Origin of the sequence: Streptacidiphilus sp. MAP5-3 (assembly GCF_041262505.1) — a bacterium.
Taxonomy (GTDB): domain Bacteria; phylum Actinomycetota; class Actinomycetes; order Streptomycetales; family Streptomycetaceae; genus Streptacidiphilus.
Genome location: NZ_JBGCCL010000003.1, coordinates 346,029 through 401,318, shown reverse-complemented (window position 1 = coordinate 401,318; position 55,290 = coordinate 346,029). Strand labels below are relative to the sequence as shown.

Here is a 55,290-nt window from a genome sequence, read left to right as displayed (position 1 = left end):
GGCCGGTTCGTCCGGCTGACTGCCGCAGGGTTCGCCGCGCAGACGGCCACGCTGGGCACCTCGCACCTGTCCGGGCACGCCCTAGCGGCGGCGCTGGTCGGCGTAGTCGAGATGGCGTGGCGTCAGTGGGCGCCGACCGTGCCGTGGTCGACAGTCGCGGCCAAGCTGCACCTGGCCGCCGTCCAGCAGGCCACCGCCCCCGCGCCTGCCGCAGCCGTGCCCGGTGCCCCAGCCGCGCCGAAGCCGCCAGCGGCAGCGGAGTGACCGCGCCGCTGTCGATCCCGGACGGCTCCGTGGTCATCACCCCGAACGAGGTCTACGCCGAGGTCCGGGCCACCCGCGAGGCGGTAGGGGAGCTGACCCGGAAGCTGGACCAGGTCCCCGGGCGGGTCGACGACCACGAGCACCGCCTCCGGGCGCTGGAGGAACGCCGGATCCCGCACAGCTCCGTCACCGTGATCACGGCCGTGGTCTCGGCCGGGGCGCTGATCGCCGCCGTATGGCCCGCATTCGGCCACTGAACCACCGCCCCCGCTCCTGCTTCGGCAGGCAGCGGGGGCGGTCTTCGGCATGGTGGTGACCTCAGGCCCGGAGCTGCTCCGCGCGACTGAAGCCTGCGCGGGTGAGCTTGATAAGGCCCGGGAAGCGTCCCTCGGGAGCAAAGTGGAACTGCGGTTCGGCCAGGCCAAGCTGTTGCAGGTCGTCGCAGGCGGCGCTGAATTCCGCTCGACTCACACCCAACTGCTCGACGAGGCCATCCGTCTCCGTCAGTTGGCTGTGTGACCGCTCATAGACCGCCACCAGTACGCGGTCGCGGAGGCTACCCGGCTCGGACATGATCACTCCCAGCTTCCGGGGCTATCTGCTTCGACCGTAAGTCGGCACCGGCCAAGGCGCCTGTTCAGGCGGCATCCGCCTGTTCGCGGGCGGCCTTCTTGCGGGCCTGCTCGATCGGCCAGCCGTTGCCTTCGGCGAGTGCCTGTTGGGTGACTGGGTGCCGGTGGATGGCCATGACGAGGGCGAGCTCGGCGGCGCGGAGGCGCTGCGACTCGGCGGTCTCCTCCTCGGTCCAGCGGGCCCGGTCGATGACCTGCTCCGGCTCGGGGAAGCGCTCGCGGTACTCGGCGGTCTTGAGCTGGGTGTAGTCGGCGAGGGCCAGGCTCGCAGAGTCGAGCTCGCGCTGGAGCTGGACTAGGTCGTCGGGGATCGGGAGAGCGTCAGCCATATGTCCGAGCGTACGTCCCAGGAGTGACAAGGCCCGTGAGGAGGTCACCAGCAGCCCAACGGGTCGTTCAGCCGGTACTGCTTCGGCTGGCGGCACGGACGGTTTTCGGGCTAAACGTCACCGCCCCTTGACGTGCTGTCACGTTCGCCGCAATCGTGACGTGTAAGACCACGTAAGCGACTCACACAGGAGGCTGCGATGGCACTACAGTTCATCGACTTCGACGAGAACAGCGGCGCGAACAACTCGCCCACCATCTGGGTCGAGGACACCACCGGGGACCTCGTCGTCCAGAGCTACGAGCTGACCCCCGAGACTCTCGCCGATGTCCACAAGAACCCTGCTCCCGGGCATCAGCCTGGAGTTCCGGCCGGGGAGCTGGTGATCCGCATCCCCGCGCGCATGCGGGACGCCATCAGGAAGGCCTGCGACGTTGCCGACTCGCTTTGAGGAGCCCTTCTACACCTGCACGTCCAGGGCCTGGCACCTCGAAATGCGCGACAGCTACGAGGGGACAGCGGAAGACGACCCCGACTTTCACGCCTGGCGTGCGGCCGGGTGTCCGGACCTTGAGCTCGACTGGGTGCGGACATACCTGAAGGACTGGACAGACGTCACCAGGGCGATGGTCGGGCGTGGCGTCGACGTGCGCCGAGCCCGCATTGTCTCCGAGCCCGTCACGGAGTACATCAGGTGGGAGCACCAGCTGACGCCTGTGAACCTGGACGGCGGGGAGAAGGTCCGCTGGCTCTCCCGCGCGGAGTGCTCTGACCTGTTCCTCCCCGGGAACGACTTCTGGGTGTTCGACGACACGGTGATCCGCTTCGGGTACTTCAAGGGCAACGGCGGCTACCTCCGCGACGACTACCGACGGGAAGCGTCGCTGATCGGCTCCGTCGCCGACGCGTTCCTGAAGGTCTGGGAGCGGGCCGTAGACCACGAGGACTACAAGCTCCGCTGACATGCCCAACTCGTCGAGCTCCAGTCAGCAAGAGGCCCGCGAACGCCTCGCGCGCCGCCTCCGGGCGTTGCGCGAGGACGCCGGCCTGTCAAACGCCGAGCTGTCGACGCGGGCTGGCTGGAGCATCGCGAAGACCTCGCGGATCGAGCACGCGAAGCAGGCCGCGTCTCCCGCGGATATCGCCGCGTGGTGCGAGGCGTGCGGTCGTGGGGAAGCTGCACAGGACCTGGTCGCTGCCGCCAAGGCGGCCGACGAGCTGTACCGTCACTGGCCCCGCCGCGGCCAGTCCATCCGACGTCTTCAGCTCTCCGCGTTCGCCGAGTTCGCCGAGCACAAGCTCATCCGCTCCTACTGCGCCGCGGTCGTCCCTGGCTTCCTCCAGGTCCCCGACTACATCCGGGCGGTCCTGACGACCTTCGCCGAGCTCCAGGGCATCTACCGCGATGCCGACGAGTTGGACCAGGCCGTCACCGCACGCCTCGCACGACGGCAGCTCCTCGCGTCCGGGCACCTGCGGTTCGTGTTCCTCATCGACGAGGCGGCCCTCTGGCGGCGGATCTGCGCCCCGGAAGTGATGGCCGAACAGCTCGACTTCCTGCTCGACGCACCAGCCCGGTTTCCGTCGCTGGTGCTCGGCATCATCCCCTTCGGCGCGCAGCTCGCCTTCGAGGACTTCTACCTCTACGACTCCGCGAAGGTGTCCGTGGAGACGATCAGCGCCTACATCCAGATCACCGAGCCCGCCGAGATCCGCCTCTACGAGCGCGCCTACGCCAAGTTCGCGGGCTTCGCGCTCTACGGACCGGAGGGCCGCGAGCTGATTCGGAAGGCCCGAGCCGCGCTATCGGTGTAAGCCCCCGTAAGGCGATCCCACTTGGGACGTAGCCGCCTGAACTCAGGTGTAAATCGGTGTAAGAACGTGGCCGCGCCGTGCTCGGCCAGAACACGATGGTTCCGCAAGCAGGCACCGGACACGCGCCCGGCTTGGCCAGTCTGCTGCCTGCGCGCCCTCCATCGAGCCGGGGAGAACGCATCGTGTCTGCACCTTCCACCGCGGGCGTTAAGCCCATCAGCCCCGTCACCTCCGACCCGCTGCCGCGCGGCTACCTGACGCCGGCCTGCAAGGTCGGCGCCGACCGCTGGCCAGACCTGCACCAGCAATGCAGGGCGCCCGGCTACCAGCACCATGCGCTCGGCCGGGTGTCGGTTGCCTGCGCCTGCATCTGCCACCAGGCGACCAACGCTGAGGCCGCGTCATGAGCGCGACCGTGGAGTACGACGAGCGCTGGAACTGCTTCCGCGTCCGCGAGGGCGGCAAGCTGATGGCGGACGGCGACGGCTACCCGCTGGCGTTCGACGATCGGCAGGACGCCGAGGACATGCTGACCCGGCGGGCCGAACTGTTCGCGATGGCCCGGCCGTTGAAGGCGCACCCGTGAGCGGCGCACCGTGGATCGGGCCGGATCTCGACCCGCTGCCGCGCCTGGACTACCCGACGCCCCCGGTGCAGTTCACCTGGCCCACACCGGGCGTCAGGACGTGGGAGCCGTCGAACGGCGGCCGGTACGTCTTCCCTGGCTGCAGCGACACGGCTGACTGCCAGTGCGCGTGCAGTGTCGGTGTCGGGAAGGTCAGCGGGCGCGTGTATGGCTGCGACTGCCCCGGGCACGAGGAACGTCGGGCCCAGTTGACGGGCCGTCCGAAGCTGAAGCCCAAGCAAGGAAAGAGGTAATTCTCCCGTCGGCGGCTCGTGGAGGGTCCGCCCGGGCGGGCTGGTCCAGCGCTCCAGAGCAGGGGGCGCGTGGACAGCACACGGCCCCCGGTGTCCCGGCTCGGCACCAGGGGCTGCGCTCGTGTCAGTCCCGGGTGAGAACCTCGTCAGCAGGGAGATCGTCGTCGCTGAAGATCCACGCGGGGGCGACGCCGAGGTGACGGGCGATGAGGTGAACTTCGTCGGAGGTGGTGGCGCGGTGCCCGTTCTCGAGCCTGCTGATGGTCTGGCGGTCGAGGCCGACGGCTTCGCCGAGTTGTTCCTGCGTCAGGTTCCGTCGTATGCGGAGGCGGTGGACGCGGTCCCCAATCCGGGTGCGGTGGTGCTGGAGCCAGGGGTCGAGTTGGGGCACATCGCCACGCTGGAGTGGCCATGATCATTTGTCTGTATCTGGCTAGCGACATTTTTTGATCATGTGCAGAATGGAACACCGCACTCCACAAGTGCGAACCGGGGGGCCGCGAGCCCCCGTCGACGAGCTCCAGGCGGACTCAAGACGGGTGGGCGCCGGGTCCCCGACCGTTCCCGCGGTCGGGGGCTCGGACGCGACTTCCGTCCGTCAGTTCCTTGGGACCCAGTTCCCCTCGCGCATAACGCGCTCCAGGTCTGAGTTGAGCTGGGTGGCCAGACGCGCCGTCATGTGACGTTCGTTGACCTGCCAGATGAACTCGCCGCCGGCCTCGATCGGGTAGCAGGCGCAGTCGGCCGGCAGAGCTCCGTCATGGACGAGCTGGAAGCGGCCGTTGGGCCGCTCTTTGGTCGGCGGCTGGGTGGCCGCCCGGGCGTCGAGGATGGAATCCCAGTCGCCTTCGTCCTCCTTGACCCACATAGCGCCGCCAAGGATACGGTCGTGCCACTCGTTGAGCTGGTCGCAGAGAAGGCTTGTGGCGTCGCCCTTGAGGAGCTTCACGGAGACGTGTCCGTTGGCCTCCGTGATGGTGCAGTACTTACCCGGCGGGAGTTCCGCGCTGGTGACGATCTCGAAGCGTGCTGACCCTGTTCTTTGGTACATGGGCTTCCTTCCGATCCCCGCTGGTGCCCGCGGTGGTACTGCGGCATGCGGACACCGTTCCTCGAACGCTTAAGCGAGCTCCAGGCGTGATCGCACCTTGCCACAATCACCACTCCTTCACATCGCTTTCGCATATTTCTCAAACGGATCACTTACCTCCGCTGGCCGACTGACCAGTAAGATTCTGCGTCGCCTCTGAGCAGGGCGAAGGGTTGACTCCTCGGGACTCGCCAACTCGCGCGCATCCCGGCGTGAGCGCGAGGGGGGATGCCGTTTCGCGGCCGCCAGCGGCGGCGGGGGTGACCTGCGGCGACGCCATGATCATCCGGGGGAAATCCGGGGGACGACAGTGTGTAGCGAGGGCGTATTCAGACCGACCGGCAACGTAGCCAGAGCGTAGAGACGAGAGAGGCCCAGGACGGCAAACGTGCCGTGACCTGGGCCTCCAGTGCGATCTCCGCTGATCAAGCGGTGGGCACAGACGGATTCGAACCGCCGACATCTGCTTTGTAAGAGCAGCGCTCTACCGCTGAGCTATGCGCCCCCGGGCATCCCCGATGGTCCCGGCCTGAACCGGGACAAGGGCTAAGAGTACCCGGTCGTCGTCGCGGTGTGCGCCTTCGTTGGTGCGGGGGTGGTGGGGTGGGTGGGAGGATGGGGCTGGCCCGGTCGGGAAGATCGGGGCGGTGGTGGGTTGCGGGTGGTGGTCGGGGCCCGGTGACCGTGGCGCGTGGAGCGGGAGAGACGACGTGGCGGGCGGTGCGGCGCGCAGGTGGCGGGGAGAGGCCGGGAGAGCCGAGGCGCAGGCGGCGCGTGAGGCTGCCGCGCAGGCGTTCTACGAGGTGGACACGCTCCAGCGGGACGTCCGGATCAATGTCGAGACCGTGGCCGCCGCCGACAACTCCCCCGGGGCCCAGCGTGCCGTCGCCGACTTCGCCGCGATCAGCGGGCGCGTCGACCAGGTCAGCACCGCGTACATCGGCGCGCTCGACGCCGTGGACCTCGACGCCGAGGAGCTCTCCCCCGGCGCCGCCGCGCAGGCTCGTCAGCGGCTGGACCACAGTCGGCAGCAGCTGCTGCAGGCCAAAGCGGAGCTCGAGCAGTTCGCCGCCTACCTGGAGCCGCTCCAGTCCGCCGCCGCCGCGCAGCTCGCGCAGGTCGCGCCCGCCGTGGAGCGGGCCAAGCAGGCATGGCTGGCCGCGAGCAACGCGCTCGACGCGGCCAAGGCTGCCCGGCTCGGCACCGACGCACAGTCCCGGAAGCTGGCGGAGCTGGGACCGCAGCTCCGGCTGCTCGGCGAGGGCGCGGGCAAGCACGGCGTGCAGCCGATACTCCGCACCGCCGCCGACGTGCGGCGCGCCGCCGAAGGCATCCGGGCCGAGGCGGAGCGGCTGCCGCAGCAGGCCGCCGAGATCGACCGGGCGATGAGCTCCCTCCGCACCCGGACGCAGGCGCTGCAGACGCGGGCGGAGCAGGTCGGACCGGTGCTGAGCGAGCTGCGCCGCCGGTTCACCGAGGCCTGTTGGCAGGACCTGCAACACGTGCCGGACCAGGCGCAGGACGCCGCCCGCCAGGCGCTGGCCCAGCTCCGCGACGCCGAACAGGCCCGCAACGACCAGCGCTTCGCCGACGCGCAGGCGGTCATCCAGCGCGTCCGCACGCTGCTCACCACCGCCGACGGCTCGGTTGCGCTGGCCAACGACCGGCTCCACGCGCTCAACGAGGCGCAGCGCGCGCCGCAGGACGAGATCGAGCGGACCCGTTTCGCACTGCGCGACGCCCAGCGACTGGCGATGGCGGGCCGTAACGCGCCGGACCCCCGGCACGCGCAGCCGCTGGACGCGGCGCTGGAGCGCCTGGAGCGCGCCGCCACCGGCCTTACCGGACGCCACCCCGACTACTGGCACTTCCTGACCGAGGCGGCCGCCGTCCGGGAGACGGCGGCGTCGGTCGTCCAGGCGATCCGAGGCGAGAAGGGCATGCCGTCGTCCCGGTGACGCATCACGCTGACGCAGCACGCGTGGCAAGAAGCAAGAAGGATGACAGGATGTCGGCATGCCTCGCTATGACTACCGCTGCCGCACCTGCGGCGCCACCTTCGAGCTGAACCGTCCGATGTCGCAGGCCAACGCGCCGACGGTGTGCCCGGCCGGGCATGACGACGTGGCCAAGCTGATGTCGATGGTCGCCGTGACCGGTACCAGTGGTGCCGCCGCCCAGCCGCAGGCCGGCGGCGGAGGCGGTGGCTGCTGCGGAGGCGGCTGCTGCGGCTGAACCAGCCCCGCGACTGCCCACAACGAAGCGAGTCTGTTGCACGCGCCCCGGCCCGGCCGGACGATGGAGGCGACGACTGCCGTCACCACCCCCTCAGAACCAGGGAGGCGGCAATGAAACTCCAGGACCATCTGCCGGTCGACCACCGGCTGGGCCAGGTCTACCGGTACAGCGCCGGGGCCATCGGCCTGTTCCTGGTCGTGTTCGGCATTCTCGGCTTCACCAACAACGTCGGCTTCTTCTCCACGAGCGGGGACCACGTTGCCGGCCTGACCAGCAACGGTGCGTTGAGCCTGCTGTCCGTGATCTTCGGCGCGATCCTGATCGCGGGCGCGGTGATGGGCGGCAACACCGCTTCGACGCTCAACATCAGCATCGGGATCCTGTTCATCCTCAGTGGCTGGGTGAATCTGGGCCTGCTGGACGGCGGGCACAACATCCTGAACTTCCACATGCGAAATGTGATCTTCAGCTTCCTGGTCGGCCTCGCGCTGATGGTCTTCGGGATGTACGGCCGGGTCACCGGACACCTGCCGCACGACAACCCGTACTGGCGCAACCGTCACCCGGAGGCGGCCAAGTTCAACCCGCTGCCGCCCGCCGCACTGCCCCACTGACGCCGGAGTCCGACCCCGGCCCCGGCCCCGGCCCCGAACCCAAGCCCAGCCCCGCACGGACCACGGCCAGCATCCGGCGCAGCAGTTCCTCCCCCGCCGCGACGCCGGTCTCGGCGAGGGCGGTGACACCGGGCGCGGTCCACCCGGCCTCGGCCAGCTCGCCGTGGCCGGGGCGGAAGGCCGCGTCCGCGGCGAGCAGCAGTTCCGCGTCGAGCAGCGAGTCGCCTGCGGCCAGGACGGTCGCCGCGCCGGTCCGGCGTCCGACCTCCGCGAGGGCTGCGGACTTCGTCAGCGGCTGCGGCACCAGGTAGACCTTGCGGCCCTGCAGCGAGACGCCCCAGCCGCGCTCGGCCGCCCAGCCCGACAGCTCCTCGACCCAGCCCGGCGGCAGCGACGGGCGGTCGACGACCAGGTAGGCGAAGAGGTCCTCGGCGACGCGGCGCTTGCGCGTCCACTCCGGGTCGGCGGTGAGCGCGAGGCGGTGCACGATCTCGTCCAGCGGCGTGCACTGCTGCGCGAGGGTGGCGCGGATCTGGGCGTGCCAGTCCTGGTCGGGCTCGCCGTCCACCAGCAGGTGGCCGCCGTTGGCGCAGATCGCGTGACGCGGCGTCCAGTCGGGGACAGGGCCGGGGAGGTGGATCCGCCGGTACTGGGCGACGGTGCGGGTCGTGGCGGGGACGAAGTCGGTCACCGCGATCAGGGTGGCCAGCAGCCGGGCCGCGGCCTCGGTCATGTAGGAGAGCGGCTCGCCCTGGTGCACCTCGACGACCAGCAGCCGCGGCGCGTCCTCGTCGGGGACGCGGAGGCCGAGCGCGCGCGCGGAGTAGACCAGCGTCCGGTCCAGGTCGCAGCCCACCAGATGACGAGTACTGCTGCTTCCGCTCATACCGAGGTCCCTTCCGGGCCAGTGGCCCCGCGCGTGTAGTCGGGGTGGATCAGGCCGACGCAGCTGTACGGAAGGTCGTCGACCTCCTCGACGGGGACCGCGCGCTGCGAGGCGAGCAGCCGGACATGGTCCAGGTCCGCGCCGACGCCGCGCCGGACCAGGACCCGCCATGGAACCCGGCGCAGCAGCACCCGGGTGGTCTCCCCGACCCCGGGCTTGACCAGGTTGACGCTGCCGATGCCGTACTCCGCGCTGATCCGCTCGACGGCCGCCCAGCCCGACCAGTCCGGCGTGCGCGCGGCCTCGGACGCGCTCCCCGGCGCGGTGAAGCGGCGCGCCTCGGCGGCGGCGGTGTCCCGGACCGCGTCGAAGCAACCCGTGACCTGGTCGAGGAAGGCACCGGAGACGTCGGCCTCGGCCAGCTCGCGGTAGAACTTCGCACCGTGGAAGTCGTCCGGGCCGATCAGGTCGGCGCGCAGCACGGTGCGCGAAACCAGGCCGGAGACGGTGGAGTTGAGACAGGCCGAGGGGATCAGGAAGTCGTCCCGGGTGCCGAAGGTACGGGCGCACCGGCCCGGGTCGGCGAGAACGGCCAGCGCCGGGTCGAAGCCGGTTCCGGCCAGCGCGGCGGTGAGTTCGCGGGTGATCGCACCCTTGCCGGTCCAGCCGTCGACGAAGACGACGTCCTCGGCGCGGTGCCAACGGGCCAGGTGGCGCAGGGCGTTGGTGTCGATGCCGCGCCCGCGCACGATGGAGACGGCGTAGTGCGGCAGTTCCAGCCCGTGGACCTGCCGGGCCCAACGCCGCATCAGCACCCCGACGGGCGTCCCGGCGCGGGCCAGCGAGGCCAGCACCACGTTCCGGCCGTTCCGGCCGCCCCCGCCATTCCGGCCGCGCCGTCCGCGCTCGGCGAGGACGGTCTCGGTGACCACGCCGACGGCGTGGGCGACGCGCGCGGCGGAGGCTGTCAGTGCCTGCTGATAGAGATTCTGGTAGTCGGCGCTCGGCTGGTACTCGACGGGCAACGACTCGGCATAGTGGGCGCCGCCGCGCTGGATCGCCTCCTCGCGTTCCTCCGTAGGGGCCTCCAAGGTGACGTCGGAGAGGTCCTTGAGCAGCCAGGCGACCTCGTCCGCGCGGTAGGAGGAGAACGCGGGCCCGTACAGCGGCGCGGGCTGCGGACGGTAGGAGGGGACGACGGCGAGCAGCAGCTCGTCGGTGACGCCACGCAGCGCGTCGGTGAGACCGCCGGGTCCGGTCAGCCGCGCGGTGTCGGCGTCGGAGTCGACGACGAGCACGATCGCGTCGAAACGGCGCTCGGGGTCGGCGCCCGGGGCGACGTTGTAGACGTGGCGAGGACCGTCATCCGCGCCGAAGTCCGGCGCGGGGAAGGAGAGTCGGGTGCGTATGGCGTAGCCGGCATCGTCGACGGCGAGCACGGGCGAGCGCGTGGTGCTGGAGAACCGCACGTCGACGCCCGGGGGCAGTTCGTCCTCCAGTGCGGCGGCAAGCCGCAGCGGCGCGTACATCAGCTCCTCGCAGCCGAGGACGAGCACGCGACGTGGCGCGCCGGTCAGCGCGACGGCGAGGCGGCGCGCCATGTCGGGCAGGGCGGCCTCCAGCCGTACGCGGTCGGCGGGCAGGAAGCCGTGCCTGCCGCCGTCCGGCAGGCCGCGCGGCCAGCCGAGGTCCACGCGCGTGAGTGGGGCGAACGGGGTGAGCGCGGCGGATGGTGCGTCGAGCTCCGTCGGCGCGCCCTGCTCGGCCTGGGCCGCCTCGGCGGCCACCAGCTCCTGACCACGCGTCAGGACATCGTCCGGCAGCTCGATCCGCGTAGTCACCGCCGCGACCACGTCGATCCGCGTGCCCAGTTCCGTGCCGAGCCGGGACAGTGCCGCGCGGTCCGCGTCGTCGCGCAGGTCGAGCAGAGTGACCACCACGTAGCGGTCGCGCGGGCACAGCACGTGGAGGGCGCGCAGGGTGTTGGCGACGGTCCGGCCGGTCGAGAACTCGTCGTCGACCAGCACGAGCGGGCCGACGACGGCCTTGCCGTCCGCCTGCGGAACCAACAACTCCGGCCGCTCCGGAAGCAGCAGATGGGAGGTGGCATGCGAGTGCTCCTCCTCGAACCCGCCGAGGGGAGCGACCTCGGCCACCGCGCGCCGGGTCGAGTGCAGATACGGCACTCCTACGCCGACATCGCCGATCGCGTCGCCGTTCCCGTCGGCGATCCCGTCGGCGATCCCGTCGGCGACGCAGTGGCCCAACGCCGTCGCCGTCTCCGCGTAGCCGAGGACGACCGCGCGCGCCGACTCCTCCGGGCCGAGCAGCTCCCGTACGGCCCGACCCAGCGCGAGCCCCGCCTCCCGCACCACGGCGGGACGTTGCGGCACGTGTTTGCCGAGGACGGTGGAGACCAGCAGGTGCGCGCGCCGCGGATTGCGGCGCAGCGCGAGGCCGACGAGCTCGCGTGCCTCACCCTCAGGCAGTCGCACGCCGAGCCGTTCGGTGACCCAGGTCCCGGCCCACGCGTGGGCGGCTGCCCCGGGCGACTCCACCGCGTCCTTCGGCTCCACCACGGACGAATCCATCACGTCGTTCGTTCCTCGGTTCTCGTTCGGTTCCCAGCCCAACATCCGCAGGTGGCCGGGGGATGGACACGACGGCAACATCAGCAGCCCCGGTGGGCTGCCCCCGTCAGCCGCCCCGGTCAGCCGCCCACACAGGCGGCCAGCAGATCCGCGAAGCTGACGTCCTCGCGGGCGACCCCGAAGGCCGCCGCGCGGGCCGTCACCCGGTGTGCCCACGCCCGGTGTGGCTTCACCTCGTTCATCTTGTTGACGTAGGCGGACCGCACCACCCCACCTCCCGCCCGGTCCTCGCTCAGGATGTCGCGGGCGTCCGACCACTCCTCGTGCGTGGCCACCGACATCGCGTGGACGGCCGGCACATGGCTCGGATGGATGCAGGTCTTGCCCAACAGGCCGTTGGCCCGGTCGAGTTCGAGCTCGCGGATCAGGCCGTCCAGGCCGTGGTCGATCAGCCGACGCCGCACCTTCCCGGCCGGGCGCTCCGACTCCTCGAAGGGACTCTGTCGCAGCTGCGGCTTGAACTTCCGCTCCTGGACCGGGAAGTACTCCCACACCGGCCCGGTCAGCACATGGCCCGTGCCGTCCGCCCGGCCCAGCACGTTGACCACGTCGCCGATCACCGCGGCGACCAACTGCACGTCGTAGGCGGTCAGATCGGGCGGCCGGCGCAGTCCGTACGCCGAGCACAGGTCGGTGACGCCGAGTCGGACGGCCAGCACCAGCTCGCGGTACTTCTCCAACAGGCGGGCGACCCCGAGCAGCGTCTCCGCGCGGCTCTCCAGATGCGCGAGACGGGGCGACTCCAGCACCGGCATGGCGTACAGCGGCAGACCGCTCGTCGCCCGCAGCTCCGCGAGCGCCTCCAGGAACGGCAGGCCGCTCTCCTCCGTGAACTTGGGCGCGACGAAGCCGGAGAGCAGCGCCAGCGCCTCGCCGCCCATCCGGGCGGCCAGATCGGCTATCTGCTCGGGCCCCCGGACGCGCACGAACAGCAGCGGCAGCTCCCTGTCCCGCTCCGAACGCCTTCGCTCCGAGCTCCCTCGCTCCGAACGATCACGCTCCGCCCCGTCCGACGCCAGCGCGCGCAGCTGCGCGACCAGGTTCCGCTCGGCTGCCGGGACTTCGGCGTCCTCGACCGCGTCCTCCAGGCACAGCACCATGGACGTGACTCCACGAGCGGCCTGCCGCCGCACGTCGTCGGCCAGGCGCGGACGGATCGCCGGGGAGTAGAGCGTCGCGCCCAGGGCGACCGCGAGCTGGGCCGGGGCGCTGTCGCGACGGAACTGCTGTGGCTGATGCAGGAAGAGACGGTGTCTGGTCCCCTCGTCGAGCTGGCCGAAATGACGCATGGTTCCCCCGCGGAGCGTCGTGAGCTGGGCTTTGGCGGTTCATCGTACGGAACGCCTGGACGAATTCCAGCCGTCGCGCGACAACTTCCCCAGGACTCACAGGACGCGGTGGTCGTCGCGGAGATCCGGGCGGAGATCCACACGGAGGTCCGCGCGGAGGCCACGCGGAGGTCTCCGGGCATCGGGTTACCCGCAGGCAGGCAGGTGCGGCAGGATGAACCCATGACCAAGGTCATGCCGAAGGGCTCGAACACGACACTCCCCGCCGAGGCGGCGGCGGTGCGCGCGGTGCTGCGCTGGCTGAGCCGGCCCGGTACGCCCGACGTGGACGCTTCGGCGCTGCTCCTCACCGTGCAGGGCCGGGTCGGCGACGACTCCGACTTCGTCTTCTACAACCAGCGCCGCCACCCCACGGGCCTGGTCCGCTACCGCGCCAAGTCCCGTCACGGCGAGGAGACCACCGACACCGTCGACATCGACCTGCATCGGCTGCCGGACTGGGTCGACCGGGTCGTCCTCGGCGCGTCGGTGGGTGACGAGGAGAGCTTCGCCCAGGTGGAGGGGCTGCAACTGCTGCTCTTCGACATCGCGGGCGGTCCGGGTGCACCGGCCATCGCCCGCTTCGACATCACCGACGCACGGCGTGTGGCCGCGCTGCTCTGCGGCGAGCTCTACCGGCGCTCGGGCCGCTGGAAGTTCCGCGCCATCGGTCAGGGCTACGCGGCCGGACTGATCGCCCTGGCCCAGGATTTCGGCGTCACCGTGGACGAGGGTCCCGAACCCGCGCCCACCGCGCCCCCCATCCCGGAACCCGAACCGGTGCCCGAACCGCAGCAGCAGTCGGAGCCTGAGCAGCAACTTCCCCTGCCTGCAGCGGAACTGCCGGAGCCTCCGTCAGAACGGACGCCGTCCCCGGTACCACCGACACCGCCCACACCGCCGGAGCCACAGGAACAACCCGAGCCCCAAGAGCTCCCGGCCCCGGCCCCAGCGCCAGCGCCGACCCCCGCCCCGCCCGAGCAACTGCTGGACCCGCCGGAGGGGTTCACCCTCCCGCTCCAGGGCCCGCAGTTCCTCCCTCGGCCGTCTCAGCCGTCCCCTCAGCCGTCTCGGCCGTCTCAGCCGCCCACCGGCTTGTAGCCGCGCTGCCACTGCAGCCCCCAGCCGTAGAGCCGGTCGAGCTCGGCCTGGAAGCCGTACACGTACCGGACCTCGCGGCTGACGGTGAACTCGCCGTTGCCGCGGTTCTGGAGCAGCAGCACCGCGCAGGAGCGCGCCTCCGCCGCGCGCTCCTCCAGCCGGACCTCGATCCGCGGGCCCGCCGTCGGAAAGAGCGTCACCACCGCGTGCGTACGGTCGAAAGCGGGGGTCTCGTCGTAGATGTAGACGAAGATCAGCAGGCGCTTGAACTGGTCCCGCTTGTCCATGTCGATGTACATCATCTCGCCGGTCGGCGCACCCGACCGGTCGTCATGGCTGAGCTTGATGTACGGCGGGTGCTGCAGGTCGCCCATGTACGCGCCGAGCGGCTGGATGACGCCCTTGCTGCCGTCGTTCATCTCGTAGAGACAGCCCAGGTCCAGGTCGACCGCCACCGGTTCGGACGCGCCGTAGCTGAGCTCAACCGGCTTGAAGGGGTTGGGGTTCAGCAGTCGACGCCACATCTCCCGGGCCGAGGGCCGGGGGGACTCCGGAGCCCGCGCGGTCCAGTGCAGGTTGACCTGCATGGTGCCGCTCAGGGCCCCCTGAGCGGTCAACGAGACGGTGGGACGGCGTTTGTCCAGCGTCACCCGCTCGATGCCGACGTCCATGCCCCGGTCGGCCTTGCGCAGCAGGTCACGCAGCCCCGCCATCGTGTGCACTCCCCCTCGCGGGACGGCCTGTCCGTCCGTCAACTCCGGGTTACCCGCCGAGATGCGGCAGTATTCCGGTCCTCGCCCGCCGGGCCCGTCACGTCCATCCCCATGGGGGATTGACGCCACCCGGTCGATAACACAGCTTGCTCACGCGTACCATACGGAGTCTCCTGCCACACTCCCAAGCCGAGGCGCGCCCGTATGAACCTCTCCTCCATACAACTGGTCTGGCTGGTCGTCGGCTGCGCGATCGCGTTGGCCGTCACCGTCATCATGAGTCTGCTGCGCACCAAAAAGCCCAAGCACGCCGCCGCAGAGGACTCGTGGGAGCGGAGCGAGGAGCGTCGCAGGCGCAAGGAGGCCGTCTACGGCGGCGCCTCCTACGTGCTGCTCTTCGCCTGCGCCTCGGTGGCCGGCGCGCTGTCGTTCCACGGCCTGGTCGGCTTCGGGCGGCAGAACCTGGACCTCTCCGGCGGCTGGGAGTACCTGGTCCCGTTCGGTCTGGACGGCGCGGCCATGTTCTGCTCGGTGCTCGCCGTGCGCGAGGCCAGCCACGGTGACGCGGCGACCGGTTCGCGCCTGCTGGTGTGGCTCTTCGCGGGCGCGTCGGCCTGGTTCAACTTCGTGCACGCGCCGCGTGGCGGCGACCACAACGGCGCGCCACAGTTCTTCGCCGGCATGTCCCTCTCCGCGGCGATCCTCTTCGACCGCGCGCTGAAGCAGACCCGCAAGGCGGCGCTGCGCGAGCAGGGCCTGGTGCCGCGTCCGCTGCCGCAGATCCGCATGGTCCGCTGGCTGCGCGCCCCGATCGAGACCTACAAGGCCTGGTCGCTGATGCTGCTGGAGAACGTCCGCAGCCTGGACGAGGCGGTCGAGGAGGTCCGCGAGGAGAAGCGCGCGCGCGAGCTGGAGACCGCCCGCCAGCGCAGCGCGGAGCGCCGCGAGCGCGCCGAACTGGCGGCGATCGCCCGCTCCGTCCCGGTCAAGGAGCTGACCGCGCTGGACGCCGCGGACACCGCGTCCGGAGCGCCCGCGCTGGAGCCCGCCGCCACCCGCGGGGTGCTGTCGAGCCGCCGCCGCGCGAGCGAGCTGTCGAGCGCACCGATGGCCGGGCTGGAGGAGGAAGAGGACAACACCATGTCCCGACTCGACTCGCTGGACCGCAAGTTGAAGGACCTGGAGCAGCAGTTCGGCTGAGCGCCACACCGGGCAGTTCCGCACCCTTCGGCGGGCGGCGCTGCTCGGCGCCTTCCGACAGCTCCCGACACCTCTCGGCTCACGCTGACCTGCGAAGTCACCCCTCCTGAAAGCGCCCTGCGCCCTCTAGAGTGTTGACCATGATTGCCAAGCCGGCGACCTCCGCCACGCTCCGGGAGATCAACCTCCGCACCGTCTTCGACGTCATCCGTGCGCGGGCTCCCATCTCCCGGGCGGAGGTGGCCCGGGTCACCGGGATCTCCAAGCCGACCGTCTCCGCGCTGCTCCAGGACCTGCTCGACCTGGGGCTGGTCGCCGAGTCCGGTGGCGCCGACCGTCAGGAGCTCGGCCCCACCTACGGCGCGCTCTTCTTCGCCCCGCGCCCGGAGGCGGCGCACGTGCTGGCGCTCGACGTCGGCGCGCGCCATCTGCGCGGCGCGGTGGCCAACCTGGAGGGCGAGATCCTGGCCCGCGCGGACGTCGAGGTGGCCGGGCAGGACGCACCGCAGATCGTCGCGACGGCAGCCTCGCTGATGGCCACGGTCGCGAACGCCGCAGGCCTTCCCCCGAGCAGCCTCCAGCACGCCGCCGTGGGCGTCCCCGGCGTCGTGGACCTCAAGGAGGGCCGCATCTGGCAGGCCCTGAACGTCCCTGCACTGGACGGCTATCCGGCGCAGAAGGCGTTCACCGAGGCGCTCGGCGGGATGCCGGTGACGCTGGAGAACGACATCCACCTGGCCGCGCTCGGCGAGCGCCGCTGCGGACGTGGCGCGGATGTGGACAACTTCTGCTTCCTGTCCGTGGGCACCGGTGTCGGCGCGGGCCTGGTGCTGCGCGGCGAGCTCCACCGCGGTTTCGCGGGAGCGGCAGGCGAGTTGGACAGCGTCTTCGACGAAGCCGAGATCGAGTCCAACGACCCCTGCGCGGCGGAGATCCTGCGCTACGCGGAGACGCTCTTCCCGGCCGGGGCCGCGCCCACCGGAGCGGAGGAGCTCTTCTCCCTGGCCCGCGCCGGGGACGCGCACGCGGTGGCGGCGATCGACGAGGAGGCCCGCCGGATCGCGGGCTACCTGGCACCGGTCGCGGCGGTCGTCGACGTCGAACTCGCCATCCTCGGCGGCGGCATCGGGCTCAACGGCGACCTGCTCCTCGACCGCGTCGCCGCCCGCCTGGCCCGACGCGTGCCGTACCCGCCGCGTGTGGAGGTCTCCGCGCTCGGTCACGCCGCGGTGCTGACCGGCGCGGTCGCGCTGGCGACGCACGAGGCGCTGGAGCAGATCCTGGCCGCACGCTTCCACGCCACCCACCGCAGACCGTAGTGCGCTACCGGCGCACTCCTACAGCCGCGCCGTGTGCGCGGGCGCGGACAGTTCGGCGTCCTCGCCGTCCCCGTCGCCCTCACGGCGGTTGCGGACCATCGAGCTGAGCAGGGCGAGGCCGATGAACGCGACGCCGATCAGGCCGGTGACGACCTCGGGGATCGTGTACTTGATGGAGACCATCAGGATCATCGCCAGCGCGCCGATCGCGTAGTGCGCGCCGTGCTCCAGGTAGACGTAGTCGTCCAGCGTGCCCTGGCGGACCAGGTAGACGGTCAGCGAACGGATGTACACCGCGCCGATGCCCAGGCCCAGCGCGATCTGGAAGATGTTCTGGCTGATCGCGAACGCGCCCACCACGCCGTCGAACGAGAACGACGCGTCCAGGACCTCCAGGTAGAGGAAGAGGAAGAACGCCGCCTTCCCGGCGACGAGCAGCGTCGACTTCCCGGACCTCCCGGAAGCCGCCTCACCCTCGCCGACCTCGCCCGCCGCGTCGTCGTCCGCCTCGTCCTCACCCGCGCTCTCGAACAGGTTGGACAGCCCGCCGACCACCAGGTACGAGACCAGTCCGGCGACTCCCGCCAGCAGCACGGTCTCCGCCTGTGCGCCCGCGAAGAACCGCGCGGACAGCATCAGTACGACCAGGGCGACGATCACCGACAGCTGGTCCAGCTTGCCGATACGCTCCAGCCCCCGCTCCAGCGGGCCGAGCCAGCGGATCTCCTTCTCGCCGAAGACGAAGTCGAGGAAGATCATCAGCAGGAACGTTCCGCCGAAGGCGGCGATCGCCGGGTGGGCGGCGTCCAGGTGCTGCGCATAGGTGAGGCCGTTGTAGGTCTTCGACGAGTCCAGCGCCAGCGAGACCACGGTCTGCGGGCCGATGTGCGCGGTCAGCGCGACAACCAGCAGCGGGAAGATGAGGCGCATGCCGAAGACGGCGATCAGCACACCCACCGTCAGGAAGATCCGCTGCCAGAACGGGGTCATCCGCTTCAGCACCGTCGCGTTGATCACCGCGTTGTCGAAGGAGAGCGAGATCTCCAGGACCGACAGGATCAGGACGACGCCGAACCCGTTCGCCCCCCATAGGTACGCGGCGGCGGCCAGACCGAGCAACGTGATCCCGAAAGACCAACGGAAGGTGCGGAGGAACACGTGTCCCAACCTTTCACGTCCGGACGAGCGAAGGGCGGGCGGGTACCTCACCCGTACCGGTGAACGCCCGCCCGCCCCTCAGCTCATGACTTCTTCTTACGAAACGTTCACCCCGAAGTCTAGAGCGATCCCGCGCAGTCCGGACGCGTATCCCTGGCCAACCGCACGGAACTTCCACTCACCCTGGTAGCGGTAGAGCTCCCCGAAGATCATCGCGGTCTCTCCCGAGGCGTCCTCGGAGAGGTCGTACCGCGCCAGCTCGCCGCCGTCGGCCTGGTTGACCACGCGGATGAACGCGTTGCGCACCTGGCCGAAGCTCTGCAGGCGGCTGTCGGCGTCGTAGATCGAGACCGGGAAGACAATCTTGTCGACCTGCGCCGGGACCAGCGCCAGGTTGACCTTGATCACCTCGTCGTCCTCCGCGCCGGTGCCGCCCACGAGCTCGTCGCCCATGTGCTCCACCGAACCGTCAGGGCTCTTGAGGTTGTTGTAGAAGACGAAGTACTCGTCGCCGAGCACGCGTCCCCCCGCGCACAACAGCGCGCTGGCGTCCAGGTCGAAGGCGGCCCCGGTGGTGGCTCTGGCCTGCCAGCCCAGTCCGATCTGCACGGCCGTCAGGTTCGGTGCCGCCTTGGACAGCGAGACGTTGCCGCCCTTGGCCAGACTGACGCCCATAACGTGTTCCCGCCCCTCGATCAGACGTTGACGCCGTAGTCCTGGGCGATGCCGCGCAGGCCGGAGGCGTAACCCTGGCCGATGGCACGGAACTTCCACTCGGCGCCGCTGCGGTAGAGCTCGCCGAAGACCATCGCGGTCTCGGTCGAGGCGTCCTCGGAGAGGTCGTAACGGGCGATCTCGCCGCCGCCGTTCTGGTTCACCACGCGGATGTACGCGTTGCGCACCTGGCCGAAGTTCTGCTGGCGGTTCTCGGCGTCGTAGATGGAGACCGGGAAGACGATCTTCTCGATGTTCGCTGGCACGGCCGTGAGGTTGACCTTGACGATCTCGTCGTCGCCCTCGCCCTCACCGGTCAGGTTGTCGCCGGTGTGCTCCACCGAGCCGTCCTGGCTCTTGAGGTTGTTGTAGAAGACGAAGTCCTTGTCGGAGGCGACCTTGCCGCTCGACGAGAGCAGCAGCGCGCTGGCGTCGAGGTCGAAGTCGGCTCCCGTGGTGGTGCGAACGTCCCACCCGAGCGCGACGAGGACGGCGGTCAGACCCGGCGCCTCCTTGGTGAGCGAGACATTGCCACCCTTGCTGAGGCTGACACCCACGAGTCCTCCAGAAGTTCAGGGGACATGCCGTGTCCCCGTTGGTGCGGTTGCGGTCACTTGACAAGCCAACGGCTCGATCGTAGTGGCGGGTTCCCGCCCGGCGCAGCCGCAGCGCACCAACGGTTACGACAACGTCGCAGTCCCCTCGCGTTCCGGGACGAAAGGGCTCAGATCGCCTGGAGCGCCTTCAGGTACTCCTGCTGGTCACGCGCGTCCGGGAGACCGTTGACGACGGTCCAGCGGACGACGCCCTCCTTGTCGATGACGAAGGTGCCGCGCACGGCGCAGCCCTTCTCCTCGTCGAACACGCCGTAGGCGCGGGAGACCTCACCGTGCGGCCAGAAGTCCGAGAGCAGCGGGTACGCCAGACCCTCCTGCTCGGCGAAGACGCGCAGCGACGGCAGCGTGTCGTTGGAGACGGCGAGGATCTGCACGTCGTCGTTCTGGAACGACGGCAGCTCACGCTCCAGGCTGCAGAGCTCGCCGGTGCAGACACCGGTGAAGGCGAACGGGTAGAACACCAGGACAACGTTCTTCTCGCCACGGAAGTCGGAGAGCTTGACCGCCTCGCCGTGCTGGTTCTTGAGCTCGAACTCGGGAGCCTTGGAACCGACCTCGATTGCCATGCGAAAAACCCCTCATCGTCGTGGGCCGTGCCGGTGACAATCCTGCCATGAGGCAGGCGGGTGACCATGCAGTGTCCAGGGGCGCGGGGAACTGCTGCCTGCCGCCGCAGGGGTTGCACCATCCAGGGGCGCGGGGAACTGCGCGAGAAACCACCCTGCGCGGATTGCCCTGCACGCTCGGCCCACCACGTGGGTGAGTGGCTTGTCGCGCAGTTCCCCGCGCCCCTGGATGGTGCAACTTCCTCGTCGCCGGTAACTGCGGCTCCACCCCAAGCTCACTTGAAGCCCGGCAGGCGGCTCAGCACGCTCACCGCGCTCACCGCCCTGCGGAGCAACGTTCCGCCGGGCAGGTTCGGGACCTGGTCGACCAGCGGGGCCAGTGCCAGCAGGCCTCCCACCCGACGGAGCCGGATCTCGCCCTTGGCGATCATCGACGGCAGCGAGCCCGAGCTCACCAGCAGATGCTCCGCCGCGCCCTCCACCCCCGGAACGTCGTCCTCAGCGGTCCGCGGGCGCGTACGCCACCCGTCCGCGTCCGCTGTGAAGACCCAGCCGACACCCTCGCCCCCCTGGGCGGGGCCCTGAGGTTCCCACAGCCCCGCCGAGGACGGCAGCCGCTGCCGCCATGCGAGCGCGCCGACGACGTCGACCATCGCCGCAAGGCCCGCGTCGGCCAGCGGACGGGGGATCTCCGCGCCCGCGCAGGCCTGAGCCAGCTCATGGCCCATCGCGTGGATCTGCGTCAGCACCGGCAGCGGGCCGAGCGGGGAGTCGACCAGCCTGCGGCCCAGCTCCGGGACCGGCAGGACCTCGTCGAGCGCCGCGGCGACCCGCTCCCTGCCCTCGGCGAGCGCCGCGAGGACCTCGTCGCGGGAGGGGTCGAAGGGCTTGGGCCGCCTGGGGGTCGGCGTCTCGCCGCGCGCCGCCGCCATGAGCGCGCCGAGGACGGGGCGTCCCGGCCAGGAACCCAGCGCAGCGAAGGCGCGCAGATCGCCCTCCCCGGCGTCCGCAAGGGTCAGGAGCGCGTCCCAGCCGCCCAGGATCCGGGCGCGGACGGCCTCCGGCGACTCCTCGGCGATCCCGCGCGGCCCGTGCAACTGCGGCGCGTGCGGTACCGGAGCTGCCTCCCCGCCCTCGGAGTCCCCGGAGTTCTCGGCGTTCTCGGAGACTTCGGAGTCCTCGGAGGCGGACTGATCATCTGCCATGCCGCCATTCTGCCGCCGGGCACTCCCGACCAGCGCGCCGACCACCCCGGTGGTCACTCGCGCCGGTCACTCGCGGCGTCCGGCTGCCGCCTGCGCATTTCGCCCACAGCGCAAAACCGCGGGGCCCGGACGGAGCATGCTCCGTCCGGGCCCCGGACGTCCTCACGCCTCAGCGGCGGCAGTCTCTGGTCGGGTGCGCCTCAGCGGCGCGCGCTCAGCGCTTGCCGGCCTTGGCCGCCTTCGGCGTGGCCAGCCGGACGGCCGACCACTCCTTGCTCACCGCGGCGGTGCTGGTCTGCGAGAGACCCGCCGTCTGCGCGGCGTCCGCGATGTCGTGGGCCTCAACGTGGCCGTCGCGCCCGGTCTTCGGAGTCAGCAGCCAGATCAGGCCGCCCTCCACCAGGTACTCCTGGGCATCGACGAGGGAGTCGGTGAGATCTCCGTCTTCGCTGTCCTCGCGGAACCACATCAGCACGACGTCGGCGACGTCGTCGTAGTCCTCGTCGACGAGTTCGGTGCCGGTGATCTCCTCGACGGCCTCACGCAGCTCCTGGTCGACGTCGCTGTCGAAACCGAGCTCCTGGACCACCTGTCCGGTCTCAAGACCCAACCGACGAGCCGGGTTGGTCCTGTCCTCCGCGGGGTCCGCGGTCGCGCTCACGGGTATTGCCTCCTATAGCCGACCCTGTCTCCTGGTACCAGGGCTGTGCCGGTAGTCCACACGGGCGGGGCGCGGAGCGCAAGTACCCGGCCGCCGATCAGGCCCTGGCTACGGTGCGTCGCGGCGCGACACGCCGTCGTGAGTGACACAGATCACTCCCATTTGCCCCAGTATCACCGGCAACCAATATTGCGCGCAGCTGATTGCCGTTCCACTTACCCGCCGTAGGCGACGCTCACTCCTCGTAGGCGAATCCGTCTCACCCTTCGACCGTGTGACCGAGCACTCGTTGACCCGGCGTAGAGTCTCTCTTTGGCCCTCCCCAGCCTGCCCACTCCACACCGTTGTGGGGAAGGTCGGGCCACCTCGTCGTTGCCACCGCGATTAGGACGAGAACCGGGACGAAATGCCCCCAAGGGACCACTCCCAAATGGGCGCGAATCGGTTACTCATGGGTAGAGATGACGTTTTCTCCCCCTGCGGTCCACGATGGAGGCGGCGCGACACACCTCCAGAACGACCGACAGTGAAGGAACAGCGTGGCTTCCGGATCCGATCGCAACCCGATCATCATTGGCGGCCTGCCCAGTCAGGTCCCGGACTTCGATCCCGAGGAGACCAGCGAGTGGCTGGACTCCCTTGACGCCGCCATCGACGAGCGGGGCCGTGAGCGCGCCCGCTACCTCATGCTGCGGCTGATCGAGCGCGCCCGCGAGAAGCGTGTCGCCGTGCCGGAGATGCGTAGCACGGACTACGTCAACACCATCGCCACCAAGGACGAGCCGTTCTTCCCCGGCAACGAGGAGATCGAGCGCAAGGTCCTCAACGCGACCCGCTGGAACGCCGCGGTGATGGTCTCCCGCGCCCAGCGCCCGGGCATCGGGGTCGGCGGTCACATCGCCACCTTCGCCTCCTCGGCCTCGCTGTACGACGTGGGCTTCAACTACTTCTTCAAGGGCAAGGACGCCGACGGCGCGTCCGGGGACCAGATCTACTTCCAGGGCCACGCCTCCCCGGGCATCTACGCCCGTGCCTACCTGCTGGACCGACTGAGTGAGCAGCAGCTCGACGGCTTCCGCCAGGAGCACTCGGGAGCCCCGCACGGCCTGTCGAGCTACCCGCACCCGCGCAACATGCCGGACTTCTGGGAGTTCCCGACCGTGTCCATGGGCCTCGGCCCGCTGGGCGCGATCTACCAGGCCCGGATGAACCGCTACCTGCTGAACCACGGCATCAAGGACACCACCGACTCCCGCGTCTGGGCCTTCCTCGGCGACGGCGAGATGGACGAGGTCGAGTCGCTGGGCCAGCTGTCCATCGCCGCGCGCGAGGGCCTGGACAACCTGACCTTCGTGGTCAACTGCAACCTGCAGCGCCTCGACGGCCCGGTCCGCGGCAACGGCAAGATCATCCAGGAGCTGGAGTCGATCTTCCGCGGCAACGGCTGGAACGTGATCAAGCTCATCTGGGACCGCAGCTGGGACCCGCTGCTGGCCCAGGACCGCGACGGTGCGCTGGTCAACAAGATGAACAGCACGCCCGACGGCCAGTTCCAGACCTATGCCACCGAGTCCGGCTCCTACATCCGCGAGCACTTCTTCGGCGGCGACCTGCGCCTGCGCGCGATGGTCGAGGGCATGACGGACGAGCAGATCCAGCACCTGGGCCGCGGCGGCCACGACCACAAGAAGGTCTACGCCGCGTTCAAGGCCGCGACCGAGCACAAGGGCCAGCCGACCGTCATCCTGGCCCAGACCGTCAAGGGCTGGACGCTGGGCCCGAACTTCGAGGGCCGCAACGCGACCCACCAGATGAAGAAGCTGACGGTCGAGGACCTCAAGCGCTTCCGTGACCGGCTGCACCTGCCGATCACCGACAAGCAGCTGGACGAGGGCTACCCGCCCTACTACCACCCGGGCAAGGACTCGGAGGAGATCCAGTACATGCACGACCGCCGTGCGGAGCTCGGCGGTTACATGCCGACCCGCAAGGTGCGCCCGCGCAAGCTGGAGCTCCCCGGCGACGACGCCTACAAGGTGCTGAAGAAGGGCTCCGGCCAGCAGTCGATCGCCACCACGATGGCGTTCGTCCGCCTGCTCAAGGACCTGATGCGGGACAAGAACATCGGCAAGCGCTTCGTCACCATCGCGCCGGACGAGTACCGCACCTTCGGCATGGACTCGCTCTTCCCGTCGGCGAAGATCTACGACCCGATGGGGCAGCAGTACGAGTCGGTCGACCGCGACCTGCTGCTGGCGTACAAGACGTCCCCGCAGGGCCAGATGATCCAGGACGGCATCACCGAGGCCGGTTCCACCGCCTCGCTGATCGCCGCGGGTTCGTCCTACGCCACCCACGGCGAGCCGCTGATCCCGGTCTACGTCTTCTACTCGATGTTCGGGTTCCAGCGGACGGGTGACCAGTTCTGGCAGATGGCCGACCAGCTGGCGCGCGGCTTCGTGCTCGGCGCGACCGCCGGCCGCACCACGCTGACCGGTGAGGGCCTACAGCACGCCGACGGCCACAGCCAGCTGCTGGCCTCGACCAACCCGGCCGTCGTCGCCTACGACCCGGCCTACGGCTACGAGATCGCCCACATCGTGCAGGACGGTCTGCGCCGCATGTACGGCAGCAGCGCGGAGCACCCGCACGGCGAGGACATCTTCTACTACCTCACCGTCTACAACGAGCCGATCCAGATGCCGGCCGAGCCGGACAACGTGGACGTCGAGGGCATCCTCAAGGGCGTCCACAAGCTGTCGGTCGGTCAGGCGGGCCAGATCCCGGCGCAGATCCTCGCCTCGGGCGTGTCGGTGCCGTGGGCGCTGGAAGCCCAGAAGATCCTCGCCGACGACTGGAACGTCAAGGCCGACGTCTGGTCGGTGACCTCCTGGAACGAGCTGCGCCGCGACGCGGTGGAGACCGAGGAGTTCAACCTGCTCCACCCGGACGAGGAGCAGCGCTACCCGTACGTGCAGCGCAAGCTCTCCGGCGCGGAGGGCCCGTTCGTGGCCGTCTCCGACTGGATGCGCGCGGTGCCGGACCAGATCGCGCGCTGGATCCCGGGGCAGTACCAGTCGCTGGGCGCCGACGGCTTCGGCTTCGCCGACACCCGTGGCGCGGCGCGCCGCTTCTTCCACATCGACGCGCAGTCGATCGTGCTGGGCGTGCTGACCGAGCTGGCCAAGCAGGGCAAGGTCGACCGCACCGCGCTGAAGGCGGCCATCGACCGCTACCAGCTGCTCGACGTGAAGGCCGCCCACCCGGGCGCCGCGGGCGGCGACGCCTGAGCGTAGCTCTCACCAACTGATCGACCGGACCGGGACCCTGACGCATCGTCAGGGTCCCGGTCCGCTTTTCTGTGGATTCCGGTAAAGCACTCCCCGCCGTGGTGGCACTCCTCTACTTTGGCGGCACGCCGACAAGCCGTCGGCGTCCCGTGCGAGAGGAGCACCATGCGAACGATCCGTCGCACCACCGCTCTGTCCGCAGCCCTGCTGGCGGTTCTCGCGTCCGCCGGCCCCGCGGTGGCGACCGCGGCACCCGCCATCGCCCCGGCACTCGCCAACAGCACCGCGCACAACCTGCACGTCCACCTGCGCAACGCCTCCAGCTCCAACTGGTCCGGCTACGCCGCCACCGGAGGCGGTTTCACCTCCATCTCGGCCAGTTGGGTCGAGCCGACCGGCAAGTGCGGCAGCGCGACCAGCTACTCCAGCTTCTGGGTCGGCATCGACGGCGACGGCAGCAACAGCGTCGAGCAGACCGGCTCCGAGGTGGACTGCTCGGGCGGTTCACCGCAGTACTACTCCTGGTACGAGATGTATCCGGCGTACCCGGTGAACTTCAGCAACGCCGTACGGCCGGGCGACCACTTCACCGGCTCAGTGACGTTCCTCGGCTCGGGCAAGTTCACCATGAAGCTGAGCGACACCACGGCGGGCTGGAGCCGCTCGGTGACCAAGTCCTACTCCCCGGCCAAGCGCTACTCGGTCGAGGTGATCGCCGAGGCCCCGTCCAGCTCCACCGGAGTGCTGCCGCTGGCCGACTTCGGCACAGTGAACTTCACCGGCTCCCTGGCCAACGGCAAGGCGCTGGGCAGCTACAGCCCGACGGTGATCAACATGGTCTCCGGCTCGACCACCAAGGCGTCCACCTCCGCGCTCTCCGGCGGCGAGGGTTTCTCGGTCACCTGGAAGCACAGCTGATCCACCGGCCGACCCACGGCTGATCCATGGCTGACCCACGAGGTTCAGCGCGTAGCCACCGCACGACAACAGGGGGTGACGCCCATGGCGTCACCCCCTCATCGTTTCGTGAACGCCTCGTAAGAATCGACGCCGAATGCCCGGCGATTGACGGCCATTGTGATGGTTGTCCCAGTTTCCCCCTGGCCCGTACGGCGTACGCAGCCAGGTGGTGCCCGTAAGGTTGCGCAGAGCGTCTCGCATCGCGGTCACCCGCTGCTTCGCGCGAACGCTTGTGAGCATCCGCAAGACCTCCGGGCGCGACGGCCCGTTCGATGGTTGACGGCAGCCCGAGGAGACACCTGCATGCGGTTCAAGCGCACCCTGGTGGCGGCACTGGTCTCGGTCACCTGTCTTGCCGGTACCGGCGCGGCCGCCGCAGGCGCGGCCGTCTCGGACGAGCAGTTGGCCGTCACCACCCCGCCCGCAGGCAGCTCCGCCTGGGTCCAGGACCACTCCTACGGCGTCCAGCTCCCCGACCCGGCCACCGCGAGCGCGGCCGACGTCGCCACGTTCTTCGGCGGGCTCACCGCCGCGCAGCAGCAGCGGCTGGTCGCCGCCTACCCGCTGGTCGTCGGCAACCTCGACGGCGCGCCGCTGGCGCTGCGCTACCAGGCCAACCGGGTCGCCATGCGGGCCGAGCTGGACGGCCTCACGGCCCAGGCCGTCAAGGACCCGACGACCACCGGCCAGATCGCCATGCTGACCCAGCTGCTGCAGCCCGGCCACCAGGTGCTCGCCTTCGACCCGCGCAGCCGCGGCCTCGTCGCCGAGGTCTTCGGCGACCTCGCCACGGCCCAGCGGGTCTCCGTCTACGTCCCCGGTTCGGACATGGACCTGTCCCACTTCTCCCAGGCCGAGCAGGCGGCCCAGAACCTCCGCTCCGAGGAGGCCCTGGTCTCCCCCGGCACCACGACGGCGGCCATAGCGTGGTCCGACTACGTGACCCCCGTCGGCCTCGGCGCCGACGCCGCGACCTCCCGTCTGGCGGAGGCCGGCGCCCCGCGCCTGGTCCGCCTGCTGGCGGGCCTCGCGGTGACGACGGAGTCGTCCACGCCGCCGAGCCTCTTCTGCCACTCCTACGGCTCGGTCCTCTGCGGCAACGCGGCCCCGTCGATCCACGCGGCGGACGGGGTGACGGACATGGTCGTCCTCGGCAGCCCCGGCATGGACGTCGACGATGCCGCGGCGCTCGGCAGCGGGGTGCAGCTCTGGGCCACCACCCGGAACCCCAACGACTGGATCGGCAACGTCCCCTTCCTCGAGGTCGGCGGCCTCGGCCACGGCGCGGACCCGACGGGCACGTCCTTCGGCGGCCACGTGATCGCCTCGACGGGAGCGGTAGGCCACGAGGGCTACTTCACCGACGGGACGACGAGCCTGCGCAACTTCGCCGACATCGCGGTCGGCGACTACGGCGACGTCACGAACTGAGTTGTCGGGGGCCAACCTTCTGCAGCCGGGACGTTGCACTGTCTGGGGGCGCGGGGAACTGCGCGAGAAACCACCCTGTTTGGTGAGTCCCTGAACGAGCAGAGCCATCCGCTCATCGGTGGTTTCTCGCGCCCCTGGGTAGTGCAACTACCTCAGATCACTCAGCTTGAGATGCTGCGCATGTCCGCGTAGCGGTCCCCCGCGACCTGAGCGGCGATCGGCTCCAACTCCCCCAGCTCCTCCGGGGTCAGAATCAGAGAAGCCGCCGCCGCGTTCTCCTCCAGGCGGCTGCGCTTGCGCGTGCCCGGGATCGGGATCACCGGCAGGCCGTGCACCTGGGCGCGCTGCTGGACCCAGGCCAGGGCCACCTGGCCCACCGTCACGCCGCGCTCCGCGGCGATCTTGTGGACCGGGGCCAGCAGTGCGGCGTTGTGCGCGGCGTTGTCGCCGGTGAAGCGCGGCTGGTGGTTGCGGAAGTCGTCCGCCGCAAGCTCGTTGGCGTTGCTGAAGGAGCCGGTCAGGAAGCCGCGGCCGAGCGGCGAGTACGCCACCAGCGCCACACCCAGCTCCGCCGCCGCCGGGACGGCCGTGCGCTCCACGTCCCGCGAGAACAGCGACCACTCCGACTGCAGCGCGGCGATCGGGTGGACCGCGTACGCCTCGCGCAGCTCCGCGCCGCTGACCTCGGACAGGCCCAGGTGGCGCACCTTGCCCGCGGCGACCAGCTCGGCCATCGCGCCGACCGACTCGGCCAGCGGGACCTCCGGGTTGCGCCGGTGCATGTAGTACAGGTCGATGTGGTCCAAGCCCAGGCGGCGCAGGCTCGCGTCGACGGCCTGACGGATGTACGCGGGGTCGTTGCGGACGGCCCGCTGGGTCGGGTCGTCCTCGCGGCGCTCGATGGCGAACTTGGTCGCCAGCAGCACCTCGTCGCGGTGGGCCCGGACGAACGGGCCGACCAGCTCCTCGTTACGGCCGAAGCCGTACATGTCGGCGGTGTCGAACAGGGTGACGCCGAGCTCCAGCGCGCGCTCCAGCGTGGCGCGGGACTCCTCGGCCCCGGTGTCGCCGAACTGGTCACTGTAGAAGTCGCTCATCCCCATGCAGCCGAGGCCCTGGACGCTCACCTGGGGGCCGTGCGCACCGAGCGTCGTGGTCGGCATACCGGAACCGGTCGAGCCGGTCGGGTTGGTGGTCATGTGCAGTCCTGCCTCTCCCCGTACAAGTCGATCTTGTAGTCAAGCACCAGAAGGTTCGCCTGCAGGTCGCGGATCCGCGCGAGCACCTCTTCGCGGTGCTCGACCAGCAGTTCCCGTCGCTCGGCCTCGGTCCCCGCGCCGGCGCGGACGAGTTCCGCGTAGCGCAGCATCCCGGCGACCGGCATGCCGGTGGCGCGCAGGTTGCCGAGGAAGGCGAGCCAGCCCAGGTCCGCGTCGCAGAAGCGGCGCTGGCCGTGGTGGGAGCGGGCCGGGTGGTCGAGCAGGCCGATCCGCTCGTACCAGCGCAGCGTGTGAGCGCTCAGGCCGGTCCGCTCGACGACCTCGCCGATGGTGTACCGAGGCACCAACTCCGCAGTCATCGCGGTTGCTTCGGACATCCGCGCCCCCTTCCGATCTTTCGTGGACGACGCTACTTACCTAGAGTGCACTCCAAGCAAGCGGACACGCCCCCGACACGGTCCACTCGGCCCGGCTCATAGACTCCACCCCATGACCCTGGACAGCCTGCGCATCGTCGAACAGTGGCCCATCACCACCGCCGCGACCGTCGTGGTCCGCCGCGACGGCAGCATCGCCGGGAGCCACGGGCCCCAGCAGCACCCGTTCAAGCTGGCCTCGGTGACCAAGCCGCTGAGCGCCTACGCCGCCCTGGTAGCGGTCGAGGAGGGCGCGCTGGAGCTGGACGACCCGGCGGGCCCGGAGGGGTCGACCGTACGGCACCTGCTCGCCCACACGTCCGGGCTGGCCTTCGACGAGCACAAGGCGATGGCCGCGCCCGGTACCCGCCGTCTCTACTCCAACGCCGGTTTCGACGTGCTGGCCGAGGTCGTCGCCAAGGCGACCGGCATGCCGTTCCCGCAGTACGCGGCGGAGGCGGTCTTCACGCCGCTCGGCATGACCTCGACCTGGCTGGACGCGACGAGCAAGAGCCCGGCCGGGGCGGGCGGCGTCTCCACCGCCGCCGACCTGGCCCGCTTCGCCGCGGAGCTCCAGGCGCCGCGCGTGCTGCACCCGGAGACCCTGGCCGAGGCGACCCGGGTCGCCTTCCCCGGCCTGAACGGGGTGCTGCCCGGCTACGGCCACCAGAAGCCGAACGACTGGGGGCTCGGCTTCGACATCCGCGACCACAAGTCCCCGCACTGGACCGGCCTGACCAGCTCACCCGCGACCTTCGGCCACTTCGGCCAGTCCGGCACTTTCCTCTGGATCGACCCGGAGGCGGGCGCGGCCTGCGTCACGCTGACCGACCGCGACTTCGGCCCGTGGGCCGCCGAGGTCTGGACGCCGTTCACCGACGCCGTGCTCGAAGAGCTCAGGGAGACTCAGCCGTGGGGGACTCAGCCGTAGGAGACCGGCGACTCCATCGCCCAGACCAGCAGCTCCGCGCCGTCGGGGCCGGCGGTGGGGTCGACCGGTGCGTCGCCCTCGCTGATCCGCAGCGCGTCCCCTGCGGCCAGCTCGCGTCCGCGTCCGCGCGGGCCGCCGCGCTCGCGGAAGCCGACGCCGCCCCGGGCGAGGTGCGCGTACACGTACGCGGCGCGCGGCAGTTCGGGCAGCGGGCAGTACGGCTGGGCGCGCAGCAGGTGCAGCGACGCGTCCTCGCGCCGCAGCAGGCCTGGCGGGGTGAGCAGCACGTGCTCGGCCCCTGGGCCGATCGGGTCGGCGAGGGCGTAGGCGGGCTCCGTCCCGAAGCTGCCGGGCTGCAGCCAGAACTGCAGGAACCGCACCGGCTGCGCAGCATCGTCCCCGGCGGCCGCCGCCACCGTGCCCTCGCTGTGGATGACGCCATCGCCCGCGCCCAGGTACTGCAACTGCCCGGGACGGACCACGGACCGGTGGCCGTGGTCGTCGGCGTGCTGCAACGCGCCCTCCAGCACCCAGGTGAGGATCTCGGTGTCCCGGTGCTTGTGCGGGCCGAAGCCCGCGCCGGGATCCAGACTCTCCTCGTTGCACGCGAGCAGCGCGCCGAAGCTGGTGTTGGCCGGGTCGTAGTGCCCGGAGAACGAGAACGCGTGTGCGGTCACGATCCCCGGCTCCGGCTCGGAGCGGTAGCGGTGCCCGGCACGGTGGATCCTCAGCGGCATGTGCCCACTTTAGGCCCGTCCGGCCGGTCTTCCCCGGCCCGCCGGACGAGGCCTCGGCAGACGGGCCCTGTGACCCGCACCACGCGTCCATGGGTACCCGGGTTGCGCAAAAGCCCCCGGGCATGGTGCAGGCTTGAGACGTGCCAGTCCCAGCCGCGAAGAAGTCCGAGAACCAGCCCTCCGCCTCGCCGGAGAAGGCCCCCGCGAAAACCGACGACGCCTCGCGCCGCGGCTCGACCCGCGGGACCGCCTTCGAGCGCCGCACCGTGGCCGCGACGCACGACATGCACGCCGCGACGCTGCGCAACCTGGAGCGTGCCGCCGGGAAGATGGCCACCGCCGCCATCGCGCGGATGGACGACAACCTCTCCTGGTACCGGAACATGCCCCCCGAGCACCGCTCGTGGATCGGGCTGGTCGCCCAGGCCGGTATCGCCGCGTTCACCGAGTGGTTCCGCCACCCCGACGCGCCGCAGGCGATCAGCACCGACGTGTTCGGCACCGCGCCCCGCGAGCTGACCCGTGCGGTGACGCTGCGTCAGACCGTGGAGATGATCCGGACCACCATCGAGGTGGTCGAGGAGGCCATCGACGAGGTCGCCGCCCCCGGCGCGGAGGACGCGCTGCGCGAGGCGGTGCTGGTCTACGCCCGCGAGATCGCCTTCGCCACCGCCCAGGTCTACGCCCAGGCCGCCGAGGCGCGCGGCGCCTGGGACGCGCGGCTGGAGGCCCTGGTCGTCAACTCGCTCCTGTCCGGCGACGCCGACGAGGGGGTGCTCTCCCGCGCCGCCGCGCTGGGCTGGGGCGCCCCGGACCGGGTCATGGTGGTCATGGGCAGCGCCCCCGCCGGAGACAGCGAGCTGGTGGTCGAGGCCATCCGCCGGGCCGCCCGGCACGCCAAGCTGCACGTGCTGACCGGCGTGCTGGGGGCGCGGCTGGTCGTGGTGGTCGGCGAGAAGAAGCCGCGCAACGGCGAGCGGCTGTGGGACCCGGTGGTCGCCGCGCGCTCGCTGATCGGGCAGTTCGCGGACGGCCCGGTGGTGATCGGCCCGACCGTCTCCGACCTGCTCTCCGCCACCCGCTCCGCCCAGGCCGCCGCGGCGGGGCTGCGTGCCTGCTCGGCCTGGCCCGACGCGCCGCGTCCGGTGCAGGCCGACGACCTGCTGCCGGAGCGCGCCCTGGCCGGGGACCAGCAGGCCCGCCGCCAGCTGGTGGAGGAGATCTACGCCCCACTGGACGAGGCCGGTTCGGCGCTGCTGGACACCCTCTCCGTCTATCTTGAGCAGGCGTCCTCGCTGGAGGGCGCGGCCAGAATGCTGTTCGTGCACCCCAACACGGTTCGCTACCGCCTACGCCGTGTGACCGACGTCACGGGCTACGCGCCCTCCGACGTGCGCTCCGCGTTCACCCTGCGGATCGCCCTTGCCCTGGGCCGACTCCAACAGTCATGACCTGGGATGATGCACGGCTGTAGGGAATCCACAACTCGGTGGGTGGTTCTTCGTCGCGGTCCTCACCCGCGTAGCACCGGCCGGACAAGAGAAGGTTGATGACGTGCTCGTACTCGTTGCTCCCGGACAAGGCGCCCAGTCGCCAGGATTCCTCGCCCCCTGGCTGGAGGTACCCGGCGTCGCCGACCGGCTCGGCCGTTGGTCGGAGGTCGCCGGCCTGGACCTGGTGCGCGCCGGGACCGAGGCGTCCGAGGAGGAGATCAAGGACACCGCCGTCGCCCAGCCGCTGCTGGTCGCCGCGGGCCTGGTGACCTGTGCCGCGCTGTTCGGCGGGGACCACGAGAACCTCTCCCGTCGGGTCGGCGCCGTCGCCGGGCACAGCGTGGGTGAGATCACCGCCGCCGTCGCCGCCGACGTGCTGAGCGCGGAGGACGGCCTGGCCTTCGTCCGCGAGCGCAGCCTGGGCATGGCCGAGGCAGCCGCCGCGACCGCGACCGGGATGACCGCCGTCCTCGGCGGCGACCCGGAGGAGGTGGCCGCGAAGCTGGCCGCCCACGGCGTCACCGCGGCCAACAACAACGGCGGCGGCCAGATCGTCGCCGCGGGCACGCTGGAGCAGCTGGCGGCCCTCAAGGACGACGCGCCGGCCAAGGCCCGGCTGATCCCGCTCAAGGTCGCCGGCGCCTTCCACACCGACCACATGGCCCCGGGCGTGGTGCGGCTGGAGAAGCTCGCGCCGACCCTGACCGCGGCCGACCCGACGATCACCTACGTCTCCAACCGGGACGGCGAGGTCGTCAGCTCCGGCGCCGAGGTGCTCTCCCGCCTGGTCTCCCAGGTCTCCAACCCGGTCCGCTGGGACCTGTGCATGGAGACCCTGGCGCAGCTCGGCGCGACCGCGGTGATCGAGCTCTCCCCCGCCGGAACCCTCACCAACCTGGTCAAGCGCAACGTCAAGGGTGTCGCGACGCTGGCCCTGAAGACCCCAGCCGACCTCGACAAGGCCCTCGCGCTCGTGGCCGAGCACGGGGCCGGGGAGCAGAACGCATGACAGCGCAGATCAAGCCGGTGACCGGCGCGCAGTACTCCCGCATCCACGGCGTCGGCGGCTACCGCCCGACCCGGGTGATCCCCAACTCCGAGGTCCTGAACTGGATCGAGTCCTCGGACGAGTGGATCCGCACCCGCAGCGGCATCACCGAGCGCCGCTGGGCCGGTCCGGAGGAGTCCGTCGCCGAGATGTCGGTCCAGGCCGCCAGCAAGGCGATCGCCATGGCCGGGATCAGCCCGGACCAGGTCGGCAGCGTCATCGTCGCCACCGTCTCGCACCTCAAGCAGACCCCGGCCATCGCCACCGAGATCGCCGACCGGCTGGGCTGCGGCACCACGCCCGCCTTCGACATCTCGGCCGCCTGCGCCGGCTTCGGCTACGGCCTCTCGCTGGCCGACGGCCTGGTGCGCGGCGGCAACGCAGAGTACGTGGTCGTGATCGGCGTCGAGCGCCTCTCCGACCTCACCGACATCCACGACCGCTCCACCGCCTTCATCTTCGGCGACGGCGCGGGCGCGGTCGTGGTCGGCCCGTCCGACATCCCCGGCATCGGCAAGGTGGTCTGGGGCTCGGACGGTTCGCAGGCCGACGTGATCAGCCAGACCGCCGCCTGGGACACCGCCTTCGGCAAGCCCGACGCGGTCAACGGCGCCGGCGAGGAGACCAAGTGGCCGGCCCTGCGCATGGAGGGCCAGACGGTCTTCCGCTGGGCCGTCTGGGACATGGCCAAGGCCGCCCAGCAGGCCCTGGACGCCGCGGGGATCACCGCAGACCAGCTCGGCGCGTTCATCCCCCACCAGGCCAACATGCGGATCATCGATGCGATGATCAAGGCCCTGAAGCTGCCCGAGTCGGTTCCGGTGGCCCGCGACATCGCGGAGACCGGCAACACCTCGGCTGCCTCGATCCCGCTGGCCATGGAGCGCATGCTCCAGTCCGGCGAAGCCAAGAGCGGTGACCTGGCCCTGATCATCGGGTTCGGGGCGGGTCTCGTCTACGCGGCCGCAGTCGTTACTCTCCCGTAAGCACCACCTCCAGAAACACCATCACGAAGGAGCCATCATGGCCACGCAGGACGAGGTCCTCTCCGGTCTCGCAGAGATCGTCAACGAGATCGCCGGGATCCCGGCCGAGGACGTGCAGTTGGACAAGTCGTTCACCGACGACCTGGACGTCGACTCGCTCTCCATGGTCGAGGTCGTCGTCGCCGCCGAGGAGCGCTTCGACGTCAAGATCCCGGACGACGAGGTCAAGAACCTGAAGACGGTCGGCGACGCGGTGAACTACATCATCGCCAACGCCAACTCCTGAGCATTCCCGCTCACTTGGGGGGTGCCGCCGCTGGCGGCGGCACCCTTCGCCTTTCCCGGGCCCAGCATCCCGGGGTCTGAACCACCCGGTCTTGAACCACCGGACTTCCCCTTCCAGGAGACAGAGCAGTGACCACCGACAGCCGCACCGTGGTCGTCACCGGGATCGGCGCCTTCACGCCGCTCGGCGCCGACGCCGCGTCCACCTGGGAGGGCCTCGTGGCGGGCCGTTCCGGTGTCTCGCTCATCGAGGACGAGTGGGCCGCCGACCTTCCGGTCCGCATCGCCGCCCGCACCGCCGTCGACCCCGGCGAGGTCCTGCCCCGCCCGCTGGCCCGCAAGCTGGACCGCTCGGCGCAGTTCGCCATCATCGCCGCACGCGAGGCCTGGGCCGACGCCGGCTTCACCACCTCGGCCGTCGAGGAGGGTTCGCCGATCGACCCCGAGCGTCTGGGTGCGGTCGTCGCGTCCGGCATCGGCGGCGTGACCACCCTGCTCGACCAGTACGACGTGCTCAAGGAGAAGGGCGTCCGCCGCGTCTCCCCGCACACCGTGCCGATGCTGATGCCGAACAGCCCCGCCGCCAACGTCGGCCTCGAGGTCGGCGCCCGCGCGGGCGTGCACACCCCCGTCAGCGCCTGCGCCTCCGGCGCCGAGGCCATCGGCTACGCGATCGAGATGATCCGCACCGGCCGTGCCGACGTCGTCATCGCCGGCGGCACCGAGGCCGCGATCCACCCGCTGCCGATCGTCGCCTTCGCCAACATGATGGCGATGTCCAAGAACAACGACCACCCGCAGCAGGCCTCCCGCCCCTACGACAAGGCCCGTGACGGCTTCGTCCTCGGCGAGGGCGCCGGCATCGTGGTGCTGGAGTCCGCCGAGCACGCCGCCAAGCGCGGTGCCCGGGTCTACTGCGAGGCGATCGGCCAGGGCCTCTCCTCCGACGCCCACCACATCGCCCAGCCGGAGCCGACGGGCGCGGGCGTGGCCCGTGCCATCGGCCACCTGCTGGAGCAGAACGAACTCGACCCGGCCGAGATCGTCCACGTCAACGCCCACGCGACGTCCACCCCGCAGGGCGACACCGCGGAGGTCAAGGCGCTGCGCCGGGTCCTGGGCGACCACCTGGACCACATCGCCATCTCGGCGACCAAGTCGATGACCGGTCACCTGCTGGGCGGCGCGGGCGGTATCGAGACCGTCGCCACCGTCCTGGCGCTGTACCACCGCACGGCCCCGCCGACCATCAACGTCGACGACCTGGACCCGGAGATCGACGCCGACATCGTCACCGAGGCCCGCGCCCTGCCCGAGGGCCGGATCGCCGCGCTGAACAACTCGTTCGGCTTCGGCGGCCACAACGTGGTGCTGGCCTTCCGCACGATCTGACGTTCCACAGGCACGCACTGAGGGGCGTGGGGACCAGGTCCCCACGCCCCTCAGCCGTGTTCACACGTCAGCTGTGTTCATACATCAGCTGTGTTGATGCGTCAGCGCATCCGGCCCCAGAGGAACGAGTCCAGGTAGGCCTGGGTCGGCGAGCCGACGCCGGTGGCGTCGTCGTAGCCGCGGGTGGCCTGCAGGCTGGTGTCCTCACCGAAGGCGACCAGACGGACCTTCAGCGAGCCGCCGATCATGCCGAAGTCGACCACGTTGCTCAGCGGAGCCTTGTGCTCCGCGGCCGCGCGGTTCACCACGTCACGGAAGAGGCCCATGCTCGACCGGGCGTAGATCTCCGGGTTGGCGAAGCCGATCGCGCCGCCCTGGGCCTGGATCGCGTCCGCCTGGACCGCGGAGAACTCCGGCGCCGAGACGCTGGTGCCGCCGTAGCCGCCCTCACTGTACGTTCCGCCGGAGGTCATGCCGACCAGGACGGAGGTGTACAGGTCACCGTTCATGGCGACGTCCGGGGTGACGCGCTGCGCGGTGGCGCTGTGGGCGCCGGTCATCAGCGTGTGCGACAGCGAGTTGGGGACGGTGCCGCGCTGGTACCACGGCTGGGCGAAATCCTCGCTGGTGCCGCCGCCACCGCCGAAGTAGAACGCGCCCGGGAGCGGCGTCCACGAGGTGCCGTCGGCCGAGAGCGCCGAGCGCAGGGTGCCCATCGAGGTCTCGAAGCCGTACTTGCCGCTCTTGCTGGCCAGGCCGAGGGCGGTGCCGCCGACGTCGGTGACCCACGGGTCCGAGGACGGGAAGCCGACCTGCGCACGAGGCGTGTCGGTCTGGCAGTTGACCCCGGTCGCGGCGGCGGTGGGCGACTGGTCGCCGCAGTCGCCCGCGGAGAAGTCAAAGCCCATGCCCTCGATCGCGCCCTGCTCGAAGACCTGCTCGTAGGCCTGGATGGTGGCCTGCGTCATGTCGCCCTGGTCGGTGGTGTGCATGATCTCGCTCCAGGAGTTGGAGACGACATCCGCCAGGTGGTTGTCGACGATGTTGCTCAGAGCCGCGATCAGGTCGTTGTCGTTGCAGGAGTTCGCGCCGACGTAGACGACCTTGGCGTCGGGGGCCAGGCCGTGGACCATCTCGACGTCCAGCGACTCCTCGCCCTGCCATCCGGCCGGACCGCCGCAGGCGGCCTGCGAGTTCCACTGCGAGGGGGTGACCACCTCGGTGTACTGGCCGGACTTGAACGGCTTGTCGCCGTGCGCGGCCGAGAAGGTGTTCGCGTCCTGCAGCATCGTCGAGGACGCGTAGGCGTCGACGATGGCCACGGTGGCGCCCTTGCCGGTCAGGCCGGAGGCGGTGATGCCGTAGGCCTTGCGCAGCTGGCTCGGCTGGAAGGAGCACTGGTCGAACGGGACCGCGCCCTTGACGTAGCCGGCCGGAGCACCGGTGGCCGTCTTCTGGCCCCAGTAGTCGGAGCAGGTCGAGACGGTCGGCAGACCGTCGCCCGGCTTGCTGCCGGTGCCCGCGACCGAGTCGCTGACCTTGACCGACTGCGGCTTGGCGACCGTGCCCAGCTCGGAGCTGAGCCCGGCGACACCGAGGACCGTGTTCGCCACCGCTGCCGGGACGGTCAGCCCGGCCGCCGGCGCGTGGACGCTCTGTCCGGCGACGGCGTAGCTGTGCACGGAGGTGCCGAACGCCTTGGTGACGGCGGCGTTGTCACCGCGGAAGGTGACCTCGTGCTGGGTGGTGCTCAGCACGGTCAGCCCCGACCCCTTCAGCCACGACTGGACCGCGCCCAGCTGGGCGTCGGTGACGCCGAAGCGGGCACGGAACGCGTCCGGGCTGAGGAAGTGACGGTAGTTCGGGTCGTTCTGGTTGGACACGGCCGCGGCGTAGGCGGCCGCTCCGGCCGGGTCCTGGCCCTGCAGGTAGACCGTGCCGGTGAACTGGGCGGACGCCGCCTCGGCGCCGCGGTCGGCCTTGCCGGTGGCCCACTGCGGGTGGCTGCCGGCGATGGCCTTGGCGGCCGGGCGCGGCGCCTGAGCCTGCGACGGCGCGGCCAGAGCCAGCGAGCCGGAGGCCAGCGCCAGGGAGGCGGCTGCGATGGTGGCTATCCGGGCGCGGCTGGCACGGGAGCTCTGGTTCTGGGTGATGACGACTCCAGGGTGAAGGTCCGTCAGAGGAATCGATGGAGGCGCACATGTTCGACACGACTCCGTGAGGTTGTCTACACGGGCCGCGTTTTGGGACGCAAGAGTCCAGGCAGGGGAGATTCGCGGAATGACACCACGACAAGGGGGTGCAGATGAGGATTCGGCGACCGGCCGACGAATGGTGGACTGACCGTCCGACAAAAGCGCACGACGGACCGGATTCCGGACAGTTTCGAGGTCAGCCCGCGCCAAGGGCCTGCGACATCCAGGGCATACCCAGACATTCGACCGACCATGACGCGCGTGGGATCACGCGCAGTTGCACGGCGCAGCCCGACGGTCGCACTCCCCCCACCCGGGGGCCCCCGACCGGCTGGATTTTTCGGACACGGCGACGCTACGCCCGTAGCGCGACACCTGTCAGACCGCCAGCTTCACCACGTCAGCTCCACGCCGTCAGCTTCACACCACCTGGTGCAGCCAGCGCACCGGGGCGCCCTCACCCGCATGACGGAACGGTTCCAGCTCGTCGTCCCAGGGCCTGCCCAGCAGCCGGGAGATCTCCGGCTCCAGCTCGCTCTCCCCCAGCCGGGCCCGCAGCAGCGCGGCGCGGAGCCGGTCCTCGGGGATCATGATGTCGCCGTGCACGCCGATGACGGCATGGAAGATGCCCAGGTCCGGCGTGCTGCTGAACCGTTCACCCTCGGCCCCCGTGATCGGCTCGGCGGTCACCTCGAACCGCAGCAGGTGCCAGCCGCGCAGCGCGGACGCCAGCCGGGAGGCGGTGTCGGGCTCGCCCTGCCAGGAGAACTCGGCACGCCAGGTACCGGGCGCGGCGGGCTGCCTGATCCAGTCCAACCCCACCCGCTGCCCGAGCACACCCGCCACGGCCCACTCGACGTGCGGGCAGAGTGCGCGCGGCGCGGAGTGCAGATAGAGAACTCCACGTGTCGTCACCGGACCTCCAATGTGGTGCGAGGGGCGCCTTCCCCAGCGGTCTCGTGCCACGTCCTGCCGGAATGTCCGGTTGTTCCGCTTGATCCGTTTCTGGCCTGACGAGTACCCAGATATCGGGTGGCTGCAAACACGGGACCAGATAGAGACGGTACCGCCGAAGCATGCCCTGCGGGCCGCAGTCCAGCGGAACCACCCGGACGGCACGCGTATCCCGCCCGAGTGGTCGCACGGAGGGTGACGGATCATCAGATGATCTCGTCACGCTCACTCTGGGAACGTCAGATGCGCACCAACATCTTCCCGGTGTTCTCCCCGCGCAGCAGGCCGAGGAACGCGTCCACCGCGTGGTCGAAGCCCTCGACCACCGTCTCGTCGAAGCGCAGGCGGCCCTCACGGAGCCAGCCACCGACCTCGGCGACGAACTCGGGCTGGAGGTCGGCGTGGTCGCCGACCAGCATGCCGGTGAGGCTCAGCCGCTTGCCGATCGTCTGCACGAGGTTGCGCGGCGCCGCCGGCGGAGTGGTGTCGTTGTACTGCGCGATCGCCCCGCACAGCACGGCCCGGCCGTGGACGTGGAGCGCGCCGATCGCGGCCTCCAGGTGCTCGCCGCCGACGTTGTCGAAGTAGACGTCGATGCCCTCCGGAGCGACCTCCGCCAGCTGCTCGGCAACCGGGCCGTTCTTGTAGTTGAAGGCGGCGTCGAAGCCGAAGTCCTCGACGAGGCGGCGCACCTTCTCGTCCGAGCCCGCGCTGCCGACCACACGCGAGGCGCCACGGAGCCGCGCCACCTGGCCGACGATGCTGCCGACCGCGCCGGCCGCGCCGGAGACGAAGACCGCGTCGCCCTCCTTGAAGTGGCCGACCCGCAGCAGTCCCGCGTAGGCCGTCAGGCCCGGCATGCCCAGCACACCGAGGTAGGACTCGATCGGCGCGGCCTTGGAGTCGACCTTGACCGCGTGCTCGGCCGGGACGTCGGCGTACTCTCGCCAGCCGAGGCCGTGCAGGACGGCGTCGCCGACTTCGAAGCCCTCGGCCGCCGAGGCCACCACCCGGCCGACGGCGCCGCCGTCCATGGCCTTGCCCAGCTGGAACGGCGGGGCGTAGGACTTCACGTCGTTCATCCGGCCGCGCATATAGGGGTCGACGGAGAGGTACTCGTTGCGAACCAGGATCCGGCCGGGTGCGGGGGCGGTGACCGGGGCCTCCACCAGGGCGAAGTCGGCGGGCGTCGGCCAGCCCTTGGGGCGGGCGGCCAGCTGCCACTCGCGGGCGACGGCGGGAAAGGTCTGCTCGGCCATGGATACGCCTTTCACATCGGCGGGGACAGCTGGACCGGCTGGAACAGCTGAAATATTGACCATCTCAAGCAATGCTTGGTCAAAAGGTTAAGGAAGTCAAATATTCAGACCCTTCAGGTAACCTGGAGGCATGCACCCCCACGAGAGCATCCCGGCCGACCCGCTGACCCCCGAGGTCGTCGACCTGATGGCCGCCCTGGTGGGCGTCTTCCACAAGGAGTACGAGGAGGCCGCCTCCGCGCGTTCGCTCACGGGCGCCCAGGCCAAGGTGCTGGCCCTGCTGCGCCGGGGGCCGATGCCGATGCGGCAGATCGCGCAGACGCTCAGCTGCGAGCCGTCCAACATCACCGGCATCGTCGACCGGCTGGAGGCCCGCGGACTGGTCGCGCGGCAGGCAGATCCGGAGGACCGCCGGGTCAAGCGCGTCGCCGTGACCGAGCCCGGCGCCGCCGCCGCGGCCGAGCTCCGCGCCTCGCTCAACTTCGCCCGCGAGCCGCTGGCCGCACTCACGCCCGAGGAGCGACTCCAGCTCCGGGATCTGCTGCAGCGGATGCTGGCCGGGGCACAGCGTCAGGACTGATCCCACTCCTGAAGGATGGAACCCCGCGCGCACGGGCAGCGTCTCACCAGCTATGCTGCGGCGAGCGGCCCAAATACAGGGCCGCTCGTGCTGATGTACGACAGTCACACACGAGGGTGGCATACGGCAGCGGCACGGATGCGGTGATGGGGCTGTAGCTCAGCCGGTTAGAGCAGGGGACTCATAATCCCTTGGTCGTGGGTTCGAGTCCCACCGGCCCCACTTCTTCAGCTTCTCCAGGAGAAGCGCTGTCAGGCGCAAGCGCTGACCTGGCAGTACGTTAGCGAAAAGGCTCCCCGGTGCATGCACCGGGGAGCCTTTTTTCACCCGAACGGGCGCGTACCTGCCATTCGTCCTGTTACTCCGCCGTCCTGTCACTCCGCCGTCCTTCACGCCGTCAGGAGTCGAGCTCCTGACGGAACAGCGACTCGACGAGCCCCAGCGCCTGCTCCGCCGCCTCCGGCGAACTGCCGAGGAAGCTGTGGCCCTCTCCCGGCTGGACGACGAACCGGTGACGGTCCCCAGCCCCGGCCAGCGCCGCAGCGATCTCCTCGCGGTGCGCGGGGGTGACCACGTGGTCGTTCTCGCCGACGATGTAGACCAGACGACCGGCGATCTTCGGCGTCAGCGCGAGCGTCGGCTCGGGCCGGCTCACCGCGATCTCCGTACCGGTCAGCCAGCCGCCGTAGAAGACCACGGTGACCGGGATGTCGTGCCCGGTCGCCGCGAGGTAGGCGAGGTGACCGCCGAGGCTCAGCCCGACCATGCCGACCGGCTCCGCGCCGAGCGCACGGAGGTGGTCCAGCGCCGCTCCGGCGTCCGTCAGCACGCCGTCGCGGGTCAGCTGCGGCAGCAGCTCGAACCCGTGGGCCCGGCCGGCCTCGTCGCGCGGGCACTCCACGCCGGGCTCGATCCGGTGGTAGAAGTCCGGGGCCAGCGCGGTGAACCCACGCGCCGCGAGCTCGTCGCAGACGTCCCGGACATGGGCGTCCACCCCGAACAGCTCCATCGCGACGACGACGCCGGGGTGGTCGCCCTGCCCGTCCGGGCGGGCCAGGTAACCGCCCATCGGCGGACCGTCGGGGACCGGGATGTCGATGCGTTGCTTGGTGACCATGGTTCGACAGTAGGCCGCCGGAGCTGCGGCCCCCAGGGGTTATCCGGGTACTGATCCCACCCGGTACCGGGATGGTGACGCTGCCTCAGCTGCCGCCTCACACAAGCCCCGCCGCCTCACATGCCGTGCTGCCTCACACGCCGTGCGGGATCGACTTGGCCCTGCTGCGCACCTGGAAGCCGGTGACGATCTCCATCACACCCATGACCAGCAGCCAGGCTCCGGCGAAGGCGGTCAGCACCGCGATCGACCCGAACGGCGCGACCAGCACCACCACACCGCCGAGCGTGGTCAGCACGCCCATGAAGATCTGCCAGCCCCGGGCCGGCATGGACGGGTCGGAGGCCGCCGCCATGATGTGGGTGATCCCCCGGAACAGCCAGCCGATGCCGATCCAGAGCGCCAGCAGCAGGATCGACTCCAGCGCGCCGCGGAAACAGAAGAGTCCCAGCAGAATCGATAGCGCGCCGCTGACGAAGGCCATCACCCGCAGTGCCGTCGAGACGTGCGTGCCGAACGCCGCGATCAGCTGGAGCACACCGGCCAGCAGCAGATAGAGCCCGAAGATCACGCCGACGACCCTCAGCGACTCCTTGGGCCAGACCAGTACGACGATGCCCAGCGCCAGCGTCAGCACGCCCAGCACCATCACGGCCTGCCACGCGATGCGGGCCAGCTGCTGCAAAGGCCCGGGGAGGATGTCCCCCGACAGGGGGTCTGAAGATTGGTCCATGCCGACCATGGTCCGAGCAACCGCCGCGCTCCGCGCGGCGAGACGAACCGGCAGAGCGCCGGTCGAAGAGGAGAGGCTCCCCCAATTGGACTCGAACCAATAACCTGCCGATTAACAGTCGGCTGCTCTGCCAATTGAGCTATGGGGGACTGCCATGCAATGCCGCTGAACGCGGCACCACCGCGGAAACCGCTGTGGTTGCGCTCCCCCAATTGGACTCGAACCAATAACCTGCCGATTAACAGTCGGCTGCTCTGCCAATTGAGCTATGGGGGATCGTTCGTCGCGCCCGCGCCGCTCCCGGAGACCGGCCGCTGCGCTTGCTGCGGGTCATACATTAGCGCACGTGGGGGGGTGCTCCGCCAATCCATTGCGGTTCAGGGCCGCTGACCACGGGTAGTCGCCTGTGACGGGGCTCTCGCCGGGCGTCGGCGGCGTGCCGAACGGGCGGCCCCGACCGCCCCCGCCTAGGCTCCATGGGGACCGGCGCAGGCACAGGCCGGAGAGCGCAGCAGTCAGCTGCAAGGAGGGCGGAGGGTATGCGCAAGCTCACTTTCATCGCGGGGTTGGCCGTCGGCTACGTGCTGGGCACCCGCGCGGGGCGGGAGCGTTACGAGCAGATGCGCAAGACGGCGCGGGACCTCTCCCAGACGCAGGCGGTCCAGACCGCCGGGCGCAACGCCAAGCTCGCCGCGAACAACGCGGCGAACAAGGCCGGGCAGGCCGTCGCGGACCGGTTCGGCGACCGGATCCCCACGCTGGTGGCGGACCGGATCCCCTACCTGCACAACCACAACGCCACGCTCGACGACTGGGACACTCGCAGGGCATGAACTACCGCGTGGCGACGACCCGATGAGGCATGATCTCGACATGGCCATCGCCGCGGGAATCGACTGCTCCACCCAGTTCACCAAGATCGTGGTCTGCGACACCGACACGGGTGCGGTGCTGCGGGAGAACCGTGCACCGCACCCCGGCGTCCCCGCCGGTTCCACCCCCACCGAGATCGACCCCCAGGCGTGGCTCCGCTCGCTCGGCGCCGCCGCCGAAGGCGGTCTGCTGGAGGGCATCTCGGCCATCGGCGTCTCCGCTCAGCAGCAGGGCCTGATCGGCCTGGACGCGGGCGGCGTGCTGGTCCGTCCCGCGATGCTGCGCAACGACCCGCGCCCGGCCACCGCCGCCCTCGCCCTGGTCGACGAGCTCGGCGGTCCCGCCGCCTGGGCCCAGGCGGTCGGCGCCGTCCCACCTGCCTCGTCGACCGTCGCCAAGCTCCGCTGGCTCGCGGAGAACGAGTCCGCCGCGGCCAAGCGGATCGCGGAGGTGCTGCTCCCGCACGACTGGCTGGTCTGGCAGCTCCTCGGCCAGTCCGCCCGGCGCACCACCGACCGCGGCGACGCCTCCGGCACGGGCTACTGGTCCACCGTCGAGGAGCGTTGGCGTCCGGACCTGGCCGCGCTGGCGCTCGGCCACGAACTGCACCAGTTCCCGCAGGTCCTCGGCCCCGCAGAGGCCGCCGGTCAGAGCCCCGAGGGCCTGCTGATCTCGGCCGGCACGGGCACGACCATGGCCACCGCGCTCGGCCTCGACCTCGGCCCGGGCGACGTGATGATCTCCCTCGGCAGCAACGGCACGCTCCACGCCGTGCACACCGAGGCCCTGCAGGACCCCGCCGTCGCCACCTACGCCGACGGCACCGGACGCTTCCTCGTCCAGGTGGTCACGCTCAACGCGGCCCGCGTCCTGCGCGCGGCGGCATTGATGCTGGGCACCGACCTCCAGGGCCTCAGCGAGCTGGCGCTGCGCTCCACCCCCGGCTCCTACGGTCTGGTCCTGCTCCCCTTCCTGGAGGGTGAGCGCACCCCGCCGCTGCCGCACGCCGCCGGGACGCTGGCCGGGCTGCGGGTCGACTCGATGAAGCCGGAGCACTTGGCCCGCGCGGCAGTGGAAGGCATGCTGTGCGGCCTCGCCGACGCGCTGGACGTGCTGCGCACGGCCGGGGTCCCGGTCCACCGGGTCTTCCTCACCGGCCTGGCCGGCCGGCTGGCCGCGGTCCAGGCCGCGGCGCCGGGCATCTTCGGCGTCCCCGTCGTCGTCCCGGCCCAGGCCGAGTACGCGGCGATCGGCGCTGCCCGCCAGGCCGCGTGGGCCCTGGCGGGCACCGCGGAACCCCCCACCTGGGAGCGCCCCGCGCCCGCGACCGTCCTGGACCCGTCCGACGAGACCGCGGTGGGCGGGGCGGTGCGGGCGCAGTACGAGGCCGTGCTGAAGCAGACGCACCCCGAACTGAACCGCTGACGTCCCTCAGTCGAGATAGCCCCGCAACTGGTCCGCGAACGCGTGGTCGCGCAGTTTGTTCAGCGTCTTGGACTCGATCTGGCGGATCCGTTCCCGCGTCACGCCGAAGAGTCGACCGATCTCCTCCAGCGTGCGCGGACGGCCGTCCGCCAAGCCGTAGCGGAGTTGGACCACCTTGCGTTCACGCTCCCCGAGCGTGCTGAGCACCGCCTCCAAGTGCTCGCGGAGGAGCATGAACGCCGCTGTCTCCACCGGGGACGCCGCGTCCCCGTCCTCGATGAGGTCCCCCAGGGCGACGTCGTCCTCCTCCCCGACAGGGGCGTGCAGGGAGACCGGTTCCTGGGCCAGGCGCAGGACCTCGATGACGCGTTCCGGCGACAGCTCCAGGACCGCGGCGACGTCCGCCGTGCTCGGTTCGGAGCCCTTCTCCTGGAGGAGTCTCCGCTGGACCCGGACCACACGGTTGATCAGCTCGACCACGTGGACCGGGACGCGGATCGTGCGGGCCTGGTCCGCGAGCGCGCGGCTCATCGCCTGGCGGATCCACCAGGTCGCGTACGTCGAGAACTTGTAGCCGCGGGCGTAGTCGAACTTCTCCACCGCGCGGATCAGGCCCAGGTTGCCCTCCTGGACCAGGTCCAGCATGGTGAGGCCGCGTCCGATGTAGCGTTTGGCCACCGAGACGACCAGGCGCAGGTTGGCCTCGATCAGGCGGCGCTTGGCCATCCGGCCGCGCACGATCAGCTGGTCGAGTTCGTCGGCGACGTGGACGTCGACGGTGTCGTGATGGAGCGTCAGATACTCCTCGGCGAAGAGCCCGGCCTCGACCCTGCGGGCCAGCTCCACCTCGTCGGCCGCGGTCAGCAGCGGGATCCGGCCGATCTCGCGCAGGTACTGGCGGAAGAGGTCCGCCGACGGGCCCCCGGTGTCGTCCAGTGCCGGGGCCGGCTCGTCCTCGACGGCCTGCAACTGCTCGGCCGTGGGCTCGTGAGTGGCCGGGACGGGTGCGGGGGCCGGCCCTATGACAGGGGCGCGGGGAACAGGAACGGTCACCGGGACCGGGTCGGAGGGCGGCGCGGTCGTGGGATGGAGGGCCGTGGCAACGTCCACGTCCTTCCCTTCCGGCGTCGGAGGAGGCCCCGGAGGCGGGGCCGACGCCTGCTCGGGGGCGGCGTTCGGGACACGCGGCATCGGAACGTCGGGCGGCTCGTCGCCCTCCGTCCGGGACGCCGGGGGCACGGCACCACCGTCGTCGGCGGGCCGCGACTGCGAATAGTGGGGCACCAGGACCAGTGTGCTCCCGGCCGGGGCTCCGGGCAGAGACCCGTGCGCAGAGTTTCTGTGGCCAAGCGGTCACCCAGGGTGAAGCGCCGCGGGTTCCGGGCACGCAGCCGACGCGGCGTCAGAGTGCCGCGACCCCACGGGATCGCAGCGCGCCCTCGTACTGCTGGAGTGCCCACAGCTCGCCCTGGACGGCCGCCAGCTGCTCCGGATCGCCGTTGGTGCCGAGGCGTTGCAGCTGGCCGCGGCAGGCGGCGACGCGACGGGCCACCGCCTGGAGCCGCAGCTTGACCAGGAATTCGCCCGCGTAGATCGCGTCCGGCGCACGACGGGTGCGCACCGGCTCGACGGCGAGCTCGGTGATCAGCCCACGCACCGCGTCGTCCGGGGCGACCTCGCGCAGCACGTCGACCCAGACGTCGGGAGCCTGCGCGCCGACGGTGACTCCGCCGCCCACGACGACGGCCTCCCGCACGGCCCTGTAGGGCGGAGTGGCGAACTCGTCGACGCCGAAGTGGTCCAGCACCGGGGCGACCAGCGCGGGGAACTGCAGGGCCAGCTTGAGCAGTTCGCGCTCCACGAACTGCACCGGGTTGCGCGGGTCCAGCCGGAACGCCGGGCGCTGCGGCGCGGCCTGGACGGGCGCGGGCTGGACACCCCGACGCTGCGGGCCGCCCTGCGCGTTGCCACCGGACTCGCGGCGCGACGCCTCCCACCGGGCCAGCTGGCCGACGCGGCGGACCACGAACTGCTCGTCCAGGATGCCCAGCAGACCGGCCAGCCGGACCGCGTACTCGTGCTGGATGGAGCGGTCCTTGATCCGGGCCACGATCGGCGCGGACTGGTCCAGCGCGGCAGCGCGGCCCTCCGCGGCGTCCAGGTTGTGGCTGGCGACGGCCGCCTTGATGGCGAACTCGAAGAGCGGGACCGGTTGTTCGATCAGGTTGCGGACCGCGTCGTCGCCCTCGGCCAGGCGCAGCTCGCACGGGTCCATCCCGCCGGGGCTGACCGCGATCGAGGTGCGGGCGGCGAACTTCTGGTCGTCCTCGAAGGCGCGCAGCGCGGCCTTCTGGCCGGCGGCGTCGCCGTCGAAGGTGAAGACCACCTCGCCCTTCCAGGCGGAGGTGTCCATCAGCAGCCGGCGCAGGATCTTGATGTGGTCCTCGCCGAAGGCGGTGCCACAGGTGGCCACGGCCGAGGGGACCCCGGCCAGGTGACAGGCCATCACATCGGTGTAGCCCTCGACCACCACGGCCCGGCCGGAGCGGGCGATCTCCTTCTTGGCCAGCTCGATGCCGTAGAGGACGTTGGACTTCTTGTAGAGCGGCGTCTCCGGGGTGTTCAGGTACTTCGGGCCGTTGTCGTCCTCGCGCAGGCGGCGCGCGCCGAAGCCGACGACCTCGCCGGTCAGGTCGCGGATCGGCCAGATCAGCCGGGCCCGGAACCGGTCCATCGGGCCGCGGCGGCCCTCCGAGCAGATGCCGGAGAGCAGCAGCTCGCGGTCGGTGTAGCCCTTGCCGCGCAGCAGCCGGGTCAGGTTCTCGAAGCCACCGGGCGCGTAGCCGACGCCGAAGTGGGCGGCGGCCTCGCGCTCGAAGCCGCGCTCCTTGAGGAAGCGGCGGCCGATCTCGGCCTCGGGGCTGTTCAGCTGCTCCTGGAACCAGGCGGAGGCCAGCTTGTTGATCTCCAGCAGCCGGGTCCGCTCACCCTGCTGACGCCCGGGGACGTAGGAGCCGCCCTCGTACCGCAACGTGATGCCGACCTGGGGCGCGAGCCGCTCCACCGTCTCCACGAAGGAGAGGTGTTCGATCTTCATCACGAACCCGATGGTGTCGCCGCTCTCCTGGCAGCCGAAGCAGTTGAAGACGCCCTTGGCCGGGTTGACGTAGAAGGACGCGGACTTCTCGTCGTGGAACGGGCAGAGGCCCTTGAGCTGACCGCCACCGCCGCCGGCGAGCTGGACGTACTCGCCGACGACGGCGTCGATCCGCAGGGCGGTCTTGACCGCCTGCACGTCCTCGTCCTTGATGCGTCCGGCCACGCCTGAAGTCTACGGGGGTGCGACGACACCCGAGGGTCACGCCGCTGCGGCGGCTGCTCCCCTGCCGACCGCTCCCGTGCCGACTGCTCCCCTGCCGACTACTCCCCCGCCAGCTCGGCGAGCGGGACCGCCGGGTCGGCCAGCCGTTCCGGGTCGACCGGGCGCTGCGAGCGGACCAGGTTCTGGATCGGCTCGGTCACGTCCCAGACGTTGACGTTCATCCCCGCCAGCACCCGGCCGTCCGCGCTTTGCCAGAACGCGATGAACTCGCGCTTGCCCGCGTCGCCGCGGACCACCACCCGCTCGTAGTCGCCGGGCGCGACGAAACCGGAGTACTCCATGCCGAGGTCGTACTGGTCCGAGAAGAAGTAGGGGACGCGGTCGTAGACGACCTCCTGTCCGAGCATGGACCGGGCGGCTGCCGGGCCGCCGTTCAGCGCGTTGGCCCAGTGCTCGACGCGCAGCCTGCGACGGAAGAGCGGATGCCAGGCCCCGGCCACGTCCCCGGCCGCGAAGATCCGCTCGTCGGAGCTGCGCAGGGACGCGTCGACCGCGATCCCGCCGCCCTCCTCGCGGCTCGCCAGGGCCAGCCCGGCCTGCTCGGCCAGCGCGGTCTGGGGAGCCGCGCCGACGGCGACGAGCACGGCGTGCGCGGGGTACTCCTGACCGTCACTGGTGTGGGCGGCCAGCACCATGCCGTCCCGGCCCTCGATGCCGGTGACCGTGGCGCCGAAGTGGAACTTCACGCCCCGCCCCTCGTGCAACTCGGCGAAGAACTCGCCCAACTCCGGACCGAGGACGGCGTGGAGCGGTGTCGGCAGCGGCTCGATCACGGTGACCTCGACGCCGTAGCCGCGGGCCGCCGCTGCCACCTCGAGACCGATCCAGCCCGCGCCGACGATCACCAGGGTGCCGTTCTCCCGCCCCAACGTCGTAAGCGTCGACCGCAGCCGGTCCGAGTCGGCGAGGCGACGCAGGAAGTGGACGCCGCCCAGGTCGATGCCGGGGATGTCCAGCACTCGCGGCGCGGCACCGGTGGTCAGCAGCAGCCGGTCGTAGCGGATCACCCCGTCGCCGCTCAGCTGCACCTCGCGCGCCTGGCGGTCCAGCCCCACGACGGCGGAGCCGAGGTGCAGCTCGACCTCGTGCGCGGCGTACCAGGCGGAGTCGTGCACGAAGAGCTCGGACCGCTCCGAGGCCCCGGTCAGGTAGCTCTTGGACAGGTTGGGGCGCTCGTACGGCTGCTCACGCTCCTCGCCGAGCAGTATCACCCGCCCGGAGAAGCCCTCCGTCCGCAGCGTCTCCGCGGCCTTGGCCCCGGCCAGTCCTCCGCCGACGATGACGTGCGTCTCGTGCGCGTCCGCCATGTTCCGTTCTCCCGCCTGTCGGATCACTCACTCGCTCTGCGGCTGTGTGCTCTGAAGCTGTGTGCTCTGTGCCGGGCGCTCTGTGCCGTGCCCGGCGCCACTGGTCCGTGTGCGCAGTTCCCGTGTTCGGCATCGAGAGTCCCGCATGAGCACCCGGAGGTGAAGAGGGCGTCACCCGTCCGTCGTGCGGGAGTCAATTCGGATCCTCCTGCCGAGGCTACTGACGCCCGGTCAGCAGCCGGTGCCGGACCAGCGCGGACGCGTCCGTCAGCGTGGCGATCTGGTCGATGACCGCCCGCAGCCGGCCGGCGTCGTCCTCGGCCTCCTCGTACAGCGTGCGGAAGACCGGGTCCAGCCCCTGCGGCGCGATCGCGACCAGTGCCTCGGCCAGCTCGCCGATCACCACCCGCTGCCGCTGGCGCAACAGCTCCTGGTCGTCGCGCTGCATGACGTAGCGGTCGGCGACCGCCTTGAGCACCGCGCACTCCAGCCTGACCGAGCGCGGCACGATCAGGTCGGCCTGATAGCGCGTCAGCGGGCCCGGGCCGTAGGAGGCGCGGGTGGCCGTCTCGGCGGCGGTACAGAACCGGCCGATCAGCTGGCTGGTGGCGTCCTTGATCCGGGCGCGGTCCCGCGCGGAGCCGTCGTAGCTGTGCGGCCACCACTCCTCGCCGCGCAGCCGGTCCAGCGCCTCGGCGAACTCCTCAGGCTCGGCGTTGGGCGCGTAGCGGGCCGCGACCTTGTACAGCTCGGCGCGCTCGGCGGTCGACACCAGCGCGGCCGGGTGGACATGGCCTGCGTGCAGGCCGTCCTCGACGTCGTGGACGGAGTAGGCCACGTCGTCGGCCCAGTCCATCACCTGCGCCTCGAAGCAGCGGTGGTCCGCCGGGGCGCCCTGGCGCAGCCAGCGGAAGACCGGCAGGTCGTCCGGGTACACGCCGTACTTGTGCGGCAGTTCGGCATGCTCGCCGCGCGCCCACGGGTACTTGGTGGCCGCGTCCAGCGCGGCCCGGGTCAGGTTGAGGCCGACGCTGGTGGTCCGGCCGTGGTCGTCCGGGTGCGGGACGAAGCGCTTGGGCTCCAGGCGGGTCAGGATGCGCAGGCTCTGCGCGTTGCCCTCGAAGCCGCCGCAGACCTGCGCCGCCTTGTCCAGCGCCTCCTCGCCGTTGTGACCGAACGGCGGGTGGCCGATGTCGTGGGAGAGACAGGCCGTCTCCACCAGGTCGGGGTCACAGCCCAGCGCCGCGCCCAACTCCCGCCCGACCTGGGCACACTCCAGCGAGTGGGTCAGCCTGGTCCGCGGGAAGTCGCTCTCCAGGGGCGCGACCACCTGCGTCGTCCCGGCCAGCCGCCGCAGCGCGGCGGAGTGCAGCACCCGTGCGCGGTCACGCTGGAAGGCCGTCCGGCCGGGACGCTTGTCCGGCTCCTCGACCCAACGCGCCTGCGCGGCGGGGCTGTAGCTGGTGACCTGCGCGGTTTCGTCCATCCCCGTCACGGTAACCCGACGGACCGACAGCTCGCGTCAGGCTCGCAGCAGGCGCTTCCGGCGCGGCTGCTCGGTCACCAGGCCGTCCCCCACTGCAAAAGGCTCAGGAGCGCGACGGCGAAGGCGTCACCGCTCCGGCTGCGGACGCCGCCTGGTACAGCGCCTTGGCCGGGGCGCCGAAGTACGCCGCGTACGACACGTCGTCCGTGTCGCCGCCCTCCTGGTAGCCGCCGATCACGCCGAGGACCGTGCCCAGGCCGGAGACCGGGTCGATGTCCCGGAGCAGCGGGCCACCGCTCGTCCCGTCGGTGAAGCCGGTGCAGTCGAACTCCGCCTGGGTGGGGCTGAAGATCTTGGTCGTGTTGAGGCAGGAGACCGGCTTGTCCGTCTCCGCCGGGTAGCCGACCACCCCGACCGTCGCCGGCATCGGCTGGTTGAAGGCGATCTTCTCGGCGCCGACCTCGTCCTCGACCCGGGCGCTCGGGTCACCGTTCTTGTGGACGACGGCGAAGGCGACGTCCGTGTCCGGGTCGCTGTTGGCCGCCCAGTGCGGGTCGATCAGCAGCGCCGAGGAGTACCACACGCCGAACGGCTGCTGGCCGTCGTGGTAGCCGGGGACGAAGGCGATCGGGCCGGGGGTGGGCGAGCCGTTGGCCGGGTCGCTCAGGCAGTGCGCAGCGAGGACGATGACGTCGCCGCCGGGAGAGTCGACCACGCTCGCCGTGCAGAAGTGGTGGGACAGCGACGTGTCACTGGCGGAGAAGACCGCGCCGACCGCGGGCAGTCCCCCGAACTCGCTCGCATGGCCGTTCGGCGTCGCCAGGGGCCCCGCGAGACTTGTCGGTACGGACGCCTTCGGATGGGGCATGCTGTATGCGTCCAGCGGTCCCGAGGCCCGGCGCTCGGTGGCTGCCTCACCGGCGGCACCCGTGCTCGCGTGGACCAGAACCACGAGGAAGCACGCCACGAAAGCCAGCGCCCCAACGGAGCGTGACGTTCGTCGCAACAGTCCTCGGTCCACCGTCGGATCATAGACATCGGCTCGGGGGGGCTGTCGAGAGGCGCGGCGTGGCTACTGTCTGCTTTTTCGACAGTTCTGTCACGAACGTACAGGTAAGAGGTCTGCCCTCACCTGCCTTGGCTAGCGTGCAAATAAGATGGCACCCCACTCCGGCGTCCACCGCCGCAGGGTGTTCAGAGAGAGACAGAGGCCATCGGGCCTGCCCCCGACCTCGAATCGCGAGAGACGAAGAGACCCAGACGTGAGCCTGACCGGAACAGCGTTCTTCTACACCCTGATCATTGCGACACTCGTCGCGATGGCGGGCACTCTGGTGCTCTGGGGTCGGGTGCGAGGCCCCCAGTGGCTGCGCTGGGTCAGCCGGGTCGCGATGATCGCGGCCTGCCAGCTGACCGCCATCTCGGTGGTCGCCGTCTGGATCAACAACTCGAACGGCCTCTACACCTCGTGGGCGGACCTCTTCGGCGAGCAGCAGCCGATCAGCGTCCCGGTCGCCTCCGCCGACAACGGCATGAACATCCAGTTCGCGGCGGACCGGGCGGGCTTCCAGCGGGCCCACTTCTTCGGCAAGGCGTCCGGGCTGACCGGCGAGGCGCTGGTGTGGGTGCCGCCGCAGTACAACGAGCCGCAGTACGCGCGCTACGACTTCCCGGTGATCACGCTGCTCTCCGGCTACCCGGGCAGCCCGTGGTCCTGGATCGGCGGCGGCGGCGTGCCGAACAGTATCTCGGGGATGATGGCCAACGGCACCCTGCAGCCCTCCATCCTGGTGATCCCGGAGATCTCCCCGTCCGGGGTCAACACGGACTGCACGGACGTGGGCGTGAACAAGAACGCCACGTGGCTGGCCAAGGACGTGCCCAGCATGATCAAGAACCAGTTCCGGGTGATGAACAACCCGCACGCCTGGGGCCTGGTGGGCTACTCCACCGGCGGCTACTGCGCACCGAAGCTCGTGCTCCAGTACCCGACCGTCTTCGGCAGCGCGGTCGGCATGAGCCCCGACGACTTCCACGGCGACCCGACCATCGTCCGCGACAAGAAGATCCTGGCCGCGCAGAACCCGCTGGCGATCGCCAAGAAGGCGACCAACTCGGACGTGTCCATACTCATCGCCACCACCAAGAGTGACCGTTTCAGCACCCCGGCCAACGCCCAGCTGCTGTACCACACGGTCAAGTGGCCGGTGCAGATGCCGCAGCCGATCGTCCTCAACGACGGCGGCCACAACTGGAACACCTGGAAGAGCCTCTACCCGGTGGTCTTCCCGTGGCTGAGCCAGCAGTTGATGGCTCCTCAGCCTGCGGCGACGCCGAGCCCCTCGCCCTCCCCGGTGATCAAGGCCGACGCGGTCGCCAAACTCGACAGCACCTACGCCCTGCTGACGGGCCGTAGCCAGGGCTGAGACGAACCGTCAGGACAGCGCAGAAGGGGTGGGGCCCAGCGGGCCCCACCCCTTCTCGTATCGGTAATGACCACGGTGTGAATGCGGGCTCAGAGCCGTCACGACGCGGTCACGACAAGGTCACTCCCCCTCGCCCTGCTCGGCGAGGAACTCCTCGAAGGCGCGGCCGAGTTCGTCGGCGGAGGGCAGGTCCACCGGCTCGGCGAGCAGGCTCTCCCGGTCGGCGGCGCCCGCCACCGCGTCGTACTGCTGCTCCAAGCCCTGGATGGCGGTACGCAGCTCCGCGTCGCCCTCGGCGATCTGACGGTCGACGTCCTCGCGGACCTCGTCGATCCGGCCGCGCAGGCCCGTGCCGGGCAGCATCAGCCCGGTGGCCCCCTGGAGGGCCTCCAGGACGCTCACAGCGGCGTCCGGGTAGGGCGTGCGGGCGAGGTAGTGCGGCACGTGGGCGGCGAAGCCGATCACGTCGTGCCCGGCCTCGGCCAGCCGGAACTCCAGCATCCCGCCGACGCTCCCGGGCACCTGCACCTTCTCGAACCAGCGCGGGTGGACGCCCAGCAGCTCCTTGCGGTTGCCGTGCGGGGTCAGGCCCACGGGACGGGTGTGCGGGACGCCCATCGGGACGCCGTGGAAGGTCACCGAGAGGCGCACGCCGAGCCGCTCCACCACCTGGAGCACGGCCGCGGCGAACCGCTCCCACTCGACGTCCGGCTCCGGCCCGGTCAGCACCAGGAACGGCACGCCGACGGCGTCGTGGACCAGATGCAGGTCGAGCGCCGGGGCCGCGTAGGAGGCCCAGTGGTCCTGGTCGAAGACCATGGCCGGGCGGCGGGCCCGGTAGTCCACCAGCCGGTCCGCGTCGAAGCGGGCGATCAGCTTCTTCTCCGGGTCGGCGAGCAGCTCCTCGACGATCTGCTCACCCGTCTCACCGGCGTCCATGAAGCCCTCGAAGAAGTGGAGCAGGATCGAGGCGTCCGCGGCCAGCTCCTCGGCTTCGGGCTCGAATGCGTACAGCCCCTGCGGTTCCAGCACCTGCGTACCACTCCTTCGCTCGCCTGCGTGCACGCCGATCGCGGGGTGCCCGGAAAAAGGCTTCCCCTACCCTGGTGCAAGCATTGCGGAACCCTGGTTCATTCCCCAATTCGGTGCGCGGAGCGGAAACGTGCGCCCCCGATGACACGCCGTGCATGCCGGAATCGCGCGGCTGGGATGACTTAGTCCCCCGGTGCAGGTATGGTCCTCTCGCTGCACTCCACTCCCGTCACTGCGTACGCTGCGTGGAGCGCCCGCACCACCCCTTGCTTCGCACCTTGCCTTCATCTGGCCGCCCGCTGTCCTTCGCGCTCTCGTCTCCGCCTCGGCCATCTTCCGGACACAAACTGTCC

Annotated in this window: 54 protein-coding genes and 4 tRNA genes (1 of these 58 cut by a window edge); 27 read left to right on the top strand and 31 right to left on the bottom strand. The window is 70.7% G+C overall.

The window, feature by feature from the left end; all coding sequences use genetic code 11:
- Both ABH928_RS08115 and ABH928_RS08110 read left to right on the top strand, forming a co-directional pair.
- On the top strand, positions 1-264 hold the 3' portion of the coding sequence (locus ABH928_RS08115; protein ID WP_370063616.1) for a hypothetical protein. It extends 63 nt beyond the left edge of the window; only the last 264 of its 327 coding nucleotides appear in the window; the start codon falls outside the window, past its left edge; its stop codon occupies positions 262-264.
- On the top strand, positions 261-521 hold the full coding sequence (locus ABH928_RS08110) for a hypothetical protein (protein WP_370063614.1): 261 nt from the start codon (positions 261-263) through the stop codon (positions 519-521). The genes ABH928_RS08115 and ABH928_RS08110 overlap by 4 nt, the downstream gene beginning before the upstream one ends.
- Positions 522-582: 61 nt before the next feature.
- Here ABH928_RS08110 and ABH928_RS08105 read toward each other — a convergent pair whose 3' ends face one another.
- Both ABH928_RS08105 and ABH928_RS08100 read right to left on the bottom strand, forming a co-directional pair.
- Positions 583-837, bottom strand: a complete 255-nt coding sequence (locus ABH928_RS08105; RefSeq protein ID WP_370063612.1) for a hypothetical protein — start codon at positions 835-837, stop codon at positions 583-585.
- Between the two features lie 64 nt (positions 838-901).
- Entirely contained in the window at positions 902-1,225 is a 324-nt protein-coding gene (locus ABH928_RS08100) for a hypothetical protein (protein ID WP_370063610.1), read from the bottom strand.
- A 198-nt stretch (positions 1,226-1,423) separates the two neighbouring features.
- On the opposite strand from ABH928_RS08100, the gene ABH928_RS08095 reads away from it, so the two are divergent.
- The 5 genes from ABH928_RS08095 (at position 1,424) to ABH928_RS08075 (ending at position 3,625) form a co-directional block, all read left to right on the top strand.
- The gene (locus ABH928_RS08095) at positions 1,424-1,675 is read left to right on the top strand and encodes a hypothetical protein (RefSeq protein WP_370063608.1); all 252 of its coding nucleotides are present in this window, start codon (positions 1,424-1,426) and stop codon (positions 1,673-1,675) included.
- Positions 1,659-2,186 (top strand): DUF6879 family protein, encoded by a 528-nt coding sequence (locus tag ABH928_RS08090; RefSeq protein ID WP_370063606.1) that lies wholly within the window; start codon positions 1,659-1,661, stop codon positions 2,184-2,186. The genes ABH928_RS08095 and ABH928_RS08090 overlap by 17 nt, the downstream gene beginning before the upstream one ends.
- Before the next feature lies 1 nt (position 2,187).
- Positions 2,188-3,039, top strand: coding sequence for a DUF5753 domain-containing protein (locus tag ABH928_RS08085; RefSeq protein ID WP_370063604.1), 852 nt, complete (start codon positions 2,188-2,190; stop codon positions 3,037-3,039).
- Positions 3,040-3,221: 182 nt separating this feature from the next.
- A complete protein-coding gene (locus ABH928_RS08080) occupies positions 3,222-3,446 on the top strand; it encodes a hypothetical protein (RefSeq protein WP_370063602.1) in 225 nt (74 codons plus the stop codon).
- A complete protein-coding gene (locus ABH928_RS08075) occupies positions 3,443-3,625 on the top strand; it encodes a hypothetical protein (protein WP_370063600.1) in 183 nt (60 codons plus the stop codon). The genes ABH928_RS08080 and ABH928_RS08075 overlap by 4 nt, the downstream gene beginning before the upstream one ends.
- Before the next feature lie 417 nt (positions 3,626-4,042).
- Here the strand turns inward: ABH928_RS08075 and ABH928_RS08070 are convergent, their stop codons facing one another.
- The 3 genes from ABH928_RS08070 to ABH928_RS08060 all read right to left on the bottom strand — a co-directional run bounded on the left by ABH928_RS08070 (position 4,043) and on the right by ABH928_RS08060 (position 5,513).
- A complete protein-coding gene (locus tag ABH928_RS08070) occupies positions 4,043-4,309 on the bottom strand; it encodes a helix-turn-helix transcriptional regulator (RefSeq protein WP_370063598.1) in 267 nt (88 codons plus the stop codon).
- Between the two features lie 207 nt (positions 4,310-4,516).
- A complete protein-coding gene (locus ABH928_RS08065; protein WP_370063596.1) occupies positions 4,517-4,867 on the bottom strand; it encodes a hypothetical protein in 351 nt (116 codons plus the stop codon).
- 574 nt (positions 4,868-5,441) lie between these two features.
- A tRNA-Val gene (locus tag ABH928_RS08060) sits at positions 5,442-5,513 on the bottom strand.
- 205 nt (positions 5,514-5,718) lie between these two features.
- On the opposite strand from ABH928_RS08060, the gene ABH928_RS08055 reads away from it, so the two are divergent.
- From ABH928_RS08055 to ABH928_RS08045, 3 genes are all read left to right on the top strand, one after another.
- Positions 5,719-6,966, top strand: a complete 1,248-nt coding sequence (locus tag ABH928_RS08055) for a hypothetical protein (RefSeq protein ID WP_370063594.1) — start codon at positions 5,719-5,721, stop codon at positions 6,964-6,966.
- A 58-nt stretch (positions 6,967-7,024) separates the two neighbouring features.
- Entirely contained in the window at positions 7,025-7,243 is a 219-nt protein-coding gene (locus tag ABH928_RS08050) for a zinc ribbon domain-containing protein (RefSeq protein WP_370063592.1), read from the top strand.
- Between the two features lie 113 nt (positions 7,244-7,356).
- Entirely contained in the window at positions 7,357-7,860 is a 504-nt protein-coding gene (locus ABH928_RS08045; protein WP_370063590.1) for a DUF4383 domain-containing protein, read from the top strand.
- On the opposite strand, the gene ABH928_RS08040 is transcribed toward ABH928_RS08045, so the two are convergent.
- The 3 genes from ABH928_RS08040 to ABH928_RS08030 all read right to left on the bottom strand — a co-directional run bounded on the left by ABH928_RS08040 (position 7,826) and on the right by ABH928_RS08030 (position 12,686).
- A complete protein-coding gene (locus tag ABH928_RS08040; protein WP_370063588.1) occupies positions 7,826-8,746 on the bottom strand; it encodes an HAD family hydrolase in 921 nt (306 codons plus the stop codon). The two genes, ABH928_RS08045 and ABH928_RS08040, sit on opposite strands and share 35 nt — an antisense overlap.
- Positions 8,743-11,337 (bottom strand): phosphoribosyltransferase, encoded by a 2,595-nt coding sequence (locus tag ABH928_RS08035; protein ID WP_370063814.1) that lies wholly within the window; start codon positions 11,335-11,337, stop codon positions 8,743-8,745. The genes ABH928_RS08040 and ABH928_RS08035 overlap by 4 nt, the downstream gene beginning before the upstream one ends.
- Before the next feature lie 119 nt (positions 11,338-11,456).
- Complete coding sequence (locus ABH928_RS08030; protein ID WP_370063586.1) at positions 11,457-12,686, bottom strand: HpcH/HpaI aldolase/citrate lyase family protein; 1,230 nt, start codon at positions 12,684-12,686, stop codon at positions 11,457-11,459.
- A gap of 222 nt (positions 12,687-12,908) precedes the next feature.
- On the opposite strand from ABH928_RS08030, the gene ABH928_RS08025 reads away from it, so the two are divergent.
- The gene (locus tag ABH928_RS08025; RefSeq protein ID WP_370063584.1) at positions 12,909-13,826 is read left to right on the top strand and encodes a TerD family protein; all 918 of its coding nucleotides are present in this window, start codon (positions 12,909-12,911) and stop codon (positions 13,824-13,826) included.
- Here the strand turns inward: ABH928_RS08025 and ABH928_RS08020 are convergent.
- Entirely contained in the window at positions 13,805-14,539 is a 735-nt protein-coding gene (locus tag ABH928_RS08020; protein ID WP_370063582.1) for a Tellurium resistance, read from the bottom strand. The two genes, ABH928_RS08025 and ABH928_RS08020, sit on opposite strands and share 22 nt — an antisense overlap.
- 204 nt (positions 14,540-14,743) lie before the next feature.
- Between ABH928_RS08020 and ABH928_RS08015 the strand changes: the two genes are divergently transcribed.
- Together ABH928_RS08015 and ABH928_RS08010 are read left to right on the top strand one after the other, a co-directional pair.
- Positions 14,744-15,739, top strand: coding sequence for a DUF2637 domain-containing protein (locus ABH928_RS08015; protein ID WP_370063580.1), 996 nt, complete (start codon positions 14,744-14,746; stop codon positions 15,737-15,739).
- A gap of 140 nt (positions 15,740-15,879) precedes the next feature.
- The gene (locus ABH928_RS08010) at positions 15,880-17,058 is read left to right on the top strand and encodes an ROK family protein (RefSeq protein WP_370063578.1); all 1,179 of its coding nucleotides are present in this window, start codon (positions 15,880-15,882) and stop codon (positions 17,056-17,058) included.
- An 18-nt stretch (positions 17,059-17,076) separates the two neighbouring features.
- On the opposite strand, the gene ABH928_RS08005 is transcribed toward ABH928_RS08010, so the two are convergent.
- The 6 genes from ABH928_RS08005 to ABH928_RS07980 all read right to left on the bottom strand — a co-directional run bounded on the left by ABH928_RS08005 (position 17,077) and on the right by ABH928_RS07980 (position 21,979).
- The gene (locus ABH928_RS08005; RefSeq protein WP_370063576.1) at positions 17,077-18,216 is read right to left on the bottom strand and encodes a DUF475 domain-containing protein; all 1,140 of its coding nucleotides are present in this window, start codon (positions 18,214-18,216) and stop codon (positions 17,077-17,079) included.
- A gap of 96 nt (positions 18,217-18,312) precedes the next feature.
- A complete protein-coding gene (locus tag ABH928_RS08000) occupies positions 18,313-18,891 on the bottom strand; it encodes a TerD family protein (protein ID WP_370063574.1) in 579 nt (192 codons plus the stop codon).
- A 20-nt stretch (positions 18,892-18,911) separates the two neighbouring features.
- Positions 18,912-19,487, bottom strand: a complete 576-nt coding sequence (locus ABH928_RS07995) for a TerD family protein (protein ID WP_370063572.1) — start codon at positions 19,485-19,487, stop codon at positions 18,912-18,914.
- A gap of 167 nt (positions 19,488-19,654) precedes the next feature.
- Positions 19,655-20,113 carry a peroxiredoxin gene (locus ABH928_RS07990; protein ID WP_370063570.1) on the bottom strand — a complete coding sequence of 153 codons (459 nt, stop codon included), beginning with the start codon at positions 20,111-20,113 and terminating at the stop codon, positions 19,655-19,657.
- Between the two features lie 275 nt (positions 20,114-20,388).
- Positions 20,389-21,318 (bottom strand): DinB family protein, encoded by a 930-nt coding sequence (locus ABH928_RS07985; RefSeq protein WP_370063568.1) that lies wholly within the window; start codon positions 21,316-21,318, stop codon positions 20,389-20,391.
- Between the two features lie 214 nt (positions 21,319-21,532).
- Entirely contained in the window at positions 21,533-21,979 is a 447-nt protein-coding gene (locus ABH928_RS07980) for a DUF3052 domain-containing protein (protein ID WP_370063566.1), read from the bottom strand.
- 539 nt (positions 21,980-22,518) lie between these two features.
- Between ABH928_RS07980 and aceE the strand changes: the two genes are divergently transcribed.
- The 3 genes from aceE to ABH928_RS07965 all read left to right on the top strand — a co-directional run bounded on the left by aceE (position 22,519) and on the right by ABH928_RS07965 (position 27,660).
- Positions 22,519-25,269 carry a pyruvate dehydrogenase (acetyl-transferring), homodimeric type gene (aceE, locus tag ABH928_RS07975; RefSeq protein ID WP_370063564.1) on the top strand — a complete coding sequence of 917 codons (2,751 nt, stop codon included), beginning with the start codon at positions 22,519-22,521 and terminating at the stop codon, positions 25,267-25,269.
- A 165-nt stretch (positions 25,270-25,434) separates the two neighbouring features.
- Positions 25,435-26,187: a G1 family glutamic endopeptidase gene (locus ABH928_RS07970; protein ID WP_370063562.1), complete on the top strand. Its 753-nt coding sequence runs from the start codon at positions 25,435-25,437 to the stop codon at positions 26,185-26,187.
- 345 nt (positions 26,188-26,532) lie between these two features.
- The gene (locus ABH928_RS07965; protein ID WP_370063560.1) at positions 26,533-27,660 is read left to right on the top strand and encodes an alpha/beta hydrolase; all 1,128 of its coding nucleotides are present in this window, start codon (positions 26,533-26,535) and stop codon (positions 27,658-27,660) included.
- A 161-nt stretch (positions 27,661-27,821) separates the two neighbouring features.
- Here the strand turns inward: ABH928_RS07965 and ABH928_RS07960 are convergent, their stop codons facing one another.
- Together ABH928_RS07960 and ABH928_RS07955 are read right to left on the bottom strand one after the other, a co-directional pair.
- The gene (locus ABH928_RS07960; RefSeq protein ID WP_370063558.1) at positions 27,822-28,859 is read right to left on the bottom strand and encodes an aldo/keto reductase; all 1,038 of its coding nucleotides are present in this window, start codon (positions 28,857-28,859) and stop codon (positions 27,822-27,824) included.
- On the bottom strand, positions 28,856-29,257 hold the full coding sequence (locus tag ABH928_RS07955; protein ID WP_370063556.1) for a MerR family transcriptional regulator: 402 nt from the start codon (positions 29,255-29,257) through the stop codon (positions 28,856-28,858). Before ABH928_RS07955 ends, ABH928_RS07960 begins: the two co-directional genes overlap by 4 nt.
- A 118-nt stretch (positions 29,258-29,375) precedes the next feature.
- Between ABH928_RS07955 and ABH928_RS07950 the strand changes: the two genes are divergently transcribed.
- Positions 29,376-30,227, top strand: a complete 852-nt coding sequence (locus ABH928_RS07950; RefSeq protein WP_370063812.1) for a serine hydrolase domain-containing protein — start codon at positions 29,376-29,378, stop codon at positions 30,225-30,227.
- Here the strand turns inward: ABH928_RS07950 and ABH928_RS07945 are convergent.
- Positions 30,218-30,964 carry a pirin family protein gene (locus ABH928_RS07945; RefSeq protein ID WP_370063554.1) on the bottom strand — a complete coding sequence of 249 codons (747 nt, stop codon included), beginning with the start codon at positions 30,962-30,964 and terminating at the stop codon, positions 30,218-30,220. The genes ABH928_RS07950 and ABH928_RS07945 overlap by 10 nt on opposite strands.
- 284 nt (positions 30,965-31,248) lie before the next feature.
- Here ABH928_RS07945 and ABH928_RS07940 point away from each other — a divergent pair, with 284 nt between their 5' ends.
- From ABH928_RS07940 to fabF, 5 genes are all read left to right on the top strand, one after another.
- Positions 31,249-32,415, top strand: a complete 1,167-nt coding sequence (locus ABH928_RS07940) for a PucR family transcriptional regulator (RefSeq protein ID WP_370063810.1) — start codon at positions 31,249-31,251, stop codon at positions 32,413-32,415.
- A 103-nt stretch (positions 32,416-32,518) separates the two neighbouring features.
- Positions 32,519-33,466: an ACP S-malonyltransferase gene (locus tag ABH928_RS07935; RefSeq protein WP_370063552.1), complete on the top strand. Its 948-nt coding sequence runs from the start codon at positions 32,519-32,521 to the stop codon at positions 33,464-33,466.
- On the top strand, positions 33,463-34,491 hold the full coding sequence (locus ABH928_RS07930; protein ID WP_370063550.1) for a beta-ketoacyl-ACP synthase III: 1,029 nt from the start codon (positions 33,463-33,465) through the stop codon (positions 34,489-34,491). Before ABH928_RS07935 ends, ABH928_RS07930 begins: the two co-directional genes overlap by 4 nt.
- 37 nt (positions 34,492-34,528) lie before the next feature.
- Complete coding sequence (locus tag ABH928_RS07925) at positions 34,529-34,777, top strand: acyl carrier protein (protein WP_370063548.1); 249 nt, start codon at positions 34,529-34,531, stop codon at positions 34,775-34,777.
- 128 nt (positions 34,778-34,905) lie between these two features.
- Positions 34,906-36,168 (top strand): beta-ketoacyl-ACP synthase II, encoded by a 1,263-nt coding sequence (gene fabF, locus ABH928_RS07920; protein WP_370063546.1) that lies wholly within the window; start codon positions 34,906-34,908, stop codon positions 36,166-36,168.
- A gap of 101 nt (positions 36,169-36,269) precedes the next feature.
- Here the strand turns inward: fabF and ABH928_RS07915 are convergent, their stop codons facing one another.
- The 3 genes from ABH928_RS07915 to ABH928_RS07905 all read right to left on the bottom strand — a co-directional run bounded on the left by ABH928_RS07915 (position 36,270) and on the right by ABH928_RS07905 (position 40,576).
- Complete coding sequence (locus ABH928_RS07915) at positions 36,270-38,522, bottom strand: protease pro-enzyme activation domain-containing protein (protein WP_370063544.1); 2,253 nt, start codon at positions 38,520-38,522, stop codon at positions 36,270-36,272.
- A gap of 261 nt (positions 38,523-38,783) precedes the next feature.
- Positions 38,784-39,278, bottom strand: a complete 495-nt coding sequence (locus tag ABH928_RS07910) for a DUF3145 domain-containing protein (protein WP_370063542.1) — start codon at positions 39,276-39,278, stop codon at positions 38,784-38,786.
- Positions 39,279-39,556: 278 nt separating this feature from the next.
- Positions 39,557-40,576, bottom strand: a complete 1,020-nt coding sequence (locus ABH928_RS07905; RefSeq protein WP_370063540.1) for an NADP-dependent oxidoreductase — start codon at positions 40,574-40,576, stop codon at positions 39,557-39,559.
- Between the two features lie 130 nt (positions 40,577-40,706).
- On the opposite strand from ABH928_RS07905, the gene ABH928_RS07900 reads away from it, so the two are divergent.
- The gene (locus ABH928_RS07900) at positions 40,707-41,156 is read left to right on the top strand and encodes a MarR family winged helix-turn-helix transcriptional regulator (protein ID WP_370063538.1); all 450 of its coding nucleotides are present in this window, start codon (positions 40,707-40,709) and stop codon (positions 41,154-41,156) included.
- 148 nt (positions 41,157-41,304) lie between these two features.
- Positions 41,305-41,378, top strand: a tRNA-Ile gene (locus ABH928_RS07895).
- Between the two features lie 175 nt (positions 41,379-41,553).
- Here the strand turns inward: ABH928_RS07895 and ABH928_RS07890 are convergent.
- The 4 genes from ABH928_RS07890 to ABH928_RS07875 all read right to left on the bottom strand — a co-directional run bounded on the left by ABH928_RS07890 (position 41,554) and on the right by ABH928_RS07875 (position 43,282).
- Positions 41,554-42,273, bottom strand: a complete 720-nt coding sequence (locus ABH928_RS07890; RefSeq protein ID WP_370063536.1) for a dienelactone hydrolase family protein — start codon at positions 42,271-42,273, stop codon at positions 41,554-41,556.
- A gap of 133 nt (positions 42,274-42,406) precedes the next feature.
- A complete protein-coding gene (locus ABH928_RS07885) occupies positions 42,407-43,006 on the bottom strand; it encodes an HdeD family acid-resistance protein (RefSeq protein WP_370063534.1) in 600 nt (199 codons plus the stop codon).
- Positions 43,007-43,082: 76 nt separating this feature from the next.
- Positions 43,083-43,155 (bottom strand) — tRNA-Asn (locus tag ABH928_RS07880).
- A gap of 54 nt (positions 43,156-43,209) precedes the next feature.
- Positions 43,210-43,282: transfer RNA gene (locus ABH928_RS07875), tRNA-Asn, on the bottom strand.
- Positions 43,283-43,545: 263 nt separating this feature from the next.
- On the opposite strand from ABH928_RS07875, the gene ABH928_RS07870 reads away from it, so the two are divergent.
- Together ABH928_RS07870 and ABH928_RS07865 are read left to right on the top strand one after the other, a co-directional pair.
- Positions 43,546-43,839 carry a YtxH domain-containing protein gene (locus ABH928_RS07870; RefSeq protein ID WP_370063532.1) on the top strand — a complete coding sequence of 98 codons (294 nt, stop codon included), beginning with the start codon at positions 43,546-43,548 and terminating at the stop codon, positions 43,837-43,839.
- A 40-nt stretch (positions 43,840-43,879) separates the two neighbouring features.
- On the top strand, positions 43,880-45,304 hold the full coding sequence (locus tag ABH928_RS07865; protein ID WP_370063529.1) for an FGGY family carbohydrate kinase: 1,425 nt from the start codon (positions 43,880-43,882) through the stop codon (positions 45,302-45,304).
- A gap of 6 nt (positions 45,305-45,310) precedes the next feature.
- Here the strand turns inward: ABH928_RS07865 and ABH928_RS07860 are convergent, their stop codons facing one another.
- The 5 genes from ABH928_RS07860 to ABH928_RS07840 all read right to left on the bottom strand — a co-directional run bounded on the left by ABH928_RS07860 (position 45,311) and on the right by ABH928_RS07840 (position 52,446).
- The gene (locus tag ABH928_RS07860) at positions 45,311-46,414 is read right to left on the bottom strand and encodes an RNA polymerase sigma factor (RefSeq protein ID WP_370063527.1); all 1,104 of its coding nucleotides are present in this window, start codon (positions 46,412-46,414) and stop codon (positions 45,311-45,313) included.
- Between the two features lie 292 nt (positions 46,415-46,706).
- Positions 46,707-48,626 carry a DNA primase gene (gene dnaG / locus ABH928_RS07855; protein WP_370063525.1) on the bottom strand — a complete coding sequence of 640 codons (1,920 nt, stop codon included), beginning with the start codon at positions 48,624-48,626 and terminating at the stop codon, positions 46,707-46,709.
- A gap of 98 nt (positions 48,627-48,724) precedes the next feature.
- Positions 48,725-49,993 carry an NAD(P)/FAD-dependent oxidoreductase gene (locus ABH928_RS07850; RefSeq protein ID WP_370063523.1) on the bottom strand — a complete coding sequence of 423 codons (1,269 nt, stop codon included), beginning with the start codon at positions 49,991-49,993 and terminating at the stop codon, positions 48,725-48,727.
- A 217-nt stretch (positions 49,994-50,210) separates the two neighbouring features.
- Positions 50,211-51,479 carry a deoxyguanosinetriphosphate triphosphohydrolase gene (locus ABH928_RS07845; RefSeq protein WP_370063521.1) on the bottom strand — a complete coding sequence of 423 codons (1,269 nt, stop codon included), beginning with the start codon at positions 51,477-51,479 and terminating at the stop codon, positions 50,211-50,213.
- A gap of 103 nt (positions 51,480-51,582) precedes the next feature.
- A complete protein-coding gene (locus tag ABH928_RS07840; protein ID WP_370063519.1) occupies positions 51,583-52,446 on the bottom strand; it encodes a serine protease in 864 nt (287 codons plus the stop codon).
- Positions 52,447-52,741: 295 nt separating this feature from the next.
- Here ABH928_RS07840 and ABH928_RS07835 point away from each other — a divergent pair, with 295 nt between their 5' ends.
- Complete coding sequence (locus ABH928_RS07835; protein WP_370063517.1) at positions 52,742-53,905, top strand: alpha/beta hydrolase; 1,164 nt, start codon at positions 52,742-52,744, stop codon at positions 53,903-53,905.
- A gap of 120 nt (positions 53,906-54,025) precedes the next feature.
- Here the strand turns inward: ABH928_RS07835 and ABH928_RS07830 are convergent, their stop codons facing one another.
- Entirely contained in the window at positions 54,026-54,937 is a 912-nt protein-coding gene (locus ABH928_RS07830) for a PAC2 family protein (protein ID WP_370063515.1), read from the bottom strand.
- Between the last annotated feature and the right edge of the window lie 353 nt (positions 54,938-55,290).

What these genes read in the sequence shown, in the direction of transcription:
- ABH928_RS08095 (WP_370063608.1), top strand. Translation starts at nt 1,424, where the DNA reads ATGGCACTACAGTTCATCGACTTCGACGAGAACAGCGGCGCGAACAAC.
- ABH928_RS08085 (WP_370063604.1), top strand. Translation starts at nt 2,188, where the DNA reads ATGCCCAACTCGTCGAGCTCCAGTCAGCAAGAGGCCCGCGAACGCCTC.
- ABH928_RS08030 (WP_370063586.1), bottom strand. Translation starts at nt 12,686, where the DNA reads ATGCGTCATTTCGGCCAGCTCGACGAGGGGACCAGACACCGTCTCTTC.
- ABH928_RS08105 (WP_370063612.1), bottom strand. Translation starts at nt 837, where the DNA reads ATGTCCGAGCCGGGTAGCCTCCGCGACCGCGTACTGGTGGCGGTCTAT.
- ABH928_RS07900 (WP_370063538.1), top strand. Translation starts at nt 40,707, where the DNA reads ATGCACCCCCACGAGAGCATCCCGGCCGACCCGCTGACCCCCGAGGTC.
- ABH928_RS07885 (WP_370063534.1), bottom strand. Translation starts at nt 43,006, where the DNA reads ATGGACCAATCTTCAGACCCCCTGTCGGGGGACATCCTCCCCGGGCCT.
- ABH928_RS07850 (WP_370063523.1), bottom strand. Translation starts at nt 49,993, where the DNA reads ATGGCGGACGCGCACGAGACGCACGTCATCGTCGGCGGAGGACTGGCC.
- ABH928_RS08015 (WP_370063580.1), top strand. Translation starts at nt 14,744, where the DNA reads ATGAACCTCTCCTCCATACAACTGGTCTGGCTGGTCGTCGGCTGCGCG.
- ABH928_RS08100 (WP_370063610.1), bottom strand. Translation starts at nt 1,225, where the DNA reads ATGGCTGACGCTCTCCCGATCCCCGACGACCTAGTCCAGCTCCAGCGC.
- ABH928_RS07890 (WP_370063536.1), bottom strand. Translation starts at nt 42,273, where the DNA reads ATGGTCACCAAGCAACGCATCGACATCCCGGTCCCCGACGGTCCGCCG.
- ABH928_RS07925 (WP_370063548.1), top strand. Translation starts at nt 34,529, where the DNA reads ATGGCCACGCAGGACGAGGTCCTCTCCGGTCTCGCAGAGATCGTCAAC.
- ABH928_RS07965 (WP_370063560.1), top strand. Translation starts at nt 26,533, where the DNA reads ATGCGGTTCAAGCGCACCCTGGTGGCGGCACTGGTCTCGGTCACCTGT.
- ABH928_RS08075 (WP_370063600.1), top strand. Translation starts at nt 3,443, where the DNA reads ATGAGCGCGACCGTGGAGTACGACGAGCGCTGGAACTGCTTCCGCGTC.
- ABH928_RS07960 (WP_370063558.1), bottom strand. Translation starts at nt 28,859, where the DNA reads ATGACCACCAACCCGACCGGCTCGACCGGTTCCGGTATGCCGACCACG.
- ABH928_RS07955 (WP_370063556.1), bottom strand. Translation starts at nt 29,257, where the DNA reads ATGTCCGAAGCAACCGCGATGACTGCGGAGTTGGTGCCTCGGTACACC.
- ABH928_RS08025 (WP_370063584.1), top strand. Translation starts at nt 12,909, where the DNA reads ATGACCAAGGTCATGCCGAAGGGCTCGAACACGACACTCCCCGCCGAG.
- ABH928_RS07930 (WP_370063550.1), top strand. Translation starts at nt 33,463, where the DNA reads ATGACAGCGCAGATCAAGCCGGTGACCGGCGCGCAGTACTCCCGCATC.
- ABH928_RS07945 (WP_370063554.1), bottom strand. Translation starts at nt 30,964, where the DNA reads ATGCCGCTGAGGATCCACCGTGCCGGGCACCGCTACCGCTCCGAGCCG.
- ABH928_RS08010 (WP_370063578.1), top strand. Translation starts at nt 15,880, where the DNA reads ATGATTGCCAAGCCGGCGACCTCCGCCACGCTCCGGGAGATCAACCTC.
- ABH928_RS07865 (WP_370063529.1), top strand. Translation starts at nt 43,880, where the DNA reads ATGGCCATCGCCGCGGGAATCGACTGCTCCACCCAGTTCACCAAGATC.
- ABH928_RS08020 (WP_370063582.1), bottom strand. Translation starts at nt 14,539, where the DNA reads ATGGCGGGGCTGCGTGACCTGCTGCGCAAGGCCGACCGGGGCATGGAC.
- ABH928_RS07940 (WP_370063810.1), top strand. Translation starts at nt 31,249, where the DNA reads ATGCACGCCGCGACGCTGCGCAACCTGGAGCGTGCCGCCGGGAAGATG.
- ABH928_RS08040 (WP_370063588.1), bottom strand. Translation starts at nt 8,746, where the DNA reads ATGAGCGGAAGCAGCAGTACTCGTCATCTGGTGGGCTGCGACCTGGAC.
- ABH928_RS07845 (WP_370063521.1), bottom strand. Translation starts at nt 51,479, where the DNA reads ATGGACGAAACCGCGCAGGTCACCAGCTACAGCCCCGCCGCGCAGGCG.
- ABH928_RS08035 (WP_370063814.1), bottom strand. Translation starts at nt 11,337, where the DNA reads ATGGATTCGTCCGTGGTGGAGCCGAAGGACGCGGTGGAGTCGCCCGGG.
- ABH928_RS07870 (WP_370063532.1), top strand. Translation starts at nt 43,546, where the DNA reads ATGCGCAAGCTCACTTTCATCGCGGGGTTGGCCGTCGGCTACGTGCTG.
- ABH928_RS08050 (WP_370063592.1), top strand. Translation starts at nt 7,025, where the DNA reads ATGCCTCGCTATGACTACCGCTGCCGCACCTGCGGCGCCACCTTCGAG.
- ABH928_RS08000 (WP_370063574.1), bottom strand. Translation starts at nt 18,891, where the DNA reads ATGGGCGTCAGTCTGGCCAAGGGCGGCAACGTCTCGCTGTCCAAGGCG.
- ABH928_RS08045 (WP_370063590.1), top strand. Translation starts at nt 7,357, where the DNA reads ATGAAACTCCAGGACCATCTGCCGGTCGACCACCGGCTGGGCCAGGTC.
- ABH928_RS07905 (WP_370063540.1), bottom strand. Translation starts at nt 40,576, where the DNA reads ATGGCCGAGCAGACCTTTCCCGCCGTCGCCCGCGAGTGGCAGCTGGCC.
- ABH928_RS07985 (WP_370063568.1), bottom strand. Translation starts at nt 21,318, where the DNA reads ATGGCAGATGATCAGTCCGCCTCCGAGGACTCCGAAGTCTCCGAGAAC.
- ABH928_RS07990 (WP_370063570.1), bottom strand. Translation starts at nt 20,113, where the DNA reads ATGGCAATCGAGGTCGGTTCCAAGGCTCCCGAGTTCGAGCTCAAGAAC.
- ABH928_RS07970 (WP_370063562.1), top strand. Translation starts at nt 25,435, where the DNA reads ATGCGAACGATCCGTCGCACCACCGCTCTGTCCGCAGCCCTGCTGGCG.